The sequence below is a fragment of the Deltaproteobacteria bacterium genome, assembly GCA_016208165.1.
GTDB lineage: Bacteria > Desulfobacterota > Desulfarculia > JACQYL01 > JACQYL01 > JACQYL01.
The window spans coordinates 1-56394 of record JACQYL010000033.1; the positions used below are offsets into that span (position 1 = coordinate 1).

General features: G+C 55.4%; 45 protein-coding genes and 3 pseudogenes. 30 read left to right on the plus strand and 18 right to left on the minus strand.

Annotated features, from left to right (window positions below; genetic code table 11):
• From HY788_07295 to HY788_07305, 3 genes are all read right to left on the minus strand, one after another.
• Nucleotides 1-1844, minus strand: a 1844-nt coding sequence (locus HY788_07295) for a right-handed parallel beta-helix repeat-containing protein (protein ID MBI4773972.1), incomplete at its 3' end; no start/stop codon positions are given.
• A 590-nt stretch (nucleotides 1845-2434) separates the two neighbouring features.
• Complete coding sequence (locus HY788_07300) at nucleotides 2435-2596, minus strand: hypothetical protein (GenBank protein MBI4773973.1); 162 nt, start codon at nucleotides 2594-2596, stop codon at nucleotides 2435-2437.
• The gene (locus HY788_07305) at nucleotides 2593-2820 is read right to left on the minus strand and encodes a hypothetical protein (GenBank protein ID MBI4773974.1); all 228 of its coding nucleotides are present in this window, start codon (nucleotides 2818-2820) and stop codon (nucleotides 2593-2595) included. Before HY788_07305 ends, HY788_07300 begins: the two co-directional genes overlap by 4 nt.
• A gap of 220 nt (nucleotides 2821-3040) precedes the next feature.
• Here HY788_07305 and malQ point away from each other — a divergent pair, with 220 nt between their 5' ends.
• Nucleotides 3041-5269 carry a 4-alpha-glucanotransferase gene (gene malQ, locus HY788_07310; GenBank protein ID MBI4773975.1) on the plus strand — a complete coding sequence of 743 codons (2229 nt, stop codon included), beginning with the start codon at nucleotides 3041-3043 and terminating at the stop codon, nucleotides 5267-5269.
• 259 nt (nucleotides 5270-5528) lie between these two features.
• Here malQ and HY788_07315 read toward each other — a convergent pair whose 3' ends face one another.
• Entirely contained in the window at nucleotides 5529-7196 is a 1668-nt protein-coding gene (locus HY788_07315) for a GDP-mannose dehydrogenase (GenBank protein MBI4773976.1), read from the minus strand.
• Nucleotides 7197-7476: 280 nt separating this feature from the next.
• On the opposite strand from HY788_07315, the gene HY788_07320 reads away from it, so the two are divergent.
• The 3 genes from HY788_07320 (at nucleotide 7477) to HY788_07330 (ending at nucleotide 9395) form a co-directional block, all read left to right on the plus strand.
• Nucleotides 7477-8418, plus strand: coding sequence for a universal stress protein (locus tag HY788_07320; protein MBI4773977.1), 942 nt, complete (start codon nucleotides 7477-7479; stop codon nucleotides 8416-8418).
• 79 nt (nucleotides 8419-8497) lie between these two features.
• A complete protein-coding gene (locus HY788_07325; protein MBI4773978.1) occupies nucleotides 8498-8683 on the plus strand; it encodes a transcriptional regulator in 186 nt (61 codons plus the stop codon).
• Nucleotides 8684-8774: 91 nt separating this feature from the next.
• On the plus strand, nucleotides 8775-9395 hold the full coding sequence (locus HY788_07330; protein MBI4773979.1) for a hypothetical protein: 621 nt from the start codon (nucleotides 8775-8777) through the stop codon (nucleotides 9393-9395).
• A 20-nt stretch (nucleotides 9396-9415) separates the two neighbouring features.
• Here HY788_07330 and HY788_07335 read toward each other — a convergent pair whose 3' ends face one another.
• Nucleotides 9416-10090: a transglutaminase domain-containing protein gene (locus HY788_07335; GenBank protein ID MBI4773980.1), complete on the minus strand. Its 675-nt coding sequence runs from the start codon at nucleotides 10088-10090 to the stop codon at nucleotides 9416-9418.
• A gap of 132 nt (nucleotides 10091-10222) precedes the next feature.
• On the opposite strand from HY788_07335, the gene HY788_07340 reads away from it, so the two are divergent.
• From HY788_07340 to mutS, 11 genes and pseudogenes are all read left to right on the plus strand, one after another.
• Nucleotides 10223-10549: a cupin domain-containing protein gene (locus tag HY788_07340; protein MBI4773981.1), complete on the plus strand. Its 327-nt coding sequence runs from the start codon at nucleotides 10223-10225 to the stop codon at nucleotides 10547-10549.
• 61 nt (nucleotides 10550-10610) lie between these two features.
• Complete coding sequence (locus tag HY788_07345; GenBank protein MBI4773982.1) at nucleotides 10611-11012, plus strand: rhodanese-like domain-containing protein; 402 nt, start codon at nucleotides 10611-10613, stop codon at nucleotides 11010-11012.
• Nucleotides 11013-11080: 68 nt separating this feature from the next.
• Nucleotides 11081-11608: a hypothetical protein gene (locus HY788_07350; GenBank protein ID MBI4773983.1), complete on the plus strand. Its 528-nt coding sequence runs from the start codon at nucleotides 11081-11083 to the stop codon at nucleotides 11606-11608.
• 93 nt (nucleotides 11609-11701) lie between these two features.
• A complete protein-coding gene (locus HY788_07355) occupies nucleotides 11702-12634 on the plus strand; it encodes a Ppx/GppA family phosphatase (GenBank protein ID MBI4773984.1) in 933 nt (310 codons plus the stop codon).
• 146 nt (nucleotides 12635-12780) lie between these two features.
• Nucleotides 12781-14247 (plus strand): IMP dehydrogenase, encoded by a 1467-nt coding sequence (gene guaB / locus HY788_07360; GenBank protein MBI4773985.1) that lies wholly within the window; start codon nucleotides 12781-12783, stop codon nucleotides 14245-14247.
• A gap of 131 nt (nucleotides 14248-14378) precedes the next feature.
• Complete coding sequence (guaA, locus tag HY788_07365) at nucleotides 14379-15935, plus strand: glutamine-hydrolyzing GMP synthase (GenBank protein MBI4773986.1); 1557 nt, start codon at nucleotides 14379-14381, stop codon at nucleotides 15933-15935.
• A gap of 1 nt (nucleotide 15936) precedes the next feature.
• Nucleotides 15937-19413 carry a DNA polymerase III subunit alpha gene (dnaE, locus tag HY788_07370; GenBank protein ID MBI4773987.1) on the plus strand — a complete coding sequence of 1159 codons (3477 nt, stop codon included), beginning with the start codon at nucleotides 15937-15939 and terminating at the stop codon, nucleotides 19411-19413.
• Nucleotides 19410-20147 carry a UPF0280 family protein gene (locus tag HY788_07375; GenBank protein MBI4773988.1) on the plus strand — a complete coding sequence of 246 codons (738 nt, stop codon included), beginning with the start codon at nucleotides 19410-19412 and terminating at the stop codon, nucleotides 20145-20147. The genes dnaE and HY788_07375 overlap by 4 nt, the downstream gene beginning before the upstream one ends.
• 29 nt (nucleotides 20148-20176) lie before the next feature.
• Nucleotides 20177-20590 (plus strand): annotated as a pseudogene (locus tag HY788_07380) (HIT domain-containing protein).
• 115 nt (nucleotides 20591-20705) lie between these two features.
• Complete coding sequence (locus tag HY788_07385; protein MBI4773989.1) at nucleotides 20706-20990, plus strand: LapA family protein; 285 nt, start codon at nucleotides 20706-20708, stop codon at nucleotides 20988-20990.
• Nucleotides 20991-21351: 361 nt separating this feature from the next.
• Nucleotides 21352-23849, plus strand: a pseudogene (gene mutS / locus HY788_07390) (DNA mismatch repair protein MutS).
• Between the two features lie 217 nt (nucleotides 23850-24066).
• Here mutS and HY788_07395 read toward each other — a convergent pair.
• Nucleotides 24067-24852, minus strand: coding sequence for an SDR family NAD(P)-dependent oxidoreductase (locus HY788_07395; protein ID MBI4773990.1), 786 nt, complete (start codon nucleotides 24850-24852; stop codon nucleotides 24067-24069).
• 257 nt (nucleotides 24853-25109) lie between these two features.
• On the minus strand, nucleotides 25110-27134 hold the full coding sequence (locus HY788_07400) for a beta-propeller domain-containing protein (protein ID MBI4773991.1): 2025 nt from the start codon (nucleotides 27132-27134) through the stop codon (nucleotides 25110-25112).
• A gap of 448 nt (nucleotides 27135-27582) precedes the next feature.
• Here HY788_07400 and HY788_07405 point away from each other — a divergent pair, with 448 nt between their 5' ends.
• The gene (locus tag HY788_07405) at nucleotides 27583-28563 is read left to right on the plus strand and encodes a YitT family protein (GenBank protein ID MBI4773992.1); all 981 of its coding nucleotides are present in this window, start codon (nucleotides 27583-27585) and stop codon (nucleotides 28561-28563) included.
• Between the two features lie 289 nt (nucleotides 28564-28852).
• Here HY788_07405 and prfB read toward each other — a convergent pair whose 3' ends face one another.
• The 8 genes and pseudogenes from prfB to HY788_07445 all read right to left on the minus strand — a co-directional run bounded on the left by prfB (nucleotide 28853) and on the right by HY788_07445 (nucleotide 35821).
• Nucleotides 28853-29875 (minus strand): peptide chain release factor 2, encoded by a 1023-nt coding sequence (gene prfB / locus HY788_07410; GenBank protein MBI4773993.1) that lies wholly within the window; start codon nucleotides 29873-29875, stop codon nucleotides 28853-28855.
• 59 nt (nucleotides 29876-29934) lie between these two features.
• A complete protein-coding gene (gene lnt, locus HY788_07415) occupies nucleotides 29935-31491 on the minus strand; it encodes an apolipoprotein N-acyltransferase (GenBank protein ID MBI4773994.1) in 1557 nt (518 codons plus the stop codon).
• 5 nt (nucleotides 31492-31496) lie between these two features.
• Nucleotides 31497-32345, minus strand: coding sequence for an HlyC/CorC family transporter (locus HY788_07420; protein ID MBI4773995.1), 849 nt, complete (start codon nucleotides 32343-32345; stop codon nucleotides 31497-31499).
• A gap of 109 nt (nucleotides 32346-32454) precedes the next feature.
• Nucleotides 32455-32925: an NUDIX hydrolase gene (locus HY788_07425; protein ID MBI4773996.1), complete on the minus strand. Its 471-nt coding sequence runs from the start codon at nucleotides 32923-32925 to the stop codon at nucleotides 32455-32457.
• 72 nt (nucleotides 32926-32997) lie between these two features.
• Nucleotides 32998-34005, minus strand: a pseudogene (locus HY788_07430) (potassium channel protein).
• A 193-nt stretch (nucleotides 34006-34198) separates the two neighbouring features.
• Nucleotides 34199-34594 carry a hypothetical protein gene (locus HY788_07435; protein MBI4773997.1) on the minus strand — a complete coding sequence of 132 codons (396 nt, stop codon included), beginning with the start codon at nucleotides 34592-34594 and terminating at the stop codon, nucleotides 34199-34201.
• A gap of 143 nt (nucleotides 34595-34737) precedes the next feature.
• Complete coding sequence (locus HY788_07440; GenBank protein MBI4773998.1) at nucleotides 34738-35223, minus strand: hypothetical protein; 486 nt, start codon at nucleotides 35221-35223, stop codon at nucleotides 34738-34740.
• A gap of 43 nt (nucleotides 35224-35266) precedes the next feature.
• Entirely contained in the window at nucleotides 35267-35821 is a 555-nt protein-coding gene (locus tag HY788_07445) for a hypothetical protein (protein ID MBI4773999.1), read from the minus strand.
• A 287-nt stretch (nucleotides 35822-36108) separates the two neighbouring features.
• On the opposite strand from HY788_07445, the gene HY788_07450 reads away from it, so the two are divergent.
• A complete protein-coding gene (locus tag HY788_07450) occupies nucleotides 36109-37395 on the plus strand; it encodes an IMP cyclohydrolase (GenBank protein ID MBI4774000.1) in 1287 nt (428 codons plus the stop codon).
• A 71-nt stretch (nucleotides 37396-37466) separates the two neighbouring features.
• On the opposite strand, the gene HY788_07455 is transcribed toward HY788_07450, so the two are convergent.
• Nucleotides 37467-40886 (minus strand): SIS domain-containing protein, encoded by a 3420-nt coding sequence (locus HY788_07455; GenBank protein ID MBI4774001.1) that lies wholly within the window; start codon nucleotides 40884-40886, stop codon nucleotides 37467-37469.
• A gap of 116 nt (nucleotides 40887-41002) precedes the next feature.
• On the minus strand, nucleotides 41003-42265 hold the full coding sequence (locus HY788_07460) for a hypothetical protein (GenBank protein MBI4774002.1): 1263 nt from the start codon (nucleotides 42263-42265) through the stop codon (nucleotides 41003-41005).
• Nucleotides 42266-42783: 518 nt separating this feature from the next.
• On the opposite strand from HY788_07460, the gene HY788_07465 reads away from it, so the two are divergent.
• The 4 genes from HY788_07465 to ahbD are packed head-to-tail and all read left to right on the plus strand — an operon-like array spanning nucleotide 42784 to nucleotide 47853.
• On the plus strand, nucleotides 42784-44619 hold the full coding sequence (locus HY788_07465) for an AAA family ATPase (protein ID MBI4774003.1): 1836 nt from the start codon (nucleotides 42784-42786) through the stop codon (nucleotides 44617-44619).
• Nucleotides 44616-45800, plus strand: a complete 1185-nt coding sequence (gene ahbC, locus HY788_07470) for a 12,18-didecarboxysiroheme deacetylase (GenBank protein MBI4774004.1) — start codon at nucleotides 44616-44618, stop codon at nucleotides 45798-45800. Before HY788_07465 ends, ahbC begins: the two co-directional genes overlap by 4 nt.
• A complete protein-coding gene (gene hemB / locus HY788_07475) occupies nucleotides 45797-46768 on the plus strand; it encodes a porphobilinogen synthase (GenBank protein MBI4774005.1) in 972 nt (323 codons plus the stop codon). The genes ahbC and hemB overlap by 4 nt, the downstream gene beginning before the upstream one ends.
• A gap of 5 nt (nucleotides 46769-46773) precedes the next feature.
• Nucleotides 46774-47853: a heme b synthase gene (gene ahbD, locus HY788_07480; protein MBI4774006.1), complete on the plus strand. Its 1080-nt coding sequence runs from the start codon at nucleotides 46774-46776 to the stop codon at nucleotides 47851-47853.
• A 170-nt stretch (nucleotides 47854-48023) separates the two neighbouring features.
• Here the strand turns inward: ahbD and HY788_07485 are convergent, their stop codons facing one another.
• Entirely contained in the window at nucleotides 48024-48926 is a 903-nt protein-coding gene (locus HY788_07485) for a glycosyltransferase family 2 protein (protein MBI4774007.1), read from the minus strand.
• 552 nt (nucleotides 48927-49478) lie between these two features.
• Between HY788_07485 and HY788_07490 the strand changes: the two genes are divergently transcribed.
• The 9 genes from HY788_07490 to HY788_07530 form a co-directional block, all read left to right on the plus strand.
• On the plus strand, nucleotides 49479-49709 hold the full coding sequence (locus HY788_07490; GenBank protein MBI4774008.1) for a 4Fe-4S binding protein: 231 nt from the start codon (nucleotides 49479-49481) through the stop codon (nucleotides 49707-49709).
• A 10-nt stretch (nucleotides 49710-49719) separates the two neighbouring features.
• Complete coding sequence (locus HY788_07495; protein ID MBI4774009.1) at nucleotides 49720-50784, plus strand: 3-methyl-2-oxobutanoate dehydrogenase subunit VorB; 1065 nt, start codon at nucleotides 49720-49722, stop codon at nucleotides 50782-50784.
• 70 nt (nucleotides 50785-50854) lie between these two features.
• Nucleotides 50855-51592, plus strand: a complete 738-nt coding sequence (locus tag HY788_07500) for a 2-oxoglutarate oxidoreductase (GenBank protein MBI4774010.1) — start codon at nucleotides 50855-50857, stop codon at nucleotides 51590-51592.
• Complete coding sequence (locus tag HY788_07505) at nucleotides 51582-52130, plus strand: 2-oxoacid:acceptor oxidoreductase family protein (GenBank protein MBI4774011.1); 549 nt, start codon at nucleotides 51582-51584, stop codon at nucleotides 52128-52130. The genes HY788_07500 and HY788_07505 overlap by 11 nt, the downstream gene beginning before the upstream one ends.
• Complete coding sequence (locus tag HY788_07510; GenBank protein ID MBI4774012.1) at nucleotides 52127-52555, plus strand: amino acid-binding protein; 429 nt, start codon at nucleotides 52127-52129, stop codon at nucleotides 52553-52555. Before HY788_07505 ends, HY788_07510 begins: the two co-directional genes overlap by 4 nt.
• Nucleotides 52556-53460: 905 nt before the next feature.
• Nucleotides 53461-54036, plus strand: a complete 576-nt coding sequence (gene pal / locus HY788_07515) for a peptidoglycan-associated lipoprotein Pal (GenBank protein MBI4774013.1) — start codon at nucleotides 53461-53463, stop codon at nucleotides 54034-54036.
• Between the two features lie 725 nt (nucleotides 54037-54761).
• Nucleotides 54762-55061 carry an antibiotic biosynthesis monooxygenase gene (locus HY788_07520; protein ID MBI4774014.1) on the plus strand — a complete coding sequence of 100 codons (300 nt, stop codon included), beginning with the start codon at nucleotides 54762-54764 and terminating at the stop codon, nucleotides 55059-55061.
• A 237-nt stretch (nucleotides 55062-55298) separates the two neighbouring features.
• Nucleotides 55299-55601, plus strand: a complete 303-nt coding sequence (locus tag HY788_07525; GenBank protein MBI4774015.1) for a hypothetical protein — start codon at nucleotides 55299-55301, stop codon at nucleotides 55599-55601.
• 367 nt (nucleotides 55602-55968) lie between these two features.
• A partial coding sequence (locus tag HY788_07530) for a bile acid:sodium symporter (protein ID MBI4774016.1) occupies nucleotides 55969-56394 on the plus strand: 426 nt, incomplete at its 3' end.

A 56394-nucleotide genomic window follows, 5' to 3' on the forward strand; every position in this document is an offset into this window, starting at 1 on the left:
ACGGTAACGGTCCCTTTGTCCGGTCCGGCAAACACCATGCCCAACTCCTCACTCTGGTCGGCGAGATTTAGGGCCGAAAAAGCAAACAGGGTGATATCGCCCAGAAACGCCTGGAAATCGACGCCGTTAAACGTATAGACCATCACCGTGGATCCGGTTTTGTAGTCCTGCACGTACAGGTTGAACAACCCGCTTTCATCCTTCCATATGCCCGAGTGCTGGGTCCTTAGGGCGTCAAACTCCTTGTGGATCGGCACGTCGAAGGAAACGGGCGGATTGTTCGTGTAGTCCGTAATGGTTGCCAGGGCCTGATCGTTGGAGGTGAACAGGATACGCATCCTTCTTGCTTGAGCGGGATCGAGGGAGTCCGTTTCAAACGTGGATCCGGAGATATTCGCGAGAAAAGCAAAGAACGTGACCGCATCCTTGGTATAGATGACGACCGTAGCGCCTGTGGAATAGTGCTGGATGTAAAAGTTGTGCGTTTGGTTGGTGGGGTCTTTCCATATGCCGTTTGCTGCAAGGGCTGTTGAGGATTCATATTCATAGGCGCCCATGTCTACGACGGCGCTTCCGTCCGAGTTCCCGTCCTGAATCCGGGTATGACCGTCCAAGTCGCTTCCCGAGCCCAATCCTCCTGAGGGATTGTTGGTACCCTGATCGATGGCGGGCGATTCCTTGCCCAAACGATAATTGTCCGCACCCGGATTCACGAATTTCGGATCTACGGACAGGTCGCCGGGACCGGGGTCCGCTCCCGAATAGTCACCCATGGCATTATCGAACAGCAGGTTATGGCTGCCCGTCAGGTTCACCGTTGCGGCGTCGGCTTCCTCAACCTTAATTCCGAATCCAAGGCTGCCCGCGATGATGTTGTTGGCAACGGCTGCAAGAACCATAGAGCTCCCCTGGGCCTGAGGGAACAGACCTTCCTCCTTGTTTTCAACAATCGTATTGTTGTTTGCAACCAGGCTATGCACCTGGCTCAGAATACCGTTGACCCCAATTGCGTGTCCCGTTCGCAAGAAAAGGTTGTTCGTGATGACGGCTTCCGTTTCCGCCTTATCGGACTGAGCAGAGTTTGGTCCAGTGATTCGGACGCCATAGCGGCCTTCATCCGTGTTGAAAACAATTCCTTCAAAGACATTGGCGTCAATGGTCGCGGAATTCATAAAATCGTTAGCCGGCGCTGCGATTCTGATACCCCCCGCGTTCAAAAAGCGGAACGTATTGTTGCGTATGATCGACGTGAGGTCGTACTTGTAGGGTTCCAGACGCAGACAGGAGGGATCGCCGGCATTTTCTCCCACCAACTCGACATCGCTGTTCAGCAGCGTGAACGTGATGGGCCCGGTTATTTCGACGGATGCGATCGAGATCGCATTTTGCGCATCCTTCGCCACAATCCGGAGTCCGTTGAGGGTCACATCGAGCGTCTTCGTCACGTCTGAGGCCGTATTTATAATTGCAACCGCATAGGAAGCGGTGTGATTATTCTCCAACCGAACTGAAATCCCCCGGACGACCACTTCCGTGTTCGCGTTTTGCGTGGCTCGAATGGTGAGCGGCGCAAAGGCACCCGCGAATGTGATGACGGGCGCGAATCCATCGCCGGCTCTCAGGGTCACGCTTTCTTTTATGGTGAGAAGTTCGACAAACGTGCTGTCGGAGTTTATGATCACTTCGCCGGGGTCCGCATCGTTCTGAACAGCATCGACGGCTTCCTGAATGGTGGGGTATTCGAGGGTGGGAACCAGAGCGGTGGCTGCGAAAACAAAGGAAGGCGGGCATCCGAAGAACAGGATTACCGCGCCTACCGCCAGCGCGTGAAAAATCGCTTTCATTTTAAATACCTCCTCGCTTTCCGAGAATCGGGAAGTCCGGAGGTCTTTGCACAGGCGTCGGGGTTCAACGTCGAAGTCATCATCCCGCAAATAAGCCATTTACGGTTCCCTGTTCCTGTCAACTACGGTATCATATCTCTTCCGCCCGGATTTCCAGCAATCGTGGATGTTTTCAGCTTAATCATGTTTTAAAACGCGTCAATAGCGCTGAACTGAAATATCCCGGCACTCTTTGTGTTTCGGGCATGACTCGGTCCCTCGGGGGTAACTGCTCGAATCGATGGACGTCGACAAGTGAAGTCGAACCGTTTACAGGGGGGTTCTCATTCCGCCTATAGAACGGGTGGAATGACTGCTATGAGAAGGATCACAGGAAATTCAAAGGAACGTCGCCGGTCGGAGTGTCTGATCTGTCCGTTCAACCTGATGGACTCGATGATTCCTCATTTCATTGCTATTCGTGCGCTCAGGCGTCTATGTGCAGGGGGACGGGATAGAAGATTCGGCGTAGGATGGAGGGCATAACGGAACACCCTAACCGGTTCTGAAGAACGGTGTGGGCGATGACGGAACCCTATCGGCGCCATCGCTTAATGTCCCAAATCGTACAAATACTCCCATAGCTCCTTCCGGCGTTTCCTGTAGTTGCGGATCGCCACCCGCAGAGTCGCCACAGCGAGACGCGCGTAGCGTTCATATGCCGGCGGCAGGCCGTCCGGTTCGCGAATCACATCGCCGGCGGTCAGTTTCATGGCGCTCCGAAGACTTCGGCCTCTTCGCTTCTGCCGTTGACAATCCGCAAATGAATCTCCATTTTATAGCCCGACGTGTCGGCGAGGGCGCCGCAGCCGTCCGGAGTCTCCATCAGCCCCACATTTTCCGGCCTCATAGCGTGGCCCATGAAAGCGTCGGAATACGGAAAAGATTCACTTCCGATAAAACCGGCCGGCTTTCCGGCTTGCGGCATTTTGGTCACTTGTCTCCTCCCTGCACGACACTTCCCTGCTCAATATTTCCGGAAAACGAATGCCGAAAACAGTACACGGAATTTCTTTTTATATTAAACCCTGAGTCCGGCGACTTCAATAACCGTATACGATATTCCGTATCCAACGGGTTTCCCTCTCCTTGATCGGAGCTTGAATCTGGGATATGTGAGACGAACCGGGTTGAAATTCATTCGAAGGAGCAGCCATATGGATGCATGCAAGCCGCCGGTTTTGGAAGATCTGGCGACTCTCTCCGGTATCGAACCCGAGTACCGGGACTCCTGGGGAAACCATCGCGTGATCGGAGACGAAACCAAGCGTGCAATTCTGGAGGCCATGGGGTTTCCAGTGGCTTCCGAAGCCGAACTGGAACAGGTGAGCCTCCGATTGATCGAGCGGCGGGAGACGGCCGTGGGTCCGCCCGTTCTCGTGGAAACACTGGGGACGGTTCCTAAGTACTTGTCGTTCAGGCTCCCTCTGTCGGGTGAGGAACCGGTCCCGTTTCGCGTGTCCGTGACGATCCGGGACGAGGCCGACCGGTCGGAACTCACCGTCTACGAGGCGCACCAAATCGTCCGGCTGGAAACGTTTCGTCACCGTAATCGAGACTATGCGGCTTTTGGCGTACCTTTTCCGCCGGGGCTGACACAGGGATACTACCGCCTGAAAATCGATATAACTTCAGGCTCCAACACCCATGAGCACACAATGTGGTTGATCCTGTGTCCCGAACGGGCCTATGCGCCGCCGATGCTGAGGCAAGGCAAAAGGACGGCGGGATTGAGCGTGGCCCTCTATGGCCTGCGATCCGAGCGGAATTGGGGTGTGGGAGACCTGACGGACCTCAAGCACCTCGTGGATTGGGTCAGGGATCGTCTGGGTGGAGCGGTGATCGGAGTCAATCCGCTACATGCCCTGCACAACCGTCGCCCTTACAACGTCAGTCCCTACCTTCCTTTAAGCCCGAACTACTTCAATCATATTTATCTGGATATGGAGGCCGTCCCCGATCTGGCTGTTTCCGCCGAAGCGCGCTCGCTCCTGGGAGATCCGGAAACGCAGTCTGTTTTGAATCGCTTGCGGAACTCGGAGTTCGTTCAATATGAAGAGGTATCCCGAATCAAATATCGATTCCTCGATCTCGCTTTCGAGTGTTTCGAAACCCTACCCGACGATCACCCTCGCAAGCAGGACTTCGCCCGATTCGTGGAACGGGAAGGCGAACCCTTGATGCATTTTGCCCTCTACATGGCGCTGAGCGCTCATTTCGAACAACGCACGCCTCCCATCTGGGTTTGGCAGGAATGGTCCCATGAGTTTCGGCATCCCGAGGGTACGGGATCCCGGCAATTTCTCCATGAAAACCCTGAAAAAGTGCGGTTCTATCAGTACACTCAGTGGGAATTTCTGCGGCAATTGAGAGAGGTCGAGGCGCATGCCCGCGAGCGCGGACTCCTGTTGGGCATCTATCATGATTTTCCTTTGGCCATGGATCGATGTGGGTGCGAATCCTGGGCATACCCCGACCATTATGTGGATGGGGTCCGGGTCGGAGCGCCGCCGGACGGCTTTTCGCCCCTGGGGCAGGACTGGGGATTCATGCCGTTTGCAAAGGATGAACTGCGCAATAGCGGTTACCGGCACCTGATCCGGCAACTGCGGACGAATTGCCGACCTGATAGCGCGTTGAGAATAGACCATGTCATGCGCTTCTTCCATCTGTTCTGGATTCCATCAGGAAAAACTCCGGCGGAAGGGGCTTATGTATCGGATTATTCTGAAGATTTGACCAAAATTCTGTGCCTTGAAAGTCTACGCAATCGCACCCTTTTGATCGGGGAGGATTTGGGAACCGTGCCCGGTGAAATCCGCGAGACGCTTGCACGTCGGGGCGTCCTTGCCTGTCGACTGCTTATGTTTGAAAAGGATGAATCAGGAGTTTTTCGTCCAGCCGGGTGCTATCCCGAGCAGGCCGTGGTATCGTTCAGCACGCACGACCTGCCTACATTGGAAGGATTCTTTAAAGGCAACGACATCGAAATCCGGCGGGAATTGAACCTGTTTCCGGATAAGGGAGCCTACGAACAGGCGTGGCTCCATCGCCGCGAAGACCGGAGACGGCTCGTCGATCTGCTGGAAAAGGAAGGATTTCTTTCAAAGGATTACGATCGAGAGCAGGCGCCGTCCGGGCCCGATGAGGAGATGTATTGGGCTGTCATGGGTTTTCTGGCGAACACGCCGTGCCGCTTGTTTCTCCTGAGTCAGGAAGATGTGTTTCGTGACGAGCGTCAACAGAACGTACCCGGCACCACCTCCGAGCGCAGGAACTGGTCCAACAAAATGAAATATCGGTTGGATGAATTGAATTCGCCCCGGATAGAGGCCTTATCGGGCCGCCTTCGAGACATTTTAGACAGGTCGGGTCGGACGATCTGAGGTCCGATGGAGACTGTTTTCGGACCCCTTCGTCCCGGCATGAACCGCCTTCCCCGAAAACAGGACCGGCTTCAGGTGGTTAGGTTCGTTCGACCCCACCTGACGGCGGTCTTGAGGCCTTCAACGCTTCTCCCGTTTTCCTCTGAAGAGGGACATGTGCCGGTTTTGGCTGCAGCCACCGCACTCGTTCGAAAACGTTCCGAGTCCTCTATGAATGAGGACCCATGAAAGAAGGATCGGTGCTCCATAAGCGCATCGGCTAGATGCTCGGATGATCCCTCCTGGGAATGCCCCCCTTCGCCGCTTGTACTTCCTTCTTGATCCGACTGATATGACCCCGTCCCATTCCTTTCACTTCGCAGCCCAGTTCGAAGAACCGCCGGATCTGATCGTCGTTGAATATGCCGAAGCAATCGATCACGGCCAGAGGCTTTCCGGCCATGTCCACGATCTCCTCGGGATTCATCTTCAGGTAGGGTTCGTGGCGCACTGCAAACACCACGGCGTCGGCGCCTTTTAGTGCGGATGCGACGTCCTTTTCAAGAACGAGCTGGGACAGTTCTTCTTGATTTCGAAAAAAACGGGCGCGGCTTTGACCGATGGCGGGATAGCTTTCCTGCTTTTCGAATTCCCACCAGTGCCTGATATACGGGTCATGCACCTTGACCTCTCCACCCATTTCCACCAGCTTACGGATGATGATTTCGCTCCCGCTGTACCGGGTATCTCCCACATCTTCTCGGTACGATGCCCCCAGGATCGCGATCTGTGCGGCGGCAACGATGCGCCCCATGTTCCTCAGCGCGTCTCGAACCAGTTGACTCGCGTGAAGCGCCCGCGTGTCGTTGATGTTGATCACCTGCGGCGTTACTTGGAATATATCGTCCTGGAAACCCATGAGATGTCGATAGGACCACATTCCCAGGCCGCCGTCTTTGGGCAGGCAATATCCGCCGATGCCCGGACCGGGAAAAAGAATATTCGAGTGGGTGGGGCGGACCCGGATAGCCTCGAGCACTTTGATCAGGTCCACTCCGTTTCGCTCGGAAAAAACGGACCACTCGTGTAAAAAGCCCAAAATGGCCGCCCGATAGGAGTTTTCCACGATTTTGCACGTTTCGCTTTCAATGGGTCTGCTCAATACGGTCAGGGGAAACTGCTTCACGTTGATCACTTCGGACAGAAAGCGCACCACCCGATCGGCGCTTTGCCGGTCTATCCCGCTGCATACCCGCCAGAAATTCCGTACGGAGTCGACGTATTGCCTGCCCGGCATAACGCGCTCGAAGCTGTGCGCCAAAAGGGGCTCTTTGGCGATGCCGCGGCGTTCGAATTCCTTTCTGATCAGAGGGTAGGCGATGTATTCCGTGGTTCCGGGCGCCACCGTGGTTTCGATGAGCACCAGGCACTCCGGATCGATGTTTCGGCCCAGTACCCTGAAAGCCTCCTCTAAATCCGACATCTCCGTGCGTCCGGAAGCCACATTGCCGAGTTCTTCCTTTACGAAGTCGCACTGCACGTCCACAATGACCACGTCGCACAATTTAAGCGCATCGTAGGTATAGGTTGCGCAAAGGGTCTTTTTGCCCAACACCGTGCGCCTTATGATCGCTTCCACCTCCGGATCCTCTGATGAAACCGGCGGTACGCCCCGGTTGAGGTAGGGAATCTTCCAGAAGCTTCGGGTGCTCGGTCGCTGCATTCCAATCACGAATTTGCCCGGCTCTCCGGTGTCCGTTCGAGTGGAATCAGCCACTACGGCGGCCATCACGACGCCGACGAAACCGATTCCCATGACCACAACGATTTCTTTTCCTTGGGCGCGTTCGGAACGTACTCGCTCTTCCAACCGATCGAATTCTCGGGCGTAGTCGTCTCCGCTGGGGAGAGGAAATCGTTCACCATCCGGACATACTGAGAATCGCATAAGTTCTCCTCGGTTCACATTCGTTCAAGAGGTCAGTGAGAATCTTGGAAGCGCCTGATGCATATGGATCAACATACCCGTTTTCATCACTCGAAATCAATAGGCGCGGTCGAAGATGGTGTTAAAGGTGACCGCTTCATGTATAATATCAATGGGCAGGCCGGGCGATTCAACCTTGCTCTCAACCATCGGAGTTTCGATTCGGAGCTGAGTTCTTATTAGGTGAAAGTCCTGACATTCGATCGACCGGCGTTCATCTTTTGTGCAGAGGAGAAGCGCTATGACGGAAGCCTTCAGGAACAAGATTCTGGTTGCCGTGGACGGTTCCGAGCAGTCCATGAATGCGGTTCGGTATGTGGCCGCTATGTTGCCTATTGAACATACGAAAGTGGTCCTTTTCCAAGTGTATAGTAAAGTACCGGAAACGTGTTACGACCTGGAAGCGTTCCCTCAGTTTTGTGAGAGAATCTCGGTGCTGAGGGAATGGGAAGAAGCTTATACGCGCGCCGCTGAAAAGGTCATGGATGAGGCGCGCGGAATTCTGACGGAAAAAGGTTGGGGTGGAGAGACCGTTGAAACCCGTCTTCACGAACGCGTCGCCGGGATTGTCCGGGACATTTTAACCGAGTCCGAGAACAGCTACAGCGCCGTGGTGGTAGGCCGCAGAGGCAAGAGCAAACTCAAAGACCTGGTTCTCGGCAGCGTGGCGTTTAGACTGATTGGGGCCGTGACCGAAATACCGGTCTGGGTGGTCGGGGGAAACCCGGAGGCGGATCGCATACTCGTGGCCATGGATGACTCGGACCGTTCCCTGCGATCCGTTCAATACTTGGCCCAAGCCGTCGGAAACCGGCCGGTGCGTCTGACGTTGGTGCACGTGGCCCGCATTATGGACCTATACCAGGAATCGATCGATCGGATCGCCCATCCGGATTTTGAACACCAATGGCGGGAGGCGAGCGAGGAGCGTATCTTTCCGATTTTTGATGAGGCGAAGAAGCTTTTGTACGATGCCGGAGTTTCTCCCGGCCGGGTTGACTCAAAAGTCATAACGGGGACCCTGAGTCGGGCCGGCGGCATCCTTGAAGAGGCGACCAAGGGTGGTTATGGTACCATCGTATTGGGCCGCAGAGGATTGTCCAGAGTGCGGGAGTTTCTGTTGGGCCGCGTGAGCAACAAGGTTTTGCAGATGGCTCACGAGACGACGGTTTGGCTGGTGTGAGGAAACAATACCGGTTTCCCGAAGTTAAGCAACGGGATCGCAACGATGTAGGCGGAGCGCAGCCGGAAAGGAGATGGTTATGGACGACAACGAAAAGATGGTGCTGGAAGCTATGAAACAAGCGGGAAAACCGGTTCGGCCCGGAGATTTGGCCAATGCCACGGGATTGGAGTCGAAAGACGTTTCAAAACTGATCGACTCTCTGAAGAAACAGGGAAAGGTAATGTCTCCGAAAAGATGTTATTATGCACTCTCCGAGGAGTGAGCCTCGGTACGGTTCGATTGAAGATAGGGTCCGCCCTCGATCGAAGAGGGCCGACGTGTCGGTTCACATCGTTTGCAGGGAGGAGGAAGCCATGATTCCTTTCATGAAAGCCGGTCTTTCGAAATGGGTCGGAGTGTGGCTGCTGGCGACCATGTTTGGTTTTGGATCGTTGGAGGCGTCCAACGCGGCGGAGTCGAAGACCACGGAAATTTCCTCGGCTCCTGCATACGAACTGGCCGTCTTCCCCTGGAGAAAGGTGGGGGTAGGGTCCGACATCGATGACGCCGTGTGGAAAGGCCTTCGAGAAGCGGTGCAGGAAACGGGTCTGTTTTCTCTGAAATACTCGTATTATCCCACGAAGAGCGGACGCGAGACGAAAATGATATCGAGGGACCTGCTCAATGAATCCATCGAGGGCGATTTGTGGATTCGGAAGAACGCGATGGAATGGTACAGACCGGAGGTCAGCCTGGTTTCGTCCCTGGCGCATCAACTGAAAGTGGACGCCGTGCTCATGTATTCCCTGGACCACACCCGTCATTGGTTCACGATGCAAGTTTTTCTGGTAGACGTGAGACATGATCGTGTGTTCGACGCAAAAGTGATGGACTCTCCTTCCCGCGCCGAACTGTTGCGCGCTCCCATCAGGGGAATCACTCTGAAAGTCTTTCGGGAATATCAAGAGAGTCGCAGTCAGGCCGGTGGAGAGTGATCCCCAATTGACCCTCCGCTCTAGATGTGGAGGGGTTCTTCATCGTAAAAGTTCTTAACTTTCCCTCGTCGGCCGGCTTCATGCCCTTGGATCCACTTGCGCACCCGTTCTTTGCCGTATTCGGCTTCCCAGGCGGGAAGGATCTTGTCCAACGGCACGTCCGCGTAGACGCCGTGATATTCCACGTATTCCATAAACTGCTCGTTATCCCTGTTGAAGGACTGAAACTGCGAGTTCTCCCGACCGTTGAAATCGAGCGGCGGAACGTGATGCCGTTGGCACAATTCGCGGTTGAAGGCCGGAGTGCAGATGACCCATTTCCCTTCCAGGAAAAGATCCACATAGCCGTGATACACGAAACGGCTGCTTCCCAGATACTCGATAAGCTGCCTGGTAGCCAGGTGATTCACCACTGTGGCGAACCCGATGCGGGCGGGGATGCCGCCGGCTCGGGCAAAAGCACAGAGCAGTGACGCCTTGGACACGCAGAAGCCGCGACCGGCCGCGAGGACGTAACTGGCGCGATAATGCTCCGGCAAGTAAAACGGGGCGTATGGATCGTATCGAATACCGTCCCGGACGGCGAGGTAGAGTTGAACCGCGCGGTCTACAGGATCCGTGAGACCGGAAGTGATCTGCTCGACATGAGTCCGTATCTGCGGTGCATCGCTGTCGATGATGTCGGTGGGCGTCAGAAAGATCTCCAAGTCGTCGTTCGAACCGGTCATCGCTGCTCTCCGTCTGTTTAGGGCGCCATGCACGCCATGTCGGGAGCGCGGGCACAGCCGGGAAGTTTCAAGAAATCCTTAAGATATCCTGAATGATCCGTGGAAAAATCAAACCTGTTCAACCTTCCCGATCCGCTGCCGGAGACGGAGCGCTTCGAAGCTCTTATTCCGGACCGGGGCATTCTGATTGAACGCATCGTTTCCGTTGGCCATGCCACACCCGGCGATGAGTGGTATGATCAGGGAAGAGACGAATGGGTGGCGCTGCTGCAGGGTCGAGCCGAGTTGGAGTTCGATGACGGAAGGAAGGTACGAATGTCGGCCGGCGACCATGCACTCATCCCCGCTCACGAGAAACATCGGGTGACTTGGACCAGTTCGAATCCGCCCTGTATCTGGCTTGCCGTGCACGGAAATTTGCGGTGAAGAAGTCCCGGTCGCCCCTATGAAATGCAGCATGTAAGCATCCGGCGCTGCGGAGTCTTTCATGGTCAAAAAGGCCATTCTGATCGTTCTGATTCTTTTCTTCTTCACCTGGGACGGTATTTGGTGGGTCCTGGGAGTCCGCCCTGTATCTCCCTGGCGACTGGAGAGCATGCTCAATTCTTCGACCTCGCGTCCGTTGTTATTGGACGTACGTACACCGACGGAATATTCGTGGTTCCACATTGCGGATGCGATTCCGAGTTCGGGATTGTTCTTCGGGTCGGATTCCTTGAATACTAAGGAAAAGAGGACTCCTATCGTTATAATCTGCATGACGGGCCACCGGTCCGTTTTTCTAGCCTACAGACTTAAAAGACAAGGATTCGACGAGGTATACAACCTGACCTGGGGCATGTTGGGTTGGGTGCTTACAGGCGGTCCCACGATATGGGGGAACGGGTAGGGCAGGGCATGCCGTTCCCAAAGCCGGTGTTTCCACCATAGGGGGGAATTTGCTGAAAGGAGGGCGGAATGGATCTGCAGGCCTTGGAGCGTATGCATGAACCCGAACTCAGGGAATATATCGAATTCCTGCTGTGGCACTATCGCGTCGTGGACGCGTTCTGGTTTATCTATGTGGAGGAAGTCTACGGCCGACCCGTTGCGGAACGCCTCAACGAACGCGTCTGGGGAAAAGTGGCGGGGATGGGCGCAAAAGATCTTTTGAAGCGGTTCGACATACACGAGAAGGGACTCGACGGCTTTGAGAAAGCGCTCCGTTTGTGGCCCTGGACGTTGCTCGTGGGGTATGAGATGGAGCGGACCTCGGGCGAACTCGTTGTGTCCATACCTCGGTGCCCTACCCAGGAAGCGCGATTGAAGCGCGGCCTGGGTGAATACGTATGTAAGGAAATGCATCGCCGGGAGTTCGAACGGTTCGCCCATGAAATCGACTCGAATATTCAGATACAGTGCCTCTTCGCGCCGCCGGATCCGCATCCGGAGGATCTTTTCTGCAAGTGGCGCTTCACCGAGAAGGCCCGACCCGCGGAAGCCTGAGGCCCGTCGTGAAGTTCCGATTGTGGGATCCGCCGGCTTGCCGAAGCCTTTCATATTGAAAAGGCAGGGGGGTTCTGTTATCTAGACGCGCAAATGAAAAATTTGGCCGCCATCGATGTAGGCACCAATTCAATCCGCCTTTTGATCGCCCCCGAAGGACAGGCGCACAATCCCCTGATGGTGGGACGGGAGATCGTCCGGTTGGGCGCATCTCTCGATGGGAAGGGGCTGATCGGACCCGATGAATGGCATCGCGGATTGAACACGCTTGAACGCTTCAAGGGCGAACTGAAACGGTTTGACGTCCGGCAGGTTCGAATAGGCGGAACCGCTGTGTTGAGAAGGGCCGGCAACGCCGACCTGTTTGTCCGGGAAGTATCCGAGCGCCTGGGCCTGAAGGTGGAAGTGCTGACGGAGGAAGCCGAAGCACGGTTGTCCGTCCGAGGTGTGTTGAGCGCCGTGAAAGTCCGCTCCGAGTTCGCCCTGGTGTTCGACGTCGGAGGGGGAAGTACGGAATTCGTGCTGTGCCGGGGTTCGGAAATTCTTTCGATCATAAGCGCACCCTTGGGGGCCGTCGTATTGACGGACCGGTTTCTAAAGTATGGTGACCCGCCCGGGCAGGATTCCTTGCGGGAACTGCATCGCTATTTAGCGGGACGGATCGGCGAGGTGGCCGCTTCTTTTCGATCCGAATGGCCGGAGGCGTTTTCGGAAGACGTCGAACTGGTGGGTACGGCGGGCACGGTGGCGACGCTTGCGGCTATGCTGCAACAACTCCCCGAATATGATCCGCATCGGGTGAACAACTACCGGATGGAGCGGGATCGTCTTGCGAGGCTGGTTCGCCGGATGATTTCACTGGGATTGAACGAACGGTCCGAAATGCCGGGACTCGAGCCGGGAAGGGCCGACATCATTGTGGCGGGCGCGGAGATTGTTCTGAGCGTGATGGAGGCTTGGAAGCGGGACGTACTGGTGGCCGCCGACGCGGGGCTTCTGGAGGGGCTCCTCTTAAGTATTTCGTGAAGACGAAACCATCCTCTACATGAGCTCTCTTACAAAGACCTCATCCGCCTCATCGCCCCTATTCCATCGAGACACCCGCCGATGGAGACTTTTGACGTGTACGATTTCGAACCCGTTTTACACGGATATCATTTTCAGGAGGACCCATGGAAGCCGAGCCTATCTCAGTAGGTCTGACGTTTGACGATGTGTTGTTGCTCCCGGGCTACTCGAGGCTATTGCCCAAGGACGTGGACGTGCGGACGCGATTGACTCGGAGCGTACAACTGAAGATCCCCCTTTTGAGCGCCGCCATGGACACGGTGACGGAATCCCGGACCGCCATCAGCATTGCGCGGCAAGGGGGACTCGGCTTCATCCACAAGAACATGTCCATTGAAGCCCAGACCATGGAGGTCCAGAAAGTAAAAAAATCGGAGAGCGGCATGATCGTGGATCCGGTGACGGTAAATCCGGATCAGAAGCTGCACGAAGTGTTGGACATCATGTCCCGCTATCGAATCTCCGGTGTGCCGGTGGTCAACGAAAACAGGTACGTGGTAGGCATTATTACCAACAGGGACCTGCGGTTCGAAACCAATCTGGATCAGCCTGTAAGGGCCGTGATGACGAGCAAGAATCTGATCACCGCCCGCCCCGGCATCACCCTCGAGGAATCTAAAGCCCTGCTGCACAAGAATCGGATTGAGAAGCTTCTGGTAGTGAACGAGGAAGGCCTGTTGCAGGGACTGATAACGATAAAAGACATCGAGAAGGTCTATAAATATCCCGACAGCTGCAAAGACGAGATGGGACGCCTTCGGGTGGGCGCGGCCGTGGGTATTGCGCCGGACCGTGAGAAGCGGCTCGAAGCCCTGCTGAAAGCCGAAGTGGACGTTATTCTTTTCGACGCGGCCCACGGGCACAGCAAAGGAGTCATCGACGCCGTTCGGGACAGCAAAAAGAATTTCGGGGATTTTCAATGCGTCGCCGGCAACGTGGCCACGGCCGAGGGGTTCAGGAGCATTGTCGATGCCGGGGCGGATGCGGTCAAAGTGGGTGTCGGACCCGGGTCCATCTGTACTACGCGCGTGGTGGCCGGAGCCGGCGTTCCTCAGATTTCGGCTATCATGAACTGCAAACCCGTCTCGGAAGAGACGGATATTCCACTGATTGCGGATGGTGGAATCAAGTTTTCCGGAGACGTCACCAAAGCGCTTGCAGCGGGCGCGGATGTAGTGATGATCGGGAGCCTGTTCGCGGGCACGGACGAGAGCCCCGGTGAAACGGTCCTCTATCAAGGCAGAACCTACAAAGTCTATCGCGGCATGGGCTCCATCGAGGCCATGAAGGCCGGCAGTGGGGACCGGTATATGCAAGACGTAGAGCAGGAGTCGAAGCTGGTTCCCGAAGGAATCGTCGGGCGGGTTCCGTACCGGGGACCCTTGTCTTCGAGTGTATACCAGCTAATGGGGGGCCTTCGCGCGGGTATGGGATATGCGGGCTGCGAATCCATAAGAGAACTGCAGACGAAGTCTAAATTCATACGAATCACCGCCGCCGGACTGCGGGAAAGCCATGTCCACGACGTGATCATCACAAAAGAAGCGCCCAACTATCGGATAGATCAATAAACACGCCGGGGGATCGGCATAACCGTCGGGAATGGAGTACGGGAGTCACACCTCACATTCGCTGAACGGCCGTCTTTGACCGTGCGGATTTCTTGCGGAAAAGGCGGAAACAAGAGGTTCTCAAACAACCGATGTCAACGAGCATTCACGATCACAAGATTCTTATCCTCGACTTCGGCTCTCAAACCACGCAGCTCATAGCGCGGCGTGTGCGGGAGCTCAAAGTCTATTGCGAAATGCATCCCTTCAACATGCCTCTGGACGAGATCAGGGCTTTTGCTCCCCAGGGCATCATTCTCTCCGGTGGGCCGGCTTCCGTGTACGAGAAAGGGGCGCCCATCACGGACCGGGCGATATTCGAGATGGGAGCGCCCGTGTTGGGGATCTGCTATGGCATGCAGCTCATGACCTTCGTATTGGGGGGAGAGGTGGCGCGGGCGCAACGCCGGGAGTATGGACACGCCGGCATGTATTTGGACGACATCACCGACCTTTTTCGCGGGATGGATCCCGCCGTGCCGGAGGTGGTCTGGATGAGCCACGGAGACAGAATCCAGGTCATGCCGGAAGGATTCACGGCCATTGCGCACACGGACAATTCCCCGGTGGCGGCCATGGGTGACAAGTCCAGGAAGCTTTTTGGGGTGCAGTTTCATCCCGAAGTCGTCCACACGCGGTCCGGCACTCAGATTCTGGACAATTTCCTGTTTGCCGTGTGCGAGCTCGAACCCACCTGGAACATGCGGTCATTCATAGAGGATTCCACGGAGCGTTTGAAGGAACGCATCGGTGACGATCGAATCATCTGCGCCTTGAGCGGAGGCGTGGATTCTTCCGTTGTGGCCGCCTTGCTGCACAATGCGGTCGGGGACCGGCTGACGTGCGTGTTCGTGGACAACGGCGTTCTTCGGGCCGGAGAAGCGGAACGGGTGATCGAAGTCTTTAAGAACCACCTGAAAGTCGATCTGCGTTTCGTACCGGCGGCCGACCGGTTTTTGGATCTGTTGAAGGGAGTGGTCGATCCTGAAGAAAAACGCAAAATTATAGGACACGAGTTTATCCGGGTATTCGAAGAGACCGCCCGAAGCATCGGGGATGTGAAGTACCTAGCCCAGGGTACGTTGTATCCGGACGTGATTGAATCGGTATCCTTTAAAGGGCCGTCCGCCACCATAAAGAGCCATCACAACGTAGGTGGGCTGCCGGATCGGATGAACCTGGAACTGGTGGAGCCGTTGCGCGAGCTGTTCAAGGACGAGGTGCGGATCGTCGGCGAGGAAATGGGACTGCCCCACGAACTCGTTCAGCGCCATCCCTTTCCGGGTCCCGGACTGGCGATACGCATTCTGGGCGAGGTGACGAAGGAGCGTTTGGAAATCCTCCGGAGAGCGGACCGAATCGTTCAGGAAGAAATGAGGCGCTCGGGATATTACGAGAAGGTTTGGCAGGCCTTCGCCGTGTTGCTTCCCATCCGCACGGTGGGTGTCATGGGTGACGAGCGGACCTACGAACACGTGGCGGCGTTGCGGGTTGTGGACAGTCTGGACGCCATGACGGCCGATTGGACTCGGTTGCCCTATGAGGTATTGGCCGCTATTTCGAGCAGAATCATCAATGAAGTGAAAGGCATCAATCGGGTGGTGTACGACATTTCGTCAAAGCCACCCAGTACCATCGAGTGGGAATAACATGAATAATCCGCCCTTCGTGCATCTCCACGTGCACACCCATTACAGTTTGCTCGACGGAGCCATTCGGCCCGACGACCTGTTCATGCGGGCTTTGGAGTACGACATGCCCGCCGTGACCATGACGGATCACGGCAACATGTTCGGAGCTATCAGCTTTTACAAAAAGGCCAAGGCCAAGGGTATCAAGCCCGTGATCGGGTGTGAAATGTATGTGACTCAGGGGGATTGCCGCGAGAAAGAGGCCGGCGCATCCAAGTCTTCGTATCATCACTTGGTGCTCCTGATCCAGGATTACGAAGGATATCAGAACCTGTGCAAATTACTCACCACTGCGTATTTTGAAGGCTTCTATTACAAACCCAGAATTGATAAGGATCTCCTGCGCCGCCACAACAAGGGTCTGATCGCCACGAGCGCTTGCCTTCAGGGCGAGGTGGCCGTCTATCTTGCGGCGGGCGACGTGGCGCGGGCGGAACAGGCGGCTCTCGAGTACGCGGATATCTTCGACGCACAGCGATTCTACCTGGAATTACAAGACAGCGGCATCCCCGAGCAGAAAAAGGTGAACCAGGGCCTCATCGAAATCGGGCGTAAACTGGACCTGCCTCTGGTGGCCACCAATGACTGTCATTACCTGAGAAGGGAAGAGGCGCGCGCCCACGATATCCTGTTGTGCATCCAGACCGGGAAAACCGTTGAAGACGATAATCGCATGCGGTTTACCACGGACGAGCTCTACTTCAAGTCGCCTGCTGAAATGTGGGCGACCTTCGGGCATGTTCCGGAGGCCCTGGAAAACACCATACGCATTGCCGATCAGTGTAACCTGCAGATTCCGTTGGGTACCCCCCACTTCCCGGTGTTTCAGACGGAATCGGGCCGCGACGTGGAAGTGGAATTCGAAGAGGGTTGCCGTCGGGGCCTAGAATCGATACTCGAGGAACTCAAAACCCGCCGGCCCGGCTTCGGACCCGAAGCAGAGCGTGCTTACAGGGAACGACTGGACCGGGAGATCGACGTTATTCGACAGATGGGGTTTGCCGGGTATTTCCTGATCGTGGCGGATTTCGTTCACCACGGGAGGGAAAACCAGTGCCCGGTGGGGCCCGGCCGCGGATCCGCGGCGGGAAGCCTCGCCGCCTATGCTCTGGGAATCACGGACATCGATCCCCTTCCGTATCAGCTGCTCTTCGAGCGATTTCTGAACCTCGAACGCCAGGCTCTCCCGGATATCGACGTGGATTTTTGCATGGAGAACCGGGATCGGGTCTTGGATTACGTGGCCCGTAAGTACGGTGGACGGGATCGGGTGGCCCAGATCATCACCTTTGGGTCCATCAAGGCGAGGGCCGTGATTCGGGATGTGGGCCGGGCCCTGAATATGCCCTTCAACGACGTGGACCGCATCGCCAAGCTGATTCCCAACAAGCTCAACATTACGCTCGAAGAAGCGATTAAAGAGGAACCCCGTCTTAAGGAACTGGAACAAAAGGATCCCAAGGTCAAAGAACTGCTCGCCATTTCACGTTCCCTCGAGGGACTCCCGCGCCACGCTTCGACGCATGCGGCCGGCGTGGTCATTTCGGATCGCCCCCTGGACGAATACATGCCTCTTTACCGCGGAGCCAATGGCGAAGTGGTCACCCAGTACGACATGAAGAGCGTCGAGGACGTGGGGCTGATCAAATTTGATTTCCTGGGGCTGAAAACCCTGACCGTCATTGAACATGCCCTTAACCTTATCCAAAAGAAGACCGGCTCCGAACTGAATTTGAACCGCATTCCCCTCGATGATGCAAAGGCATATGAGCTTCTTTGCGCCGGTGATACTACGGGCGTGTTCCAGCTTGAAAGCGCCGGCATGAAGGAACTGCTGAAACGGATGAAGCCGGCCTGTTTTGAGGATGTCATCGCCCTGGTGGCCCTGTACCGACCGGGCCCCATGGAAAGCGGCATGATCGACGACTACGTGCGCCGGAAACACGGGGAAACAAAGGTGACGTACCTGCTTCCCGAGCTCGAGCCTATTCTCAAGGACACGTACGGCGTGATCGTGTATCAGGAACAGGTCATGCAGATCGCCAGCGCATTGGCCGACTACTCTCTGGGAGACGCGGACATACTCCGTCGCGCCATGGGCAAGAAGAAGCCGGAGGTCATGGCCAAGGAGCGGGTCCGGTTCATGGCCGGCGCTGCGCAGAAAAGGATCGATCGGGACAAGGCGGCCAAGGTGTTCGACCTCATGGAAAAATTCGCGGGGTATGGTTTCAACAAGTCCCACAGCGCGGCGTATGGCCTGATCGCGTATCAGACCGCCTTTCTGAAGGCGCACCATCCGGTTGAATTCATGACCGCGTTGCTCACCTGCGACATGAACAACACCGATAACGTGGTGAAATTCATCTCCGAGTGCCGCGAGCACGGGATTCCGGTTTTGCCGCCGGACGTGAACGAAAGCAGAAAAGAATTTACGGTCGTGGGCGATCGGATCCGATTCGGGCTGGCCGCCGTGAAAAACGTCGGCTCCGGGGCCATCGATTCCATTATCGAATGCCGAGAGGAAAAGGGTTCCTACAAGTCGATCTTCGATTTCTGCGAGCGGGTGGATCTTCGGCGGGTGAATCGGCGCGTCATCGAAAGCTTGATCAAGGCCGGGGCCTTCGACTCTTTTGGAGCCAGGAGGTCCCAACTGATGGCGGCCATGGACGACGCCATGGAACGAGCCCAGTCCATTCACAGAGACCGTGCCGAAGGTCAGATGAACCTGTTCACCTTTCTTCAGGAAGAAGCAGGACAGGAACGCATGGACCCCGAACTTCCGGCTGTGGAAGAATGGAGCGAACGGCGAAAGTTAACATTTGAAAAAGAGGCTCTGGGATTCTATATTACCGGGCATCCGTTGGATCGGTTTAGAGAAGAAATCCGGTTATTTGGGACAACGGACTCGGCGAGGCTGAAAGAACGGATCGAAAACGATCAGGTGCGGATGGCCGGGGTGTGCGCTTCCGTAAAGACGATCAACACCAAGAAAGGCGACAGAATGGCCTTTGTCACGCTGGAAGACGAGCAGGGAGCCGTGGAACTGGTCGTATTCTCAGACGTGTATCAGAATTGTATCGAGGTGTTGGAGAAAGACGATCCGGTCCTGGTGTCGGGTAAGGTCAGCAAGGATGACAAGGGCGAGAAAATCATCTGCGCGGACATTCTACCCCTTAGCGAGGTGCGCGAGAGATTCACATCTCAGGTGGACATCGAGTTGGATGGGGACAAGTTGACCACGGAGCAGCTTTGGGCCTTGAAAGACATTATGGATGCGCACCGAGGGGGGTGCAAAACGTATATTCGATTGAAAACGCCGCATGACGGAGAACTGGTATTTGCGCTTCCCCAGCAATTGTGGATCGCCCCTGATCGCGAATTGGTGCGAGAGGTCAATGGCTTCTTGGGATACAATGCGGTCAGGGCGCGTGCGTGAAACCGTCCAGCCGCACGTACCGGACCCTCAAGGGGAGACGTAGGCTCGATTCTTTCGAGGTGAGGGTGAAAGAAACCGACCTCTTGATACGGGCCGGAAAACCTCTCAAGAAACAGGCGGAGGACCTGGTTTATAGGGTTCGTGGCCACATAGAGGCCTACATCGAGTCCCATCCGGGTTTTGTAACCAGCCTGTCTCCGATGGATGCGGATCCCTACGCGCCGAAGATTGTCCGGGACATGCTTCAGGCGGGCGGAAAAGCGGGCGTGGGCCCCATGGCCGCTGTTGCAGGCGCCATCGCGGAATACGTCGGCCGCGGCCTCATGGCGGAGGACCCGGACGTAATGGTGGAAAACGGGGGGGACGTGTTCATTGCGTCGTCTGAAACGACGACCGTCGGAATTTTTGCCGGCGATTCACCCCTGAACCTCAAATTGGGAATCCGGGTGCCGGCGGATAAAACGCCGATAGGTGTATGCACCTCATCCGGTACGATCGGGCATTCGTTAAGCCTCGGGAGGGCCGACGCGGCCGTGGTTGTTTCCAAGTCCACCGCGTTGGCCGATGCGGCGGCTACGGCCCTCGGAAACAGAGTGTCCAAACCGGATGATATTTCAAAGGCATTGAAATGGATACAAGAAATAGACGGAATTCTGGGTGCGGCCCTCATTCTGAACGATCAACTGGGAGCATGGGGACAGGTGGAGCTGGTTCGCCTGGACGAGCGTAGATAGTGGGGCGAATTCGTATTGGGAGAGAACGCATGGACGTGCTTTGGGCGCCTTGGCGCATGGAATATATCCTACAAAACGATAAACCGGATGACTGCATTTTCTGTGTGGAAAAGGATGAGGCCGTGGACGAATTGGAGCGCCGGCTGATCCTGTATACAGGCGAGTTTTCCATCGTGATGATGAACCGATACCCCTATAATAACGGCCACTTGCTGGTCGCGCCCATGAAACATACCGGAGAGTTGGATTACCTGGAACAGGAAGATTTGACAGATCTGATGAAGGTCACGCGCTCCGCAATCGCTATTCTGAAGAGAATCATGAAACCCGACGGATTCAACGTGGGAGTCAATCTGGGCCTGGTGGCAGGCGCAGGCGTGGAAGAGCATCTTCATGTACACATTGTGCCCCGGTGGAACGGAGACACGAACTTCATGGCCGTGCTGGGTGAAACACTTGCTGTTCGTTGTGGCTATCGTTTTCATACAACAAAACCTTCAGGACTTCTCCGCAGGTGTCACCATTCGGCTGAACCTGTACTTTTTCAGTTTCGAGAGTATGTCCATTCCCATCTACGTACTGTTCCTTCTATCGTTCTTTGTGGGAGTGCTAATCGCATCTTTTTATGGACTGATAGACCGTATACGGCTTAAGAGCAGGCTAAGAGCCGAAAGGAAGGAAGTGTCGCGTCTCACGAAGGAGCTGGAGTCGACCCGATCGGCGACGTCGCCGGCGCCCGGACTCGAACCTGCGCAGGAATCATATATTGAAGAGCGTGGGATAGATGCCCCTCCGGCCCTCGAAATCGAGCCGGAACCGGAGAAGCGCCGCAAGGACGATTGAGGAATCGGAGCCGCGATAGCGGTGACGGGCGACCATCGGCGAAGTCCGTTCGGGAGCTTCTAGGCGTTCGGAAGCAGCGCAGAAAAGCGATGGACATGCGCCTTGGTCCGATGAGGAATGGGCTGTTTAGACCTGGTGCTGAGCTGCAAAAGAGGCCTTTAGCGATGCTCACACTGTACTGGGGAAATTTGATGTTCCCCCGGGGATTCGCCCGCTCCGCCAAACGCGGTGCGATAATGCTCAGGAAATTTGAAGGGAGTTTGAGTCCCGCCCCAGGCGGGATTCTCAAAGTTTCCCTCAGTTGCCTTTTGGCTCCGTACTTAAATCCGAAGGACCGCAAGCGGAGAGGATGGTTCGCAGGATGGTTCGAATCACTCCCATGTTTCAGCAGTATCTCTCCATTAAACAAGAAGTTCCTGACGCCATTCTGTTCTTCCGCATGGGCGACTTCTACGAGATGTTCTTCGAAGACGCCGAAGTCGCGGCCCCCATACTCCAGATTGCATTGACCTCTCGAAACAAGGACGAAGAGAACGCCGTTCCCATGTGCGGCGTACCCCATCACTCGGCTTCCGTCTATATAACCAAACTCATCGAGCAGGGCTACAAGGTGGCCGTCTGTGACCAGGTCGAAGACCCTAGGGACGCCAAAGGCGTCGTGAAAAGGGAGATTACCCGGGTCATAACTCCCGGCGTGCGGGTGGACACCGACGCCCTCGAAGAGACTGTTTCCAATTATGTGGCGGCCGTCACCTGCATCCGCGACGCCTACGGCCTCGCCTATATGGACGTGTCCACAGGGGACTTTCGGGTGACCGGAATGGACACCGTGCAAAAGCTCCTCGATGAACTGGGGCGGATCTCGGCGGCGGAATTGCTGGTTCCCGAGGATATTGACTTTGGACCCGGACGGGAGCGGTTCGACATGGAAACGGCGGAAATGGTCAGGAACGTTCGGCCGCCGGGCGAGCCGGATCTCCAGGAAGCGGAATCGCTCTTGAAAAAGCAGTTCGGCGTCGAGACATTGGACGGGTTCGGCCTGGAGGACCTTCCCGAACAGGTGCTTGCCGCCGCCGCCGTATTGCACTACGTGTTGGAAACCCAGAGGCGAGATCTCTCACACGTCACGGACATCCTTGCGTACCGGATTTCCGACACAATGGTACTCGACGAATCGGCCAAGCGGAATCTGGAAATTCTCGAGTCCCTTCAACGAAAAGGGCGAAAGGGGTCTTTACTGGAGGTGCTGGATCAAACCCGAACAGCCATGGGCGCCAGACGATTGCGCGAGTGGGTGTGCTACCCATTGATCAAAAAAAGGGCGATTTCACTCCGGTTGGACGCTGTCGAGGAACTGAGGGACCGATTGTCCGAACGCGAACGGCTGAGGGAACAATTAAAGCGAGTGCACGATATCGAGCGCCTCAACAGTAAGGCGGCCATGGGACGGGCCAATCCTCGGGACCTGATTGCGCTTCGCGAGTCCCTCGAGCTGGTCCCCGGTTTCAGGGATGTGTTATCCGGGTTCGGATCGCTCCAGCTCAAACGACTGCGCGAGTCGCTGGATCCTCTCGATGATGTCATCGAAGTCGTCCGCAACGCCATAAGCGACGACGCGCCGGCCAACGTGGGGCAGGGGGGCGTTATTCGGGAAGGGGTTCACCCCGAACTGGACAGGTACATCGCGGTTTCCAGGGACAGCAGGGAATGGATCGTGGCGCTGGAAAGCCAGGAACGGAGAAGCACGGGTATATCGTCCCTCAAGGTCGGTTACAACAAGGTTTTTGGGTACTATATCGAAGTCACCAATACGCACATGGACAAAGTACCCGAGACGTACATTCGCAAGCAGACCCTTGTCAACGCCGAGCGCTTCGTTACTCCGGAACTGAAGGATCGCGAAGCGCTGATACTCGAGGCCCAGGAAAAACGAACCCAACTGGAATACGATCTGTTCGTGTCCGTTCGGGACCAGGTCGCCGCGGAGGCAAGAAGAATCCGGTCCGTGGCCCGGGCCCTGGCGGACGTGGACGTGGTCTGTTCGTTCCCAACGACCTGTCCTTGGATATGGACGAGGAGCAGATACTGATTATCACGGGTCCCAACATGGCCGGCAAGTCCACCGTGCTGAGGCAGGCGGCCCTCATCGTGCTCATGGCGCAGATGGGAAGTTTCGTGCCGGCTTCGAAGGCCCGGATCGGCATCGTGGATCGTATCTTCACCCGCATAGGGGCGTCGGACGATCTGTACCGGGGGCACAGCACTTTTATGGTGGAAATGATTGAAACGGCCCGCATCGTGCATCAGTCCACTCCGAAGAGTTTGTTGATTCTGGACGAAATCGGCCGTGGCACGAGCACGTTTGACGGTGTCAGTATCGCCTGGGCCGTGATCGAATACCTCCACGAGCGGAGGGGGCAGGGCGTGAAAACGCTGTTCGCTACGCATTACCACGAACTCACGACTCTGGCGCGATTGCTGCCCCGAGTGCGGAATTACAACATCGCGGTGAAGGAATGGCAGGGACGGGTGCTGTTTTTGCGAAAGATGGTCCGGGGCGGCGCGAGTCACAGCTACGGCATCGAGGTGGCTCGTCTGGCGGGGCTGCCCAAAAGCATCATCGAGCGGGGGAGGGAGATTCTCGAGCAGCTCGAGGCGGGCGGATTGCCCGAACTCGAGGAATGCTCGCCCATACGCCGCGCCCGCAAGGCAGCTCATAAGCAGGTGTCTATGGAATTTCTAGAAGCACAGCCTTCGATGCTGCAAAAGCGATTAGAGGAGGTGAAACCGGACGATCTCACCCCCATGGAAGCCCTCCGGACCCTGTACGAGTTGAAACGGCTGGCCGAAGAGAAATAAAGCTCTACGCCGGCGAACGTGGTCTGTGCCTGGATTCAAGAAAACTTCAGCAGTATTCCGTTCAATTGCGCCCCCTCACCCTAACCCTCTCCCCCGCGCGGGGGCGAGGGTTCCGCCCCTACAAAAAATGCCGCCCCGATCAAATTCCTCCTCGACCCTTCAGGGTCAGGGTGAGGGTAATGCCTCTCACATTCCATGGCGCAACGCGAGCATGTCATCACGGATAATCCTGCCCGGTGGGCCTCACCATGATTTCGCTGGCATGGACATGAGGCGGCAGAGTGAGCAACCAGTAAATCGCTTCGGCAATATCCTGGGGCTCGAGTACTTTGCCGAATTGGGCAACCGCCTTGCCAAAGTTTTCCTCGGTATAGCCGGCCACTTGCTGGAATTCGGATACCACGAGGCCGGGCATAATGGTGGAAACCCGAACTCCGTGTGAACAGATTTCGCGACGAAGCCCCTCGGCAATGGCGCTGACAGCGAACTTACTTGAGCTGTAAAAACCGCTGAAGGGCGAAATATGCTTTGCAGCCACCGAACTGATGGCCACGATGTCTCCGCTCTTTCGTCGAGCCAGGTATTGCCCCGCCCGGCGCATCAGGAGCGCCAAACCAAGGACATTGACATCGTAGAGTTCCCGCCACTGGGATTCATCGCTGCCGAGGATGCCCCCCGCCAGTCCGCGACCCGCGTTGACCACAACGATATCATACTTGCCCCCTCCATCCTTCCATGAAAGGGCGCTATCCAGCAGCACATTAATGTCCGACTCGATGGCTGCGTCACCTGCTACAGCCAGGACTTTTCCGCCCTGGCCGGAGATTTCGGAAGCCAATTTCTCGAGTCTGTCATTACGACGAGCCTGGACGACCACCGCAGCCCCCGCCTGGGCGAGTGTCAGGGCTGTGGCCCGCCCTATGCCGGAACTGGCGCCGGTGATGATAGCGGTCTTGTTGGAAAGTGACTGGTCCGCCTTTCTTTGGATTGCTTTGTCGCTCATTTCATGCCTCTCTTCTGAAAGGGGGTCAAGCCCGTTATCGGCTCATGTTCGTTCTTCTTGACCGATTCCCGCCAAAGATGATGTCGAGGAAAAGCCGAAGGTCAAGGTCTCGCTCGGGAATCGCTTCTCCACGGCTGACACGGTTCAACGTATAACAAAGAATGCAGTACATCAACACGTGAGGGTCCAAGCCCGGTAATCCCTGGAGGGATTATGACATAAGAGCCAAGAGGTGACTTGTCCCTCTCATCGAGACCTCATGGATTCAGCCTCCCGGGCACAGGAACCGGTTCATAGGAAGTACACGTAGAAAAAGAGACGGACGCCGTGGCTGAGGAGATGTTGTCCAGGGGGCTTACTTTCATCCCGCCGCTTGAAAACGTGTACAAATAATCGCCCAAGACCAGAGTCCTTCTCATGCCGTTGGGGTAGCACAACGGATTGTCCGCGTAAAACTCGTCGTGGTCCAGTTGGCCCGCAAATGCCAACCCGGAAGCCGGGTCGACCCGATATACCTGGAAACCCGAAAAGATCGGGTCGAGAATGCCGGGCGGGGATTCCTGTTCCTCGAACACGGTAATTGGCAGGGCAAGGATGCGGTCGGGCGCGTAGTAGTTGAACGCCCTGTGGTCGTAAAGGGCCTCCGAGTCCGTGCCCGTGGTTCCTATAATTTCCATGTCCAGAAGGGAGGGCGCGCCCAAGTTCGACACGTCGTACAAGGAGACCTGCATCCCCTTGATCCATGCAAAGGTCCCCTGATCCTCCGTGTCCTTGCCTATAGTGAGCAGATGGGTTTCATCCGCGATGTGGATGTAATTGGAAAAGCCGGGCACCTCGAGTTGACCTGCGAGTTTTGGGTCGAACGGATCCTCCAGGTCCAACGTAAACAAAGGGTCCACCCGCTCGAAAGTCACAACGAAACCCAGGCTTCCCACGAAACGGACCGCGTAGATCTGTTCCCCCGGGGCGATGCCGCGCACTTCCCCGACTTGTTCCAGATTTGTTCCCGATTCTTTAAGGATGAACACATTGTTGCTCGATGGAGGGGATTCCTCCACGAAAAGGGGTTGCTGAGTCGTGGCGACTCTTAGGAAGCCGTCTTTTTCACTCATCGAAAACTGGTTCAGAAGCCAGCCTTCCACTTCACCGCTAGCCGTATAGGTGGCGCGCCCGGGATTCGCCCGAAGATCAAACCGATGGATTCGAGAGTGCTGCCCGCAGTCCTCTCCCGACACAACCGCGTTGGTAACGAATAGGCTCTCGGAGGATGCGTAGGCTACGGCAGTGGTGCTGAAAATAGAATCCTGAGCCGGTCCCGCAAGCGGGTCCTTCATATCCAGAACGAAAACCGTCAGAAGCATGCCCAGGTCCTCTCCATCGGGGACATAGAACGAATCGCAGGAAAAGAGGGTGTCCTCATAGGTCTCCCGGCCTTGAGCGCCGTGGACGATATCCAGCGAGTGGGGCAGCCATGAACTCAGGCTCTGCTCCTGTACGAGTTCCTCGTTGGCTTCGAGACCTTTCGAGTAGTCCCATTGAGGTGTGTTTACATTGCCGGCCACCAGAGAGTAGAGGCGATCCTCTATGAGGCGTCCACTCTGGAGCCAGCCCTGGATCTGAATCTCCCTCCAAACGAATGGGGCTCTCTTGTCCGATACGTCTACGAGCACCAGCGATAGGCCGTAGTCGTATTCAGGAACACTATCGCCGCCTGGGACCTCGGCCGGAGCCGGGACGCAAAAAACCGCGACTTTGTCTTGGCTCACGAGCATGCTTTGAGGGGCGCCCGGCAGCTCGATCCTCGAGAGCTCAACCGGACTCTGGGGCGAGGCGGCGCCGAAAATCAGGAGAAAACTGCCGCTGAGCACGTACACGGCTTCGCCGTCTGTCTTTACAATGTCGGGCTCATCTATTCCGGGCTCTTGGACGTTGGTCGAGGAATAATCTCCGCTTAACTCCTGGGCTCCTCCCGACCCCGGCGGTGATGGAAGGAGGGCGTCCACCGGCTCACCGGGCAGTGGAACGATTCTGTAGCAATCCTCTACGTCGGAATAGGCGGCCTCGATCATGCGGATCGCTTCTCGCTTGATTGAGGCTTCCAGTTCCTCACACGAGACGCTCCGGGTCAGCCGGACGTTTGCCTGTTCATTGATGGACGTGGCCTCGGATCCGCCGGAGCGGCATCCCGCAATCAGGACAATCAAGCCGGCCAAAGCTAAAAAGCCGACGAGCCCCCCGCCTATCCGATACGGAAAGCGGCGAAAAGAGAAAGTCGCTGCCATAGCGTTTGTCCTCCATTTTTGCGTGCGAACTTTGGTTGATCTGAAGCATTTTCTTCCCAAACAAATAGCGCTGCGCGCGGGCAGCGTCAAGCTATTCCATCCTGGCTTCGTCCCGGGGATTTGAACGGCCGTTCGAAGGGTGGCTAAGTCTTGTGGCAAAGAACGGCCGGCCAAAAGTACGGATCGTTGCCGGTCTTACGCTCGACCGGCAAGGAAAGAGATTGACACGGGAGCCGGAGTAACCTATCACGCCAAACGTTGGCATGTGCATGCGGCGTGGTGCTCCTTCGGAAACGCAGCCATCGAGCGATTCCGGATTGGAGAGGCGAGGCCTCGCGAAAGATTGTACGGATGGACATGAAGGATATCACTTGTCCAAGCCATGTCGAGTTCTTGATCTTCGTTACCCACGCAGGAAAGGCTCCAAATAGCTCCAAAGGCGGCATCGATGGGATTCAGTCCCTGTATCGAGTTCCCCCTAACGAGCGGTGTTCCGGAACGAACCTTCGCAAGCGTGGCGTCCATCATTCCAAATAATAAGCTTGGAGGAAAATTGACTCATCGGCCCTTTAAACTGACCTCCGACGGCTTAACTCAGGTCGTCTGGAACCTCACCCTCATTACGGTGGGCAGTATCGTTTGTTGTGTGGCTGTGAACGGGATACTGCTTCCACAGAAGTTTCTCGGAGCCGGATTTACGGGACTGTCGTTGGTCATTCATTATCTGATCCCTTCATTTCCCGTGTCGATTCTCTACTTTGTGCTTAATGTCCCGGTCTTTGCTCTTGGATGGAAATATGTCGGACATCGCTTCTTTTTTTACAGCATAGCGGGGCTGCTCATATTCTCGGGAGCTCTCGAGTGGACGCAGGTGAGCGTTCCCGTTCACGACAAGATACTGGCCGCTCTCCTGGCCGGCATTATCATGGGCGCCGGCGCCGGCGTCATTCTCAGATCTTTGGGGTCAGCCGGAGGACTGGATATCCTTTCGGTCTTCTTCCTGAAACGGTTTTCAATTCGACTGGGAACGACAATTCTTGCGTTCAACACCGTCATTCTTGTATTCGGCGCGATCATGTTTTCCCTGGAAATGGCGCTCTACACCCTGATCTATATCTATGTGAATTCCGCCGTCGTCAACGTTGTGGTTATGGGATGGAGTCAGAGAAGGGTGGTGATTATCATCTCTCCCGAATGGCAAAGAATTTCCAGCGAGATCACCAAGAAGATCAATAGAGGGGTTACGATTATTGACGGTCATGGGGGGTTCACCGGAAAGGACATGCATATGCTGTACACCGTGATCGCATTCCAGGAACTTCCGAGACTCAAACAACTGGCTCGCGATATCGATCCCAACGTATTCCTGGTGGTATCCGATACCCTTGAAGTGATGGGCACCCGCATAGGGAATCAGCCGCGTTGGTGACACAGGTTTCCGTCGACGGAGGGTTCATCGCAAGGCGAAGGCGGAACCGAAGTACCTCATGACAATCCGTGCGAATGCGCAACTTCCTTCCTCAGCCTTGCCGTCATCCAAATCCGGTTTCGCGAGTGTTTCGACATAGGAATCCNATGAGCGGCGCGGCGACGCCTGCAAAAGCCTTGAAAAAATACGAGGGAAACACTCGTAATGCTTCCCTCACTATACTGATCGTCCAGTTGGAGAGCCGTATCGACAAAGCAAACCGAAACAGCGGCGCCGTCCGGCGGGACTCTTATATCCGCGGACTCTGATCGAGCAGGAAGGCCTGGATGAACTCGTCCAGCCGTCCGTCCAAAACGGCGTCCACATTGCCCTCCTCGTGGTCGGTCCGGTGGTCCTTCACCAAGCGGTACGGCTGAAGCACGTAAGAGCGGATCTGACTTCCCCAGGCGATGTCCTTCTTGGTCTTGTGGAGCTTGTCCATTTCTTCCGCTTTTTTCTGAAGTTCCATTTCGTAGAGGCGTGCTTTGAGCACCTTCATGGCCGATTCTTTGTTTCGATGCTGCGACTTCTCGTTCTGGCATGTGACAACGAGACCCGTCGGATAATGCGTAAGGCGGACGGCGGACGAGGTCTTGTTCACGTGCTGGCCCCCATGACCGCTGGCTCGAAAGGTGTCGACCCTCAAGTCTTCCTCCCGGACCTCGATAACAATCTCGTCATCCACTTCGGGATAGACAAATAGGGATGCAAAGGAGGTGTGCCTGCGTCCGCTCGCGTCGAAAGGCGATATGCGCACCAGACGATGGATGCCTACTTCGGCTTTCAGGAACCCATAGGCGTTCAGTCCCTTGACTATAAAAGTAGTGCTCTTGATGCCCGCCTCTTCTCCATCGACCATATCCAGAATTTCCGTTTCAAAACTATGATCTTCCGCCCATCTGAGATACATGCGAAGCAAGATTTGAGCCCAATCCTGAGCCTCGGTGCCGCCGGCCCCCGCGTTTATGGATACGATGGCATTGCGAAAATCGTCCGGGCCGCCGAGCATCCGCTCGAATTCCAACTCACCCAGATCGTTTTCGATCTGCTCAAGATGCTGGTCGGCTTCCTTCATGGCGCCCAGATCTTCCTCTTCCCTGGCGAGTTCTATGAGAATTTCGGTGTCTTCGGTGCGCTGCTCGACTTTCTGGAAATGCTCTAGCCTGGGTAAAAGATAGGCCCGTTTCTTGAGAATTTTCTTGGCGCGGTCCTGATTGGCCCAGAACCGTTCTCTCGCCATGATGGAATCAATGCGTTTCAGTTTCTTTTGAATCCGCTCGACTTCAAAGACGACCTCTTAAAAAGTCCAATCGTTCTTTCACAGAGGTCAGTCTATTTTTTGCTTCCGAATACATGTTTAGTTCCTCCTTGTTGTCTTGCCCCAATGTAGGCGCGAACCCCTAGTACAACTATACCGATTATACAACAAAATGCAAAAAAATCCCCGTATCGGGCGTAAAACGTATCTATTGTCAGGATCGGCACTTCGGCGTCGATCACCATCTCTTCGAACAGCGTCGTCGTCATCAGGACCTTTCCGGACGCGTGGATAACGCCCGAAATTCCCGTGTTGGCCGCCCTGACGGAAAAGCTCCGGGTCTCCACGGAACGGAAGGTCAACATGGAAAAATGCTGGTAGGCAGCGCTGGAACGGCCGAACCACGCATCGTTGGTGATGTTTACCAGGATTTGAGCGCCATTGAGATGCGCTTTTCTTGCGAGATAAGGGAAAATGGACTCGAAACAGATGAGGGGCCCCAAGCGGATATCGTCATAGGAGAGTATCCCTCCGGGTTCGCCCGACGAGAAATCGCCCACCTGCTCTACCAGCTTACCCAAGAACGAAAACCACTTCTTCAACGGCACATACTCCCCATAGGGCACCAGATGACTCTTGTCGTACCTATTCAACGTATTTCCCGACCCGTCCAACAGCAGGGCCCTGTTGAAAAGCCGAACCCGTCCCCTCGAGTCCCAGCTTATGGCGGGTGCGCCGACGAGAAGATGCGTCTCATGGTTGCGGGCGATAGAGCGCAGCCGGTCGGTGAGCAGCTTGTCGCGATCGAAATAGAAGGGCGCGGCTGTTTCCGGCCAAACCACCAGGGTGGCGCCGCGTTGGACCGCTTCAGCGGTTAGGGCCTCGTAAATGTCTAAAGTCCCCGACTGGTACTCTTTCAACCATTTTCTGTCTTGTTCAATGTTACCCTGGGCCATCCCGATGTGCACTTTCGAAGCCGAGGCGGACTCCGCCTCGATCCACTCGAGTCGCGTTTGCCCGTAGACCAGAAGCAGAGCGACCATCACAACAGCGGAGATGACTTCCCCGGATACGAGTCGTTTCTTCCAGGGGCGGTCCGAAAACAGCAAAAGGAACAGGGCCACGTTTACGCTGACCAGGACAAAGGAGATTCCGTATACCCCGACAATATCCGCCGCCTGAATGAAGGCGAGCCGGCGGTACATGGAGTATCCCAGGAGTTCCCAGGGAAATCCGGTGAAAATGTGAGAACGAACCCACTCGAAGGTCACCCAGAGCAGAGGGGCCGCAGGAAAGAGATGGGAGCCCTTGCGCTCGAGCCAGGCCAAGGTCAGGCAGAAACACCCGATGAACAGGGCCAGCACCGATGTGAACAGCAAGAGCACCAACACGGAGACCGCAGGAGATAGTCCCCCGTAGTAGCCCATCACGTGATAGACCCAGTAGATGAGGCTGACGAAATGCGTCAGTCCCGTTATGAATCCCAAAAGGAACGCCCGCCTGGGATTCTTCCCGCTGATCGCTTTGAACAGAGGAATCAGGGCCAAAAAGGCCAGGAGCCACCATTCCGTTTTGGGGAAAGCGAGAGTCAGCAGTATGCCGGAGAGCAAAGATAGCGCGATTGCAGACATGATCGTCAGTTGGTGTGGGAGGGTCTGTTGCGGGCGACTCGAACCTGCTCGATACGCCGTTGGTCCGCCGACTCGATCGTGAACGTCAAATCTTCATAGGCGTATTCTTCCGACGAAGCGGGAACCCTACCGAAACACTCGACTAGAAAACCCCCGAGGGACCCGTAGTCGCCTTCCGGCAGCTTGACTTGAAGAGATTCTTCCAGATCCTCGATGTCCATCCGAGCGTCAACGAGAAAGGTGTTTTCGTCGATGCGGGAAATCATGTCGACCTCGCGGTCGTGTTCATCGTGGATTTCCCCGACAATCTCCTCGATAATATCCTCAACGGTCAAAAGACCGTCCGTGCCCCCATACTCATCCGTAACAATCACCATGTGAATGTGATCATCGAGCATTTCCCTGAGGAGTTCGTTCACGCGTTTGCCGCCGTGCACGAAATGAGCGGGCCTCATGGCCTCCGGTATGATCTTGTAAGAAGCATCCTTTCCCCAGAAGGGAAGCAGATCCTTCACATGAAGTACGCCTTCGATGTGATCCAGATTGTCTCTAAATACGGGATATCGGGTATGACCATACTCGTCGGAACAGCCTATGATGTCCGCCAGCGAGGCGTCCAGGGAAACGCCGACGATCTCCGTCCGGGGAACCAGAATTTCGCGGGCGCTCGTGTCCCCTAATTCCAGCACGCCCTGGATCATATCCCCTTCCTGAAGGGTGATCAGGCCTTCTTGTTCTCCGGCGCCGATGAGTTCGTGAATTTCCTGTTCGATGCGCGCTGAACGGCTCAAGCGCCGCCGTCCGAGGAATCGGGTCAGACGCTGAATAAACGAGGGATGGACGTCGTCATCCAATGCTAGTCACCACCAGTCATGTCAAAAGAATATTAAGAACAAATGCCGGGTCTGTCAACGGAATTCCGGCGGATTCCAATGGTACGGACAAGCTTCGCCGGCCGGCCTTTTACCATTGACTGACGGGCATGATGCGGCCCGCCGGTTGCTCATGATACATCAGCCAGCCTTTATGAATGATTTCCTGAGTCACTTTGGGAAGCGCGTACTTGGATAGGTCCGACTTGGGGACCCAGAAGGCCCGGTCGACATCATCCGAGGGCGACGGGACGCCGCTTTTCCAGCGGCAAAGGAATTCCGCAATCACATAGTGAAATTGCGGCATCTCGCCCTCGGCTTTGACGATCCTTTCGACAAAAGTGATGAGTTCGACGGGATCGGCCTGAACTCCTGTCTCTTCCAGCACTTCTCGGATAATGGCCTCCCGGAGGGTCTCGCCGAGTTCCACGGCGCCGCCGGGAATGGACCATGCGCCGAGGGAAGGCTGCTTGGCCCGGCGCACCAGCAGGAGACGGTCATCGGGGTCAAAGACTACGGCGGCTACACATAAGACAGGTTGTTCGGGGTATTCTCTTCGCATGATCCATCCATATCGAGAAATGGTTGAGGGGCTCGAGCATCTCGTCGCCCCTTCCGAAAAAAAGCGGAAGACTCAGATCTCCCGCGCCCGCTTGACGTCGTGAACCTCTCCCATGACGACGAGAACCATTCCGGCTTCGAGGGTGACCTCCGGATTGGGGTTGAATTCCATCGGGGCCCCGCGGCTCGGCTCGACGGCCAAAACCATCAGGTCGTATTTTTGGGGAAGGTTGCATTCTCCCAGCTTCTTACCGGCCAGCTTCGAGCCCTCTTTGACGGGAACCTCTTCGATTCTCAGCGTTCCGCGAGCGCTTCGAATCATCTTGTCTAAAAAGTCAACGGCGGAGGGCCTGATCATCTCGGAGGCAATCCTCAAGCCTCCAATGAGTGTGGGAGAAACCACGGAATTGGCCCCGGCCTTGCGGAGTTTGGGCTCGATTCCGACGTCCACGAATTTCGACACAATACGCATCGTGGGGTTAAGCATGCGGGCGCTCATGGTGATATAGAGATTTTCCTTATCCGTGGGAAGGGCGGCTACGAGGCCGGACGCTTTCACGATGCCGGCGCTTTCAAGAATCTGATCGTCGGTGGCGTCTCCCTCCAAAAAGAAGAGACCTTCTCCTCCGCTTCCGGCTCGACGTTCCGCCGAACATGCGACGTTTTCGAGAAGAGACAACCTCTGCGGATTGATGTCCACGGCCACGACCTGATTCAAATTCTTGAGCAGCTCATCGATCACGCGAAGTCCGGTCTCCCCGACTCCGCACACGATGCAGTGGCCGCTCAACTTGTTGATCTGACTCTGCATATGTTTCCTCCGCAACAGACCCGTGAAGTGGCCTTCCACTATGAAAGCCGTAAGAGAGCTTGCGGCGTATACCAATACGCCCATCCCCGATATGATGAGCACCATGGTGTAAATGACGGTCACAGGACGGCGGCTGACGTCTATAACTTCGCCATACCCGACCGTAGTCAGCGAGATGACCGTCATATAGACACATTTCAGGAAGGATTCCTGCCCAAAGAACAAAATATAATAGCCCAGACTTCCGATGAGGATCACCAGAAAAACCAGGGCTGCAACTCCAGCAACTCGATTTCGTGGAAACACGGCATCACCCTGCGTGGGTTTTTATCGGCCGCTCGGGTGGGATTCGAGAGCCCGACGAGTTTCGCACCGCCTGGCGGTTTGTCCCACCGGTTTATGTTCGACTACCCGGCCTGCGGGGTTTTGGTTTTATGGACAATGAGGCTATAGGTCTTTGGTCCTATTTCCGATAGACCCCCAGGATGCCGTGGAGAGCTCGATCCTGAGTCAGCGCCCGAAGTCCCGGATACCTTGGAATGACGCGGTCCAACCCGTAAACCAGGTAGACGGCGCCCGCTTTGGCTTCCCGGGCAATCTTATCGGCGAAAACATCGTGCAGTGTAAAGTGGGTGTAGAAGACGTCGATGTTTTCAAAGCCGATTCCCGTATCCCGTCTCAGCTCGGCATAGGTGGAGTCTTTTAATGAATCGCCCACCCATGTTCGAAGCCGGTCCGGAGGCGTTGCAAGATTGCGGCCTTCCAGCAGGTCATTCAATTCATTCCGCAGAGGCGACGCTTTCGCGATCAGGTCTTCGTCCAACTCGACGCCGAGAGAGAACCGGACCCAGTAACTCATCAATACGTTTACTCGACCGTCCGCACATCCCATGTCCAGAAATACGGTGTGACGGGGAAGGAGCAGACCTTCCTCAACGAGGTCGGGGATGCACCGGCCAAGAGAGGCAAGATCCGTTGACTTCCGTTCGCCTTCATTGCCGCTTAATGCTGAACGTCCAACTCCTTGCCGCAGACTTCCTGAACGTGGATGATGTCGGGTGTCGGCAGCTTTTGCGTGATTTGACGGCACAAATAGTTCACGCACAGGACCTGCCTTGCCGGCAATGTACAGCCGCGTTCACCGAGAAAGTGGCAGGAATCATGCTCCAACCTGTCTTCCTCGAGTTCAGCTCCCAGCAAGAGATTCAGCAGGAGAAGCACAGCGTCGTATCGCAGTTCGATGCCGTTCCCGCAGCAGCTTCCCCCTTCTTCCGTATCACAACGGGCGCAAAGGCTGAAAACGCCCGTGTCCTTCATCGCTTGGGCGCTGCCATCTATACAACGGCGATATTGGTCCAGTAAAGCGGTGAGTTGCTTATCCTTCGCCAGGCATGCGTGGTACCGTTCCCAAAGGTCTTGCGCCAAATCCAATCTTGCCTGGAACGGCTGGTATATACCCGTATCTTTCAGAAATTGTATGGATCTCATGGATTCGGCCGGCCGATTTCGCTTGCGTACGGACTCCGGATTCCTAGCGGCTCTTCACCCTTTTGACCACCGCTTTTTTCAACAGCGACACGCCTTTCTTGTCCCTCAGGTCGAATACGGCGTGTCGAAAAACCACCACGGGGGTTCCGTCTTTCAGTTTGATGGTGATTTCGTAGCGGTTGAATCCGGTAACAAGGCCCCTGATAAGGTCTCCCTCGAGGGTGGTAAGAAAAACCACGCGCCGTTCCTGCATGACCGGGGAAAGGGTTTTGTTCTTCACGTGATTCCGGTTGCCCGGCTGCGGAATCGGATCCAGATTACGGTTCCTGATGTCGGGTTCAACCTTCAGCAACTTGTTTACCGAAGCTTCTGCAGCGGCTTCGAACAGGAATTTGATCTGAAGCTTGTTGATCTCGATGGGGCCTTTTTGATCCTCTTTGAACAGCACATCGAACGGATCGTTGGCAGCCACCGTGCCTCTCAAGATCTCATGGCCGTGGCAGTGGAGCACGGATTTCTGTTGGCCGGCAAGGAGTCGATTGAAAACCGATTCTCCGTAATGTTCCTTCAAATAGATCGTTAACTCTTCCGTGCTCATTTCATACCTCTACGCTTTCCGCATCAAGGCTAACAGATAAAAGATTCGGGTCCGGATTGCAAGCGCCGCCTGCAGGGATTTGTGTCTCATCGTTCAAGGCGTTCTTCGAAAACCCGTTTCTTCATAAGCAGCGCGCATGCTCGCAATTTCCTTTTTACATGGAAGTTGACAAAAGGCAAGATGGATGGAAATGATGACTATTCACCCTGCGTTCTTGAGGCCGGCGATGGACCGGCGGACACGGCTCATCTGGACACCACTCGCCTGACCGAGAAAGGAAGACGTTTATGGCGGACCTGAAAAAAGAATACTATACCATAGTGGAAGACCATTTCCCCAAGCGGATCACCATGGATTTCGGAGGACAACTCCTTGTTTATGAAAAACATACCTGGAAGATCCGTGAGGATTCAACCGGCCCCGTTGTGGAACGAGGGCTACGGTATGGCGAGAATCCGGGACAGGAAGCCGCCTTGTATCGGCTGCTGAACGGCAATCTGGTCTTGGGCGATTGCCGTTTTGTCGAGCCTGGAGAAGGCCTGGTCAGCTCGATAAAAGAAGAGGACATGCTGCAGTTCGGAAAACATCCCGGAAAGACCAATCTTACCGATATCGACAATTCATTGAATATATTGAAATTTTTGATGGGACAACCCTGCGCGGTCATTGTCAAGCACAACAACCCCTGTGGTGTGGCCTACGGGAGCAGTCTTGCGGAAGCCTATGCCCGTGCGAATATGGCGGACCGGATTGCGGCGTTCGGCGGCTGCGCCGCGTTCAACCGGGAAGTGGACGCGGAAACGGCGCAACTGATTGCGGACAACTATCTCGAGGTCGTCGTCGCGCCGGACTACGCCGGGAAGGCGTTGGATCTATTACGGAAGAGGGCCAACCTGCGTATCGTGCGCATTCGGAGGATGAGCGATCTGCAATCCTACGTACACAGCCGGTTCCTGGATTTCAAGAGTCTGATGGACGGCGGAATCATCGTACAGCAATCCGCCGTAAATCGGGTTCTCGGCAAGAAGGACTTCCTGTCGGCGACAGCCTCGCACGAGGGCAAGGAATATCGAATCGATCGGACTCCCACGGACGACGAGTTGGAAGACCTGCTGTTCGGGTGGGCGGTGGAGCAGGGCGTGACGTCCAACTCCGTCCTGTACGTAAAAGACAGGGCTACCGTGGGCATCGGCACAGGGGAACAGGACCGTGTGGGAGTAGCTGAAATCGCTGTTTACAAGGCCTATGCCAAATATCGGGACGCCGTTTGCTTCAAGAAACACGGTGTCCCATTCAAGACGCTCGAACTCGATATTCAGCAGGGCCGTCGCCCCGTCACTCAAAAAGAGGAAATCGAGGAGATTGCGCGGGCGAACAAGGGAGGCCTCATCGGATCGGCCATGGTTTCAGATGCCTTCTTCCCGTTTCGCGACGGAGTGGACGTAGGTTTGAAAGAGGGCGTTCGGGCGGTGGTGCAGCCCGGCGGATCACTCAGGGACTACGAAGTGATCGAAGCCTGCAACGAGGCCGGCGCCGCCATGGTCTTCACCGGCCAGAGAGCTTTTAAGCATTGAGCCGAAGCAGGTAGGGGCGAATAATGATTCGCCCGTCGTGTCCCGGTGCGGGGGCGTATTGCAGCACGCCCCTACTTTTTCAACAAAGCGTCGACGCTTTTGAAAATCAGGTCCCGGGGCGAGGCGTCGGCGAGAATCTCGTCGATCTCCTTGGCAACGGAGAGTTCCTCTTTCTGGTCGATCAGGTCCTGATACTTCTGGCCGAGTTGCGCAAGGATGGCGATTTTCTGCTGCAGAGACGCTTGCGTAATAAACACCAGATGGAGCAGAGCCTCGTGGGAGCAAACGAGGTCCGATTCCATAAATACGGGGAGGACAATCATGGTCTGCGTTCCCTGTGGTCCGGCGGACCAGTCGCTTTTGCTCGTACGCAGGACTCTCCGTTTGGAACCTTTGGCGTGTTGCGGAGTAACGTAACGGGATTCTTCGACCTTCGAGGAACCCGTCCCCGCTACGGCGCGAATTCTTGGCGGCGGCGAATCGGCTCTCGTTTCGATGGGGTCCAAAACCTGGTACAAAAGGCCCCCTTCCACGCCCGAGATCACGGGGGACAGGGCTTCGAGGAGATGCCGGTCGTGAGGCATGAGATGGTCCGGGAGGACTCCCAACAACTGGAAGCTGTCCAAGAGCAGGGGAGAAATCTCCAGTTGCGGTCGCGAGATGCCCACCGTTACGGTCTTTGCCTGGTGTCGAATGGTGTCGATGGGACGGGTGGACTCATCGATGAGGTTGTTCAGAATCGACAGTGCTTCCATGAGTTGGCCTTGATCGGGTTCCATATCCCGAGGTTGGTCTTTCAACCGCAAGATGTACCGGGCCAGGGCGGCGACGTGGCGGGCGGGAAGAGCCGAGTCCATTTGGCCGTTTTCGATCATGGAAAGGCCCTCTTCCAGACGCCTCAGCAGATCGTCGGGATCCCAATCGGCCGTATGTTCGATGACCCGGGCCAGTTGATGGCGTATGTTACGAAAGCAGTCCGCCCGGCGATCGATCTCCTTGGCCGCTTCTATTCCCCACAAGTGTCCGGCAACCGTAGCCAGAACAAAGGCCAGTCCGCCGCCGATGAGCGGCAGTTTTGTCGTACACTCGGCGATGCCGTCGAATCGATGTTCTCCGGCGGCGCAAAACACCATGGGCCTGCCGTTATGGGCTTTGAAAATCGTGACTTCCTTTACAGTATCCTGCACGACCATTTCGGAAAGGTCGTTGGCCACGACAATGGTGAACGGCTCCGTGGACAGGTCGATATGTTTCTTGTCTTCGGTCACATCGCAGGGAATGGACTTGTAGCATAGTTCACTGAGTTTGATGCGGATCTCTTCCGCGGCGATTCGGTTGGCGCCGTTTCCGACAACGGCCCAGTACCGGTTGAAGGGGCCGTATTGCCCCGCATAGCGGGCTATGCTCTCTTGCTTTTTCAGCACTTCCGCGATCTTGTCCGGCAGGTTCTCGAGTTCGGTCAATTCCGAAAAAAGATCTTCATCTCCGATGACTTCCAGCTCCTTGGCCAGCCAAAGCGCCATGAGTTTTCCCGCCGCCACCTGCGAGTAGTATGCTTTGGTGGACGCCACGGACATTTCGACGTCACGCCCGTTGCTAGTGTACATGTAGGAATTGGATTTCCGGACCAGGGGAGAGTTCCGACGGTTGACGATGGCGTGGACCCATGCGCCCCGCTCCCGCGCCAGGTCGACGACACGGTTTGTGTCATTGGTCGTGCCGCTTTGCGACACCGCGATCAGAACCGTATCTTCCAGACGGCGGTCCGCCAGGAAACCGAATAATTCCGACGCCTTTGTCGACTCCACCACGATTCCCCGCGGCTCGAGGGCGCGTCGGATCAGGAACGCGATTCCCATGGAAGCAATCGACGCGGTTCCCTGGCCGGCTACAACGATGCGACGGATAGGAGGTAAATCCGGACTCTGGAATCTCCGGAGGAGGGCGTGACAATTCCCGAAATTCCCCAGGAGGAATTCCACTCGACCATTGCTCTTGCGATATTTGCCGTGGAGCGTTTTCAACACGCTTTCGGGAGCTTCATGGATTTCTTTTTCAATGTAATAATCGAAGTGTTTTCGGAAAATATCCCGGGAGAACACTTCGATGGTTTCCGGTTTCAGATGGAACGAGCCGCCTCCGGCGAGGAATCTGCCGCTTAACTCGACGTCGTCCTCTTCGCCGGAGCTTGGGGCTTCCGAGAGGATGACACTCACCCCTCCCTGTTCCACCGTGGCTATGGGATAGGAGCGCCGGCATCGCGCCGCCAGGCCGTATGGTTCCGATGCGACGAGCCAGCCATCGAGTACTTTGCCTACATACAGGCTTTGTCCGCTTCCCTTTTGGGCCAGGTACAGGCTACTCGGCTGTTTTGGGTGCTGCATCGCCACGGCCAGTGAGCCCACGCAGCGCTGCATCACATGGCCAAAGCGGTCGCCGGCGGATTCTCTTTCGGCGCCATCCAGGTTGAACAGCACGGGAAGGATCTTCGCGTCGGTGCTGATAGAGGGGTCTATACTCGCCCCGTTGGGAATCACCACGGTATCCACCAAGGCGCCGTAATTGTCCACGTCCCCGTTCAGGACGAACATCACATCATCGTTTCCGCCGTCCTTCGAGGGTGTTCTTCTTATAACGCGGCCGTCTACCGGATGGCAGTTTGGAACGCTGATGATGCCGTTCGACGCCCAACGCGTGTGGGCGATGAGATTGGCGCTCTCCAACTCCGCGCACAGCTTCCACAGCAGGCGATCATCCCGGATCGCCGCCCTCAGGGCGTTTCCATTGTCGCCCAGTCTTCCGACCAGGTTGGCCACCTTATAGACGAATCGGCAGATCCTGCGACCATCTGGGAGCATACCCGTGAGAACGAAGCCTGAAAGGGCGTTCCGGATGGACCGGCGGCGGTCCAGCTCGGCGCGTTCGAACTCGTCGAGACGGTCTTCGGGACGCGTGCCGGAGGGAAGGACGCACAAAACGGCAAGGCCGGCGGAATCCCGTCCACGCACTTCAAGTTTGTCGATGCTCTCGATAACCTGTTCGATGACCCAGGCCAGGTAGTGCTGAGACCGGGTGGGTTCACCACCGAGCCCCTCCGATATCAGAGATCGGGTCCGGGTCACGTTCTGTATGACTTCACGGTCCAGCTGCCAGAGATAATCCTCGAGCTTCTCGTGAAGGCTCTCCAGACCGTGGGAGGATTCGCCTCGCTTAATCATCTCAGACGTGCGGTCCCTCAGGGAAAGAACGTAACCGGCTATGTTCTCGATGGACTCTGACGTGCGCGGATCCGTCAGCATGTTCAGGTGGAGCGCGAAGCACATCAAGTCCTTGAAGCGGTTCGCCAGACCTTCAACGGAGCTTGTCAGTCTCGTAAGGTCGTCCGGATCCGATGAAGCGCCGGCGAGATCGCTGCGCAGGTCTTCCACCCACGTAAGTTCCGAGGATTCCCGCCACCGGTTGTTACCCAAAAAACAGGCTATCCCGCACATGAATGTTCCCCATAGCTGAGTTTGATAGAATGCGTGTGTGCTCTAGTATGAGAGCCCCTAAAGACGGATAAGAGGAAGCAAGAAGATGATGCTCTGAAAACGTTGGATGAAGCTCGCTATCGCCTTATACGAGAAGGATTCTGTCCCGACGGCGTGTTGGAGCTGAGTGCTGTTTCGGTTATGTGGGACTTCTTCCCCAATTCACGTTTGAAGTATTCCAGCACCGCCATGCTTTCGAGTTCTTCTCTTGACATTCGCTCCAGATACTTGCCTTCCCGGATGATGCCGGAGAAGTCGTTTCGAGATAGGACGGGATGGTTTTTGGACAGCTTCTGTAATTCAAAAAGATGAGGAATCAGGCGATTTCGCAACTCCGGATCCGTGTAGGACCGGATCTGTTTTACCAGATCCGCGAAAATACCGGGATCCGGCAGCCTTGGAGATTCCATGACTTCCTTGAACGTGGTCATGGCCCGCTCGGTTCCCTCATATATGTGGTCTGCGCTCACAACGTTGACGGAGCACCAGCCTCCTTTGAGCCAACTGAAAACGGCGTGTCGTGTGACAGGTGATTTGGTGTCCGGTTGGTAATAGACGGCTATAAAGAACGAATCATAGATATAGGTGCTGGCCCAACCCAGACCGTTGACCGTCAACCCTTCTCTGCCCGAGTAGAAATAATTCCATTCATCCGCGTCTCCGATGATGACTCCCTTGCGGCCCGGCCCGGACGGTTCGATCTGTCTGGAAATGGATATGACGAACGGATGGGATTTGTCGTTTCCCCGAATCAGGACCCTTCGCGAGTCGTATCTGTAATACCCTCCGGAGTTGGTGTCCGGAGTAATCTCCTGGTATTCAACACCTCGCACCACCACGTAGCTGTCTTCATCGGGAAGAGGGCGACTCAGCTTCCGGAGGTCTTTCCATAGGCCGTTTTTAGGCTTCCACCCACTAAGCCGAACCGAGCCGGGGTGCGCTACATAAGACGGAATGTCCGGACTGTAATTGTATGCAATAATCTTATTCAGGGAGACATTCAGGTCCGTCTGACAAAACGTGCCCTCGGAGCCGGCCCGATCATTCGGTTGGAAATAAGCTCCGTTTCCTCTGCCGGAGGCGACGAACCGGAGCAAATCCTGTATTTCCGAAAGGTCTAAAGAGTCGTTATCCAAACTTGTTAAGGATAACAAGTAGGTCAAGTCGTTCTCAAGAGACAGCGGGAGGCGCATGAATCGCGTGTCGGTTCGTCTGCTAACGTCCGCTTGCTCTGGAAGCCAGGCGGCGGCGTGGAAGGGAGCGGCGAACAAGGCAAAGAAAACCACCAGGGCAACGGCAGTAGCTCCGGCGCATCTTTTCGATGAATGGGAGTTGGTCATGTGCGTTTTTCCGATTGCGAGTTAGGCGGTCGTCTGATTGCTACCCGGATCGGACCGGATGACGCTCGCAGGTTCATAATATAATGCATTGTAGTATAGCCATCGTTTCCGGGCTGTCAAACAGGATCTTCCTCAAAGGCGACTAGACAGACGGAATCGGCTGAAAGAACGGGCGCTCGATTCCGATCGATTTTTCTTCATTTACCCACTATTATGCAAATTTTATTTAATTATGCAACAATTAAATACAATCTATCGCAGTTAGGATGAGCCGCCAATTCGGCAACTGAGCAGGCCGATTCCGGTTTTACCCTTTCTTTCCCGTACTTGTCCTACATACAGGATCGCCGAAAGCAAAGTCCGAACGATCGCTTCCGGAGGCGGGAACACCGGCTTTTCATTGCCGAACACTATGTGCAGCAGGCTCTGAGACAAGAGCCCCCGCCGGTGGGAGGTTGCGCGGGCCGTGGATGATGGCTATATTGCATTTATTTGGCGTAAGAAAGGAACCTAATTTTATGTTGAGTCAAACACCACGAGATATAGAACAGAGCTCGAAAATTCCGGATCAGAAAGAACTTGAGAAGGAACTCAGCGATTATCTGTCCAAGAAATACGGAGACCGGGTGAAAATCGTGTCGCCGTTCATGATCCCAAAAGGCCATGCGGACGGAGAAAAGGCCGAACCGTCCAGCAGAAAACGTTCCATCGATAGTATTGGTTTTGATCTAAAGCCGGAGGAACTCGAGTCCTTTCTGGATGAATACATCATCCAGCAGGACGAGGCGAAAGCCATAATGGCCACAAAGATCTGCACCCATTTCAATCGAATTAAATTTGCCCGAAAAACGGGTAGGCGGGGGAGCGATGATTTGGTGGGCCTCATCAAGAATAACATCGTTCTGGTGGGTCCCACGGGTGTTGGGAAAACCTATATTGTCAAACTCATCGCTCAACGGATTGGAGTCCCTTTTGTAAAAGGCGACGCCACCAAATTCAGCGAAACCGGTTACGTTGGCGGTGACGTGGAAGATCTGGTGCGCGATCTCGTGTATGAAGCCGATGAGGACATCGATCTGGCGCAATACGGCATTGTATACATCGACGAAATTGATAAGATTGCTTCGAGTCACAGCCTCATCGGTCCCGACGTTTCTCGAAGCGGCGTCCAACGCGCGCTGCTGAAGCTCATGGAAGATACGGACGTGGATCTGAAGGTGCCGCATGATCCCATTTCTCAAATCGAAGCCATAGAGAACTATCGGAAAACAGGGAAGCGGGAAAAGCGCACAGTCAATACGCGCAACATTCTTTTCATCGTAAGCGGCGCCTTTTCGGGCATTGAAAAGCTGATCAAGGAGCGTCTGAGCAAAGCGCAGATCGGGTTTGGAGGGGAAGTCGAAAGCAAGGAGATAGACCCCTCGATTTTGAATGAAGTCAGGACGGAAGATTTCATCAAGTATGGATTCGAGTCCGAATTTATCGGCCGATTGCCGGTCGTTGCCCGGTTTAAGGAATTGAGCCGGGATGATCTTTACGAGATACTGCGAAACCCGAACAATCCGATCATCATCAGCAAGAAAAGGGATTTTCGGGCATACGGCATCGATATCCGGTTTGAAGATGCTGCACTGAAAAAACTGGCGGACATGGCCTACAGTGAAAAGACCGGAGCCCGGGGGCTGGTGAGCGTGGTGGAGCGGGCACTGATTCCCTTCGAGAAGAAACTTCCGTCAACGGATATCCGATGGCTGCTGGTTAGCTCCGAATTGATCGAGGAATCCGGCAAGACGCTGAATAACGTGCTGGCAGGCGTGGAAGACGAGGAGCGTAAGTCCCGATTCGAGATTGCTGCGTTCGAGGACCGCAAAGCCCTCAAGCGGATGTTGATCGAAAAGAAGAGCCGGCAGATGGAGGAACACGGCCTGAAGTTCACCGACATCACAATAGATCTGGTGAACGAGCTTCACGTTCAGCTGGGTATGGACATCAATCACGCATTGCAGGAAGTGTTTGACATGCACGAGCACGTCAAAGACTATGAAAAGACCCTCAGCGAGCGATTCGGGTTTCGGGTGCGCTTTACGGATGATGCCGTGAACGAGATTATGCTGCGCGCGATCGAGCAGGACCTCGATGCTACCGAGGTCTGTAAGTACCTTGCCAAAGAGATCGAGTACGGCCTAAGGCTGGTTAAAGACAGGACGGGCCTGGACGAATTCGTTCTGACGGAAGAAGCGGTGCGAAAGCCTGAAGCGTTTTTGAGCGATTTGATCAAGAAGCACTTCTCCGCGGACATGTCTCAGGAAGAGATACAAGAAACCATGACTCGAAATCGACAGGCGGATCAATGATAGGCATCTCGAAACTGTACTGTGGAACGGTGGAGCCCTCGGATGTGCTTCGTTATGGAAGGCATTCGGGGAGCTTGCCATCGCACCTGCTTCAGTTTTCCGAAGACAAGAAACCGGTAGTCGTTTGGAACATGACCCGCGCCTGCAACCTGAAGTGCGTTCATTGTTACGCCCACGCGAGGGAACACGGCGTGAAGGACGAGTTGAGCACGGAAGAGGGTAGGGCGCTGCTGGACGATCTCGCGCGATTCGGTTCTCCGGTGGTGCTTTTTTCGGGTGGGGAACCGTTGCTGCGACAAGACCTGCCGCTGTTGGCCGACCATGCCGTCCAAAAGGGCATGCGGGCGGTTATCTCGACCAACGGTACACTCATAACGAGGGGAAAAGCCGAGGAACTCAAGCGCGTAGGGTTGTCGTACATCGGCATCAGCCTCGACGGGACCGAAGCCGTCAACGACCGCTTTCGGGGAAAACGCGGAGCGTTTCAGGATGCCATGAGAGGCATCCGCAACGCCCGGGATGCGGGGATAAAGGTGGGTCTCCGATTCACCATCAACCGGATGAACGCTCAGGAAGTGGGACCGTTGTTCGACCTTCTCGAGGAGATGGAGATACCCCGGATCTGTTTCTACCATTTGGTGTACGCCGGACGGGGGACGGAACTGGTCAAGGAGGATCTCAACCACGAAGAGACCCGGCGTACCGTGGATCTGATCATGGATCGCACAAAGGATCTCCATGACCGGGGCGTTCCGAAGGAGGTGCTCACGGTGGACAACCACGCGGACGGCCCCTATGTATATCTCCGTATGTGCCGGGAAAACGATTCTCGCGCAGACGAAGTATTGACGCTCTTGAAGATGAACGAAGGTAACAGCTCGGGTCGGGGGATCGGCTGCGTGAGTTGGGACGGCCGGGTGCACGCCGATCAATTCTGGCGACACCATACGTTCGGGAACGTACGACAGCGTGCGTTCAGTGACATCTGGACGGACCTCTCCGATCCGTTGATGGCCAAATTGAAGGACAAAAAGAGGCACGTAACGGGACGATGCGCGCGGTGCGCCTGGTTGGACATATGCGCGGGCAATTTCCGGGTGCGGGCCGAGGCGGTTCATGGAGATGTCTGGGCGCCGGATCCCGCTTGCTACCTGACGGACGAGGAGGTCCGAGTATCATGATGTTTCCCGAGATGAGGCTTAGAAGACTGCGGCGAACGCCTACGCTGCGCCGAATGGTGAGAGAAACGCGGTTGAGCCCGGATGATTTCATTTATCCTCTGTTTGTGGCGCCCGGAAAGGGCCGGCGGGAACCCATAAACGCCATGCCGGGGATGTTTCATTTGTCCGTTGACCTTTTGGGCAAAGAAGCGCAGGCGGTGTGGGATTTGGGCATTCCCGCGGTTATTCTGTTCGGACTTCCCGAGTCCAAAGACAGTCTGGGGAGCGGAGCCTACGCGAAAGACGGCATAATTCAGCGGGCGGTCAAAGAGATCAAGCATCGAGTTCCGGATCTGTGCGTGATCACGGACGTGTGCCTGTGCGAGTACACGGATCACGGCCATTGCGGAGTCGTGGAAAAAGGAACCGTGTTGAACGATCCGACCCTGGAACTGCTCGCGAAAACCGCGCTTTCTCACGCCCGCGCAGGGGCGGACATGATAGCGCCGTCGGACATGATGGACGGGCGGGTGGCCGAGATCCGGGACGCATTGGATGAAGACGGCTTCGATATGATCCCCATCATGAGTTATGCCGCCAAATACGCGTCCGGCTACTACGGACCGTTTCGTGAAGCTGCTGAATCGGCGCCCAAGTTCGGAGATCGGCGTTCGTACCAGATGGACCCGGCCAACGCGCTCGAGGCCATACGGGAGATCACTCTGGATGTGGAAGAAGGCGCGGACATCGTAATGATCAAACCCGCCCTCGCGTACCTGGACATTCTGTCGCGGGCCCGCGACGAGTTCGATCTTCCCCTGGCGGCATACAATGTCAGCGGAGAGTACAGCATGATACTGGCCGCCGCGGAAAAGGGCTGGATCGATAAGGACCTGGTCATGATGGAAACCTTGATCGCCATCAAACGCGCGGGAGCCGACCTGATTCTCACCTATTTCGCCAAAGATGCGGCAGCTCTGTTGAGATAGCGCCTATGCATCCGGAACATTCATCGAGACCCGGGAAGCATCGGATTCGCATGATCGCCTGGGAAGTGACGCGTCGCTGTAACCTCAGTTGTTCACATTGCAGAGCATCGGCGAACAATGAACCGCCCAAAGGTGAATTGAGCTATGACGAATGCCGGAAGTTCCTGACCGATCTTTCAGAGTGGGCCAAACCGGTCATCATCCTCACCGGAGGGGAGCCTCTCTTGCGGGATGATGTGTTCGATCTGGCCTCTATGGGCACGTCGCTCGGACTTCGGATGGTTATGGCGACCAACGGCACATTGCTCACGGAGGAGACTGCGCAGCGTATTCGGGAGTCCGGAATAAGGCGGGTGAGCATTAGTCTGGACGGAGCCACGGCCCATTCCCACGATGCCTTTCGCCAGGTTAAAGGGGCGTACCAGGGTTCGATGGAAGGAATTGACCTGCTGAAACGTTTCGGCGTCGAGTTTCAGATCAATACGACCATTACAAAACACAACCTGGAAGAGATCCCCTCGATTTTGGCGCTGGCGGAAAGTCTGGGCGCCGTGGCTCATCACCTGTTTCTGCTCGTGCCGACGGGGAGAGGGAAGGATCTGGCGGAACAGTCGATCGACGCCTTGGAGTACGAGAAGGTATTGCACTGGTTTTACGACCAGAGGGGGAGATCGCCGCTTCATCTCAAGGCCACCTGTGCGCCGCACTACTACCGTATTCTCCGGCAACGCGCCAAGGAGGACGGGAAGCAAGTGACCCAGGAGACTCACGGCCTGGATGCCGTTACTCGAGGCTGTCTGGGAGGGCTCGCTTTCTGTTTTATTTCGCACGTCGGGGAAGTGCAGCCTTGCGGGTACCTCGAACTGAGCGCCGGAAACGTCCGGCAAACGCCGTTCCACGAGATCTGGGAAAACTCTGACCTTTTCAAGCGGCTGAGAAGCCCCGATGAATATGGCGGGAAATGCCGTCCGTGTGAATACCGGAACGTCTGTGGCGGCTGCAGGGCGAGGGCCTACGAGGCCACGGGCGACTTCATGGCCGAGGAACCCCTTTGTTCCTACATCCCCGCCTCCATGAGGAGATAAAGTAGGGGCGTATTGCAATACGCCCCTACTGGTCTTCGGTCCTTAGGGAGGTTGTCAATCGGTTGGTTAGGAAAAAAATCGTAGGGGTGTATCGCAATACGCCCCTACGCGTAATACATCGCCGCCATAGGCGATGACAGGTCCCGCAGGGGCGAATTATTATTGGCCCCTCATCTGTTTTTTGTTCTGAAAGAACCCGCCCGTTCCGTTTCCGCCATTACCCGCCTTTGTTCGGCCAGTAACCCCATAGCGATCAGAAAGGCCGCGGCCAAGCCCGTTGCCAGAAAGATGGAAACCGTTACGCCGGAGACATCGAGGGCCACGTGGGCAATGACGGCCAGAATGCCCGTTGCCGATACGCCCGCCGCCAGTAACAGATACAATTTCATGGGATGGAAGAGGAGAAGAACCGTGGCCAGGAGACGGGTCACGCGTAGGGCGTCTCGAAGGTAGGACACTTTGCTTTTTCCGTGGCGCGCCTTGTATTCGATTTCCCGATATTCCACGAACCGGCGGTCCAGCATGGCGACGGCGGTGATGGTGGTGGTGAAAGAGAATCCCCCGCACAACAGCGGCCCGTATTCAAGCACCATATCCCGCCGCATGACGCGCAGACCGCTGTTCACGTCCGGGATTTTCCTTCCCGCGGTAAATTCGGCCATGTATTTGAGAACCGCTCTCGCTCCGGATTTGAAGGCAGTGCCCCGGTAGTGCTTACCCTTCCGGGCTCCGGCCAACATATCGAGACCCCGTTCCTCGGTTTCGGAGACCATGGCCGGCAGTTCGGATACCGGATAGGTTCCGTCGGCGTCGGTAATGGCGACAAGGGGGTGTCTTGCGTGCTTTACGCCGGTCAGGATGGCGTTGCCGTAGCCGATGTTCTTGGGATGATGAATGACGAGGGCTCCCGCATCCTCGGCTTCGCGGCCCGTCTGGTCCGTGGATCCGTCATCCACCACGATGACTTCGAACTCGTGTCCCGAGTCCCTGAATACCTCTCGAACCGATTCCACCGTGTTTCCCACAATACCGGATTCGTTGTATGCGGGAATGACAATGCTTACTTGTCCCAACGAATGTGCTCCTTTCTCATCCGCTGGTTCGCTAGATGCGAAAAGATCGAACTTGGAGCGGATCCGAAACCGGCCGATGGCCTTGAGTGAGTGCCGGCGAGTGTACCATAACCTTCCTCCAAATCTATAGTGCTAATTGATTTCGAATCAGCACGGACAGGCGCGACGACAATGAGTGCAAAAGACCCGGCGCGAATGGTTCGCTTTCAGAGGCGGATAGTATGGGAAGCGGGGACCGGTGTTTGTGCGGATCGATTCCGTGTCGTGCTTCGGGTGGTGGCCGGGGGCGCGTTCATGGGAGGCGAACGAGGACGTAAACGGCGCCGGAGGGTTTCCCTTTTTCCGCTTCAGGGGTCGAAAGGGTCGCTTCCAACGCCATGCCTTCTTCCGAGCGGCAGGCCGTTCGGGCGATGAGCGCAAAAAAAACTCATTGACATCCGCGGGTTCTCTCTGATAGCAAGATTAAATTTACTCAGTGCGTCGACCGGTTGCTCGACGACCGGTCCTGAAACCATCCAGGAGTAGACTCCGCAAGAGCTACAGGAGCCGGATTTGAAAGGGCACATTGTCATAGATCGGGAATTGTGTAAAGGATGCCAGCGTTGCGTCGTCGTATGCCCCAAGAAAGTGATTGAGGTGTCGGATATGCTGAACGCTATGGGGTACTATCCCGCATGCTACGTGGAAGAAACCGTCGAAGATACGGACAAGCGAAAGTGCACGGGTTGTACGCTTTGCGCCGTAACCTGTCCGGACATAGCCATTGAGGTGTACCGTGACTGAGAAGAGACTGATGAGGGGGAGCCACGTGGTGGGCGAGGCGGCAATCCGGGCAGGATGCCGTTACTATTTTGGCTATCCCATTACACCCCAGAACGAACTGCCTGAATATATGGCTACCCAGTTTGCGGCCATGCCGGACGCGACTTTTGTCCAGGCCGAAAGCGAGTTGGCTTCCATCAATATGGTGATTGGGGCGAGCATGGCCGGGGGTCGAGTCATGACGTCCTCTTCCAGCCCCGGGATCAGCCTGAAACAGGAGGGCATTTCGTACCTGGCGGCGATGGAGCTTCCCGGTGTTATCGTCAATATGATGAGGGGCGGCCCGGGCTTAGGGAACATCGCCCCCAGCCAGTCGGATTATTTCCAGGCCACCAGGGGCGGTGGGCATGGCGACTATCGAACCCTGGTGCTGGGGCCTGCGTCGGGTCAGGAATTGGCGGATTTGACCCGCAGAGCGTTCGAGTTGGCGGACGAGTATCTCACGCCGGTGATGCTGCTGGGTGACGGAATGATGGGACAGATGATGGAACCGGTGGAGTTTCCTGAGCCCATCGACCCGAAATCGTTGCCTCGCAAACCCTGGATTCTGGACGGGGCGCGGGGCCGAAAAAGCCGACTCATCCGTTCCCTGCTGTTGGATCCCCGTATCGAGGAAGAGCACAACTGGAAACTGTATCGCAAGTATGAAGCCATCACGGATCGGGAGCAGAGGTCGGAATCGTATCTCACGGAAGATGCCCAGTTGGTGGTTGTGGCATACGGAACCGCGGCCCGGATCGCAAAAGGGGCTGTGAACCGTCTAAGGGGAAACGGCCTCAAGGTCGGTCTGTTCCGGCCCATATCGCTTTGGCCGTTTCCTTTTCAGGCATTGAAAAGCTTGAGCCAATGGGTGCGCGGCTTTGTCGTGTTCGAGATGTCGACCGGGCAGATGGTAGAAGACGTCCGACTGTCCCTGGAGGGAAAAAGGCCGACGCATTTTTACGGCCGACCGGGAGGAATCGTGCCGTCGCCTCAGGAGGTCGCCCATGTGCTTTCAGGCCATTATTTTCGCCTGGACGGCAAGCCGGGATCGTAACCCGTTTTTGTAGGAGAACGCGAGTCGCGTTAGTGGGAACATATCTGCGAGCGTTCAAGGAGCAGCTGTTTTGAAAAAAGTATTCGAAAGGCCGAAATCGCTAAAGCCCGCCGTATTCCATTACTGCCCCGGGTGCGGTCATAGCATCATCCATCGCCTGGTTGCCGAGGTCATCGATGAATTGGGCATCCAGGAGCGTTGTATCGGAGTGCCCCCGGCGGGCTGCGCGGTGCTGGCTTATAACTATTTTGATGTGGACATGGGCGAGGCGCCTCACGGCAGGGCTACGGCCGTTGCCACCGGCATCAAGCGGGTGCTTCCCGATCGAGTGGTCTTTACCTATCAGGGAGACGGAGACATCGCCGCTATCGGAACGGCGGAAACGGTGCATGCGGCCAACCGTGGCGAGCGCATAACGGCCATTTTCGTCAACAATGCGGTTTACGGCATGACGGGAGGGCAGATGGCTCCCACCACGATTACCGGGCAGGCTACTACCACTTCTCCCGGCGGCCGAGTCCCTCTACGGGACGGCTATCCCGTGGATCTGAGTCAAATGCTTCAAACGGCCGCCGGAGCGGCTTACATCGAGCGATGCGCGGTGACCAATCCCAAGAACATCAATCACGCCAAAAAAGCCATTCGAAAAGCGTTTCAAGTTCAACTGGATGATCTGGGTTTTTCCATGGTGGAGATTTTGAGTCCCTGCCCTACAAATTGGAAGATGAGTTCTGTTGACGCGTCCAAGTGGGTTGATGAAGAGATGACCAAATTCTTTCCTCTGAAGGTGATCCGAGATGTTACTTAGAACGATATTCGCGGGGTTTGGCGGGCAGGGAGTGCTCATGATGGGGTATGTTCTCGCGTTGACGGCGATGCGCGAGGAACGGCATGTAACATACATGCCCGCCTACGGAGCTGAAGTACGGGGTGGGACGGCCAACTGTACGGTTGTGGTTTCTTCTGATGAAATCGCCTCTCCCATAGCGTCTTCACCCGACGTAGCCGTTGTGATGAACCATCCTTCCATGGTTCGGTTCCAGAGTGCGGTGCGACCCAACGGGACGATGTTTTTAAATTCGGACCTGATAAGCCAATCGCCGGGTCGGAACGATATCGAAGTCATAAAAGTGCCCGCCAACACGCTGGCTCATGAAATCGGCAATGACCGGGCTCTCAATCTCGTGATGCTTGGAGCAGTGGTACAAAAGACCCGGGCCGTATCCATAGAAACAATGAAAAAGGCCTTGGGCGAAGTCTTTGCCGGCAAGAGCGCGAAGATATTGGAAGACAACATCAAAGGATTGATCCGAGGGGCGGAGTTCGTTGAAGGAGAAGTCGGATGAACATGGTTAAGCAGTTAACGGTATCTATGCAGAACCAACCTGGTAAACTGGCGGAAGTTGAAGGTCTACTCACGGACAATGGCGTGAGCGTGCTCGCCCTGTCGGCAGACACATCCGATAATAAGGGAACGCTTCGCTTTGTGGCGAATGATCCAGACAAGGCATCTAATGTTCTAAAGAGTTTTGGATATGATGTTGCCGAACAAGCGGTAATTGCCGCTGAAGTTCCTTCACATCCTGGGGGCATGCTTGCTATACTGAAGCCGTTGCATCAAGCCCAGATTAATGTCGGATTTATCTACAATACCATGTTTATCGGCGATAAAGTGATTGTAATTGTAGGTATTGACAAGATAGAAGAAGGAATAGATGTACTAAGGAAGAACTGGATCAATCTGTTCGACGAAAAACTGTACGAAATGTAAAGCTTGTTGAGCGGATTGGTAATCGTATTCCAGTACGGGAGTAGTCTAACAGATTGAAAATATCGTCCGTGAACTCCGGGGAAAGAAGAGGGGGTCTTGAAAAGGACGCGTTGCCTATATCCTGTTTGCCTGAACAGAACCCGGTCTTTGATCCGGGTTTGTGCGTCGTAGCCGCATGCTTCTTTAGACGAAAGGTGGCCGGCCTTTTCCCTGCAATGGGATGTCGGGTATGAGGTCCTAAGGTGTGTTTCGATCAATTGGTTCTTTTTAACATCAAGCCGTTTGTGGGTGCGTGATTCGTGCCCGGACGACAAAATGTTTGGGAGGGCTGAGGGGAAACGGATACGTTTCTTCTTCCGTTCAGGCGCCGGAATAGGAACTATTCCGAAGTGTCGGAAAACGCGTTTTAGCGGACATTCGGTCTCGGGAAGATTCAGACGAGTAGATCTTTCGGAGGAATTGAAATGTCCGTTTTCTTGTTTTAGATTCAAAACCCAATTGACATGGCTGTATATTCGCCGTAAATAATAAGAAAAATTGAAAAAGCAACAGGAGGTGAAGAGAATCTGTTCTCAGGAAGCGACCAGAATGTGTCCTCGGAGGAACAGGGTGCGAAGAAAACAAATGTGTAATGCCAAATTGAAAGCTCGAGAAGTCGAAGTGAGAAACGGATGGCCTAACGGTCGACGGTATTGATGAGTCGCCGTGGGACGGGGCGAGTGGGGGGCAGTGTAATTTATGCGGTTCCGAGGAACCCACGGGGTATTGCCTGCTCTACATGGTTTCCATCCGCGGGCAAATCCATTGAGAGGCCGAATGGCGTTCTTATGCGATGGATAGCTCGACAACGCGATGGAATCCGCCCAAGCGAACAGGTAAAAGCAATACCCCTGAAGGAGGAAGGAATGAAAGCCAAACGAGTTTGGACGGGGTGGATGGTAGTCATTTTTGTCTTGAGTCTAGTCTTTGCGGTCTCATGCGCCAAAGAAGGCTTGAGGGATACACCGGATAAGCCCGGCTCTCCGGGGGACGAAATGGCGAAGGAAGGTGCGGGAGCGGAAGGTCAGACCGACGCGGAAATGGCGAAGTTGAGGGAACAATTGGCCAAAGAAATCGCCGAGATGTCCGCTAAAGAGCTCCGGAAACAGGTCGAGACGGAGAAGGTCTTTTTTGCTTTTGACTCCGCCAAGTTGACCCAGGCTTCGAAGGTGGCTTTGCTGCGAAAGGCCGGCTACATGATGGAAAAGGCTCCGGAGATCAAGCTGCTCATAGAAGGACACTGTGACGAACGTGGCAGCGTAGAGTACAACTTGGCTCTTGGACAGCGCAGAGCGGAATCCGCTAAAGATTACCTGGTGAAAGCCGGTGTGGATTCGGACCGGATTCGTACGGTCAGCTACGGAAAGGAACGGCCGGTAGACCCTGCTCACAACGAAGACGCGTGGTCCCAGAATCGGCGCGACGAATTTATAATTGAATAGATAGGTTTACGGACAAGAGAGGGGTGAGGGGAGTGTAACTCACCCCCTCTTTTTTCTACCGCAGTAAACGGGAGTTCGCCACGGGTGCGCCGCCGGGACACGAGTCGGTTCCCCGCTCTTACCAGGCTGTTGAAAAACGCGATCTGCTGTCACGCCAACGGCGTGACGCTTCATCCTTCGTCACTGCGACGTACTCTATGTACGCCTTCCTCGGGATTTGCGCGCCTTGCATCTCATCGTTTTTCAACGGCCTGTAACAACCCGGCTTTTTCAACGGGCTCGTACGATGTCCCGCATCCGGATGATCTTCCTGCCGACGTTTTTTTCCTATCGAAAGCCTCGAAATCTCGGTCCTCAACCCCTGTGCACGGTTATAGCGCCTTTCAGAAATTCAGCCTGAATTGGAGTGCTTTACGCTTTTTTGGATAATACCGGTTGGTTCAGGCATGCTTCTACCGGTTAGCTGGACTATTCCAAACGTAGTGCGAGCGCGTTTGTGTCCGGTGGGGGCCGTGACGAACAGATTGTGCGGATAAGCACCCTCTGTCAAATATATGTAAGCTCTGCTCATGTGTGTCTCTTCTCCTATTCGGGAAGGCACACCATTTGACGTGCGGAAAAGCCGATTCCTGAAATTCCTCAACGTAAACATTGCCAGAAATGCCTGTGTCGGACTATTATAGATAATATGGGTTCTTACCAAAACGAATCGAAAGGAGGTTTCCATGGCGGTTAGAGTATTGATCAAAAGACGCTTGAGAAAAGGGATATCTCAGGACGTATTGGCCCTTCTCAACAGGTTGCGTTCCGGGGCCATGAATCGGGACGGGTACGTTACCGGTGAAAGCCTGCTCGGCATCGACGATCCAAAAAAGCTGCTAGTGATCAGTACTTGGCAAGACATGGGTTGCTGGAAAAGCTGGAAAGAGGATCCAAGCAGAATGGAAAGCGAAAGCGATTTGGAGAAGTATCTCGATGGCCCGACCGAGTATGAAGCGTATGCTTTAGGGATGTACCATCATTAGCGGTGATCCGGATCGAGTGTATCTGTGTTGTGGTAGGAGGCAAACTCGATCGCGAGCCGTTTGGTTCGTAGACTCGAATGATATTGACGTTCACGAACCATGGCTAGGCGGATATGCACACGCCTCCGGATGATGTGCGAGGGCCGGCGCCGAAAGGGACCGCCTCGCTTGTGTGGGAACTATCACTAGGAAGAAGATGTCTACGCTGACCGTCTCGCTGAACGAAAGGAAGAAATGATGCCGATGCCCAAGGAAGCAGTCTTTGAGGAAATGAAGAAGTCTTGGAAAACACTTATCAAATCTATGGAAAAGTCCATTAAGATGCTGGAAAAAGATATAGATGAAGCGAGGGAGATGACCGATATTTGCACGGACGAATGGTGTGAAGCCACAGAGCATGTGATCGACGAAATCGCCAACGCACTGTACTCGATGAGCGAGCCACGCTGGTCAACCGAAGAGGACAACAAGAAGATCAAGCAACTGAAGAAACGCGTCCATGACCTGTATGCGAACTATAAAGCTGCAGCCGGCCGATAGCGAATCCCTCGTGATTTTCCGGCGATCCTCTTCTGCGTCGCCGGAAAATCCGACAAGAGTTCATCTCGAGTAGTCCTATCTTGACTTCGTGATCCTTCCGCCTTTACCAACGGCCAGGCAAGTGATAAGAAGTCTTTGTTGAAGACTTTAGGGGGCTTTTCGCGTAGTGAAAGAGCCCGTCGTGGTTCTTCCACAACCGCCAAAACCGTCTAGGGCGAAACGATGGGCGGGATGGAGAAGGGCCGGGGAATCGTCTATTCAAAACCCTTTTCCGGTTCCCGTTCGAATCGTTGCCGGAAACTGTTTTCCGATGCCCTGGCGCTGAATATCCATTTCCTTTCAAAACGCTCTCCGGGGAAATCGTCCGATGCTGCGCGCCAAAGACATCATCATGCTCGTGACTGTTTACACTACCATGGCCGCCGGGATTCTGAAGCCGGCGATTGGAGCGCCTTTCCAGCCGTATCTAACGGCCCTGATCATGGTTTTCCTTTTTCTCAGTTTCATGAACATCCGGCTGGAGGAAGTCTTTAGGACGATACACGGTTCATGGCGATCCATAGTGTCTCTTACTCTGGTTAAGATGGTGGCGTTACCCGTGATCGTGTATCTCCTTTTCAGCATAACATTTCCTTCCTATGCGCTAGCCGCTCTGTTGTTGGCGGGCATTTCCACCGGAGTGGTCGCTCCGTTTATTTCCAACCTGGTGAGGGCGAACAGCCCTATGGTTCTCGTCATGGTGGTGGTAACGTCACTGGTGGCTCCTTTTACATTGCCGACCCTGGTGAAGGTC

Bases quoted from the DNA above. Each gene is read 5' to 3' on its own strand.
- HY788_07300 (MBI4773973.1), bottom strand. From the start codon at position 2,596: ATGAAACTGACCGCCGGCGATGTGATTCGCGAACCGGACGGCCTGCCG.
- malQ (MBI4773975.1), top strand. From the start codon at position 3,041: ATGGATGCATGCAAGCCGCCGGTTTTGGAAGATCTGGCGACTCTCTCC.
- HY788_07315 (MBI4773976.1), bottom strand. From the start codon at position 7,196: ATGCGATTCTCAGTATGTCCGGATGGTGAACGATTTCCTCTCCCCAGC.
- HY788_07320 (MBI4773977.1), top strand. From the start codon at position 7,477: ATGACGGAAGCCTTCAGGAACAAGATTCTGGTTGCCGTGGACGGTTCC.
- HY788_07325 (MBI4773978.1), top strand. From the start codon at position 8,498: ATGGACGACAACGAAAAGATGGTGCTGGAAGCTATGAAACAAGCGGGA.
- HY788_07330 (MBI4773979.1), top strand. From the start codon at position 8,775: ATGATTCCTTTCATGAAAGCCGGTCTTTCGAAATGGGTCGGAGTGTGG.
- HY788_07345 (MBI4773982.1), top strand. From the start codon at position 10,611: ATGGTCAAAAAGGCCATTCTGATCGTTCTGATTCTTTTCTTCTTCACC.
- HY788_07350 (MBI4773983.1), top strand. From the start codon at position 11,081: ATGGATCTGCAGGCCTTGGAGCGTATGCATGAACCCGAACTCAGGGAA.
- HY788_07355 (MBI4773984.1), top strand. From the start codon at position 11,702: ATGAAAAATTTGGCCGCCATCGATGTAGGCACCAATTCAATCCGCCTT.
- guaB (MBI4773985.1), top strand. From the start codon at position 12,781: ATGGAAGCCGAGCCTATCTCAGTAGGTCTGACGTTTGACGATGTGTTG.
- guaA (MBI4773986.1), top strand. From the start codon at position 14,379: ATGTCAACGAGCATTCACGATCACAAGATTCTTATCCTCGACTTCGGC.
- dnaE (MBI4773987.1), top strand. From the start codon at position 15,937: ATGAATAATCCGCCCTTCGTGCATCTCCACGTGCACACCCATTACAGT.
- HY788_07385 (MBI4773989.1), top strand. From the start codon at position 20,706: ATGTCCATTCCCATCTACGTACTGTTCCTTCTATCGTTCTTTGTGGGA.
- HY788_07395 (MBI4773990.1), bottom strand. From the start codon at position 24,852: ATGAGCGACAAAGCAATCCAAAGAAAGGCGGACCAGTCACTTTCCAAC.
- HY788_07400 (MBI4773991.1), bottom strand. From the start codon at position 27,134: ATGGCAGCGACTTTCTCTTTTCGCCGCTTTCCGTATCGGATAGGCGGG.
- HY788_07405 (MBI4773992.1), top strand. From the start codon at position 27,583: ATGGGATTCAGTCCCTGTATCGAGTTCCCCCTAACGAGCGGTGTTCCG.
- lnt (MBI4773994.1), bottom strand. From the start codon at position 31,491: ATGTCTGCAATCGCGCTATCTTTGCTCTCCGGCATACTGCTGACTCTC.
- HY788_07425 (MBI4773996.1), bottom strand. From the start codon at position 32,925: ATGCGAAGAGAATACCCCGAACAACCTGTCTTATGTGTAGCCGCCGTA.
- HY788_07435 (MBI4773997.1), bottom strand. From the start codon at position 34,594: ATGAGTTACTGGGTCCGGTTCTCTCTCGGCGTCGAGTTGGACGAAGAC.
- HY788_07440 (MBI4773998.1), bottom strand. From the start codon at position 35,223: ATGAGATCCATACAATTTCTGAAAGATACGGGTATATACCAGCCGTTC.
- HY788_07445 (MBI4773999.1), bottom strand. From the start codon at position 35,821: ATGAGCACGGAAGAGTTAACGATCTATTTGAAGGAACATTACGGAGAA.
- HY788_07450 (MBI4774000.1), top strand. From the start codon at position 36,109: ATGGCGGACCTGAAAAAAGAATACTATACCATAGTGGAAGACCATTTC.
- HY788_07455 (MBI4774001.1), bottom strand. From the start codon at position 40,886: ATGTGCGGGATAGCCTGTTTTTTGGGTAACAACCGGTGGCGGGAATCC.
- HY788_07460 (MBI4774002.1), bottom strand. From the start codon at position 42,265: ATGACCAACTCCCATTCATCGAAAAGATGCGCCGGAGCTACTGCCGTT.
- HY788_07465 (MBI4774003.1), top strand. From the start codon at position 42,784: ATGTTGAGTCAAACACCACGAGATATAGAACAGAGCTCGAAAATTCCG.
- ahbC (MBI4774004.1), top strand. From the start codon at position 44,616: ATGATAGGCATCTCGAAACTGTACTGTGGAACGGTGGAGCCCTCGGAT.
- hemB (MBI4774005.1), top strand. From the start codon at position 45,797: ATGATGTTTCCCGAGATGAGGCTTAGAAGACTGCGGCGAACGCCTACG.
- ahbD (MBI4774006.1), top strand. From the start codon at position 46,774: ATGCATCCGGAACATTCATCGAGACCCGGGAAGCATCGGATTCGCATG.
- HY788_07495 (MBI4774009.1), top strand. From the start codon at position 49,720: ATGAGGGGGAGCCACGTGGTGGGCGAGGCGGCAATCCGGGCAGGATGC.
- HY788_07505 (MBI4774011.1), top strand. From the start codon at position 51,582: ATGTTACTTAGAACGATATTCGCGGGGTTTGGCGGGCAGGGAGTGCTC.
- HY788_07510 (MBI4774012.1), top strand. From the start codon at position 52,127: ATGAACATGGTTAAGCAGTTAACGGTATCTATGCAGAACCAACCTGGT.
- pal (MBI4774013.1), top strand. From the start codon at position 53,461: ATGAAAGCCAAACGAGTTTGGACGGGGTGGATGGTAGTCATTTTTGTC.
- HY788_07520 (MBI4774014.1), top strand. From the start codon at position 54,762: ATGGCGGTTAGAGTATTGATCAAAAGACGCTTGAGAAAAGGGATATCT.
- HY788_07525 (MBI4774015.1), top strand. From the start codon at position 55,299: ATGCCGATGCCCAAGGAAGCAGTCTTTGAGGAAATGAAGAAGTCTTGG.